Consider the following 57127-nt stretch of genomic DNA (forward strand, 5'->3'; position numbering starts at 1 on the left):
ATTGCTCCTGGCTCACTAGACGCCTCTTCAACGCCCCGAGCCTACGTGCTCAGCCCTGGACCGGCCGCCCCTCCCCGGCCCTTCTCCGGCCCCTCTCCGCCCCTTCCCGGCCGGCCCGGCCCGGCGGGCCGAACGCCCGCACCCGGCGGCACACCGCTCCCCGCATGGTCAAAGGGCCGCGGCACCGATCGACCAGGAGGGGGAGACGGCGACGACAGAGAGGACCGGGAGAACCGGGAGAACCGGGGCAAGGAGGGGCCCGGAGGGCGACAGCCGCACCGCACGCACACCGCACCGCCCGGCCGTCAGTCGTGCCGGAGCTCCTCCAGGACCGTCGCCCCGAGCTCCCGGACGATGAGGTCGTGCCCGGAGAGCGCGGATTCGTCCAGGTCGGGGTCGTCCTCGGCGGGCATGTCCTCCTCCGGCACATAGCCGGACGGCGCGGAGGCCGCACGCGGCGCCTCCGGAGCCGGTGCGGACGCCTGGGAGGGGACTCCACCGGATTCGGCCGCGGAGGCCACCGAGGGCTGCGCCGACCCGCCGGGCGCACTCGGCGCGGACGCGGCAGGCCCCGAAGCGGCGGCGCCGGACGTCTGAGGCGTCGCCGACCACTGCTGGGGTGGCGCCGGAGCGGGAGCGGGCGCCGCCATCGCGCTCCGCGTACCGGCGCCGCCGCCCCCCGTCGTCCCGGACCCCGCGCCGTACCCGGGGCCCGGCCCGCTAGGGCCCCCGGCACCACCGCCGCCGCCCGACGGATCGACGATGGCCTCGACCTGCCACTGCACGCCCAGCGCGTCGCCGAGCGCCTGCCGCAGCACCTCGTCACTGCCGCCGTTGGCGAAGCTGTCGCGGGCGCCCGCGTTCGGAAAGCCCACCTGGAGGGTCTTGCCGTCGAAGCCGACGATCTGCGCGTTCTGACTGAGCAGGATCCAGGTGAAGCGCCGCCGGTTCTTGACGGCCTCCAGGATCTGCGGCCACATCTGCCGGATCTGTGCGGGGTCGCCGGCAGCCTGTGCGGGTCCGCCCGCGGGGCCGGAGCCCGCGGGGCCGGTCGGCTCGCCCGCGGGCGGGCCCGTCCGGTCCGGAGCCCCGGGGCTCGGCGCTGGAGCTGCCGGGGCAGAGCCGGTCGGCGCGGACGCCGCCGGGCCGCCGCTCGGCGGCCCCGCTGCACCGGGCCAGGCACCGGGGCGCCGCGCGGGTTCCCCCGTACCGCCACCGGGCGCACCGCCACCGCCACCGGGTCCGGTTCCGCCGGGTCCGGTTCCGCCGGGCCAGGCACCGGGCCGCCTCGCGGGCTCCGCGGGCGGCTGCTCCGCGGGGGCGGCTCCGTCCGCGGCGCCGGAAGGGCCGGACGGACCGGCGGCACCCGCGGCGGGTGGCCCCGCGGAAACGGCGCCGGGATGGCTCTCGACCGCTCCGCCACCGACCGCAGAGGCGGGGGCGGGGGCAGAAGCAGGGGCAGGGGCAGGGGCAGGGGCGGCCGCAGGGGCGGGGGCGCCGGTGGCTCCGGCCCCGGGCGCGCTCAGTGCTGCCGCCGCGGCGCCGCGCTCCAGCCGGTCCAGCCGGGCCTGCACCGAACGCTCGTCCCCGTACGTGGCGGGCAGCAGCACCCGCGCACAGATCAGTTCGAGCTGCAGCCGCGGGGAGGTCGCCCCCCGCATCTCCGTCAGCCCCGTGTTGACGATGTCCGCTGCGCGGCTCAGCTCGGCCGCGCCGAAGACGGACGCCTGGGCCTGCATCCGCTCGACCACGTCCCCGGGCGCGTCGATCAGCGACTTCTCTACCGCGTCCGGGACCGCGGCCAGGATCACCAGATCCCGCAGCCGCTCCAGCAGATCGGTGACGAACCGCCGCGGGTCGTGCCCGCCCTCGATGACACGGTCGACGATCTCGAACGCCCGAGCCCCGTCACCGGCGGCGAACGCGTCCACGACGTCGTCCAGCAGCGCGCTGTCGGTGTAGCCGAGCAGCGAGGTCGCCATGGCATATGTCACACCGTCCTCGCCCGCACCGGCGAGGAGCTGGTCCATCACCGACATCGAGTCCCGCACCGAGCCGGCGCCCGCCCGCACGGCCAGCGGCAGCACCGCTTCCTCGACGGAGATCTGCTCCCGACCGCACACCTCGTCCAGGTAGTCCCGGAGCGTGCCCGGTGGGACGAGGCGGAACGGATAGTGGTGCGTACGCGAACGGATCGTGCCGATGACCTTCTCGGGCTCCGTCGTCGCGAAGATGAACTTCAGATGCTCGGGCGGCTCCTCGACGACCTTGAGCAGCGCGTTGAACCCCGCAGGGGTCACCATGTGCGCCTCGTCGACGATGTAGATCTTGTACCGGCTGGAGGCGGGCCCGAAGAACGCCTTCTCCCGCAGCTCGCGGGCATCGTCCACGCCACCGTGCGAGGCGGCGTCGATCTCGATGACGTCGATCGACCCGGGCCCGTTCCGCGCCAGGTCACGGCACGACTGGCACTCCCCGCACGGGGAGGGAGTGGGTCCCTGCTCGCAGTTCAGGCACCGGGCCAGGATGCGCGCACTGGTCGTCTTGCCGCAGCCGCGCGGGCCGCTGAAGAGGTACGCGTGGTTGACCCGGTTGTTGCGCAGCGCCTGCTGCAGCGGGTCGGTCACATGCTGTTGCCCGATGACCTCGGCGAAGGTCTCGGGGCGATAGCGGCGGTACAGGGCGAGGGACGACACACCCCCGACGATATAGGCCGACACCGACAACTGGCCCACGCCGCGGCAACCCCGGAACCCGGGCACGCAAACACCCCCCACGCACCCGCCAGAGCCAACCTACCCTTGCTGCCTTCCGGCCCTGGGGGAGTTCAGTCAGATAGCGCCACGTGAGGGGCTGCCGCCACACTACCCGATCCCCCGCCCCCCGTTCGACCTCCCGCCCCACCTCCCCCGCCCCCGGATCCGCGAGCGGAATCCGGGTTCGCGAGCACCCCCCATGGTCTTGTACAGTCTGCGGCGGAGGATTCGCCTAGTGGCCTAGGGCGCACGCTTGGAAAGCGTGTTGGGGGCAACCCCTCACGAGTTCGAATCTCGTATCCTCCGCCCAGCTCTCACCGGGCTGAACGTAGGGCCCCACCGCCTCGGCGGTGGGGCCCTACGTAGTTCTCTCAGCCCTCGTTGTCCTGGTTTTTGTCCACAGAGGGTGTCTCCGAGGGGCCCCAGATGGCATCGGCGATCTTCCGGGCCACATCCTTGAGCATGGCGTCCGGCACGTGCAGGTACCGCGCTCGCATACGCGCGGAGGTTCCCGGCTCCCACCCCATGATCTGATCGATGACGCGATCCGGGACACCGAGCAGCATGAGCACGGTGGCGGCGGTGTGCCGGGCGTCGTGAAGCCGGCCGTCCCGGACATGTGCGTCTTCGAGCAGCCGCTTCCAGTCGTGATAATCCGTGTTCGGGCTCAGCGGGCCACCGAGCGGCTTGGTGAACACGTAGTCCGACTCGCCCCACAGGTTGCCGGCTGCCTTCCGCTCGCGTGCCTGCGTCTCGGCGTGCGAACGGAGCATCGCGACAAGAGGGCCCGGAAGGGGCACTGCGCGGCGCCCCGCCCTGGACTTGGTGTTCTTCGTCTCTCGACGGGTCTGCACGCGGTCCGGGCAGTACCCCGCTTTCCGACCGCATGGTGAAGCTTCTGGGCACCCATGCTTGTACCTGGGCCGCAGACGGTTGCGGCGTAGCTTCAAGTACTCGTTGTCCAGGTCGACGTCAGACCATCGGAGTCCTAGCGTCTCGCCCTGTCGCAGACCGAGCGCCAGCGCCAGCATCCAGCGGGCGCTGTTCCGACGCTTGTTGACTTCCATAAGCAGGCGTTGCACCTCTTCCAGGGAGTACGGCTCCACCTCCGATTCCGGTTCCTCGATACGCGGGGGTTTGGCAAGGGCTGCCGCATTCCTGGCGACGTGGCCGCGCCGTACCGCCTCTGTGAGTGCGGTACGGATCGTGCGGTGCACCTGGTGAGCGGTAGCCGCGGCGCTGCCGGTCTTCTGCATGCGCTGGTACAGGCTCTCCAGGTGCTCAGGCTCCAAGCGGTCGATGCGGTGTTTTCCGACGCCGGGAATCAGGTGCACACGCACGGCCACCTCGTAGCCGTCATAAGTGTTCTCACTCACGACCGGCGGCTGAACGATGTTCCCGATCCAGTGCCGAAGCCACTTCTCGACTGTCCACGGCTTGCCCGGCTGTCGGGCCGCCCCTTCGTCGCGCTGCTTCTCAAGCCGGCGGACTTCGTCAACCAACTCTTTACGCGTCCGGCGCGTCAGATGCCGGCGGTAGGCCTCCCCGTTCTCCTTGTAGCCCATCGGCACTCGTGCGTGCCATCGGCCGTCTTTCCCGAAGTAGATGGCCGATTCGCCGTTGGCGCGGCGGGTGCGCTTCTTCTCTTCTGCCACAGGCAGGCTCCGGTTTCTTGGTGTCGGGATTGAAAGCCGGGGCGGCGGGCTGTCCTGTCCGGGAGTGCCGCCGCCCCAGGCACCGTCAAGCGGCGCGGCAGGTGGTACGGAGTCGGGCAACGTACGCGGCCGGCGCGTCAGCGGGAACGCGGCGGAGACGGCCGACGGGGATGGATTCCAGCTCTCCGGACCGAATGAGCTGATAGCACGTGGTCCGGCCGATGCGGAGTCGGCGGGCGGCCTCTTCGACTGTGAGGAGAACCAGCGTCGGATCGTCATCGGTGGGCGCCGCGAGGGTGCTGTGCTCGCTCAAGGTTCGCTCCTCTTGTGCTGTGTTCGCGGGAGATGCCACCGCACAAACCGCACTATCCGCAGAAAGCCCAGACGTTGTCGCTGAGCTGCGGTAATGCGGTGTGGGGCGGCGTCAGGGCAGGGCCCGCAGAAACTCGCGATATTCCGCAAAAAACCGTGGTGCCTCGTCCACGGCGGGTCCCGCCGCTCCGGGCGCGAGTTTGTGCGGAATATCGCGGGATAGTGCGGCGGGGCCTCGCCGGGCAGTGCCGCGAGGCCCCGCCGCTGGTCAGCAGCGCTGCCAGGGTTTATTGCGATTTCGCGGTTTGTGCGGGAGGGGTCGTGAGCGTGGGTCGGTTCACCGACCGCCCTGATGGAACTGCGGGTGTACCGACAAACGAGGTGCGGGCGGTCGCCCTCGTTTGCCGGTGCGCTCCGGCTGGTAGGTCCGCAAGTACCCGTGGTCCTCCAGCAGAGCGAGGGCGGGTTCCAGGTCCGCGATGGTGGGCGCCTCAGCACGCGAAAGCACCGTGAACAGGTCCCGTCGGCTGACGTCGTCCCACCCGTTGTCCCTGAGCGCTTCCAGCACACTGCGAGCGCGGCTAACGACCGGATCGGCGCCCATGACGTCGAATACGGCGAGGGCGTGAGCGGTGTAGTACTCCCCCAACTCGATGGCCGCGTTCATGGTCTGCTCGGTGACCGGGTGGCGGTGCCCCTCGCCCAGGTGCCCAGCGAGATGCAGCAGTGCCGCGATGCGGGCGGTCGCTCCAGCCAGCTTCCCCGCCCAGTTGGCGATGTGGCCCAGCCTCCCGCCCCGCGCCTTGAGCTGAGGCTCCACCCGTTCCTGATACGCGATAAGGGCCGCGTCCGCCTCAGGCGAGAGCTGAATGACGGCCGGGTCCGTCCATTCCGCAAGGGACAACGTCAGGTCGATGACGTTGGACGCGTAAGCGGCGGCCGTCTGCTCAGGTACCGGATCGGTGATGACCTTCCGCTCGCCGACTGTCGAAGCAGGGAGCGCGTACAGGAAGCGAGCGAGCAACCCACGCCCGTCGAACCCCTTCACCTTGCCGATATCGCGGAGCACGTCCGGCTGTACGGCGAGGCCGATGGTCAGGGCGGGGGCGTCGATGTACTCGCGGCGGGTCTGCCGGTTGACCCTCAGCCGGTCCCCGGCATGCCCCTTGAGGAACACCTCCATGTTCGGAGCGCCGGAGTAGCGGCCGGCGATGATGTCGAAGATGCCTCCCTCAGCACTCAGCACGGACAGTCGTCCACCCTGCTCCGACATGAGCGAGGTGACCGTTTCGGGCGTGGAGTCGTCCGCCAGCAGCACCGGTTCGGCCGGCACCGTGAGCGTGTCGGCCGTCTGTGCGAGACCCACAGCCGTCGCGACCATGTCGTCCCGCTTGTCGTCATCGGCCGATGCGGCCTTGGCGGCGGCCTTGTCGGCCGCTTCCTTGGCCAGTCGCGCGGTCAGCTCTGCCTCGACAATGACCGGCTTCATGGTGGCCTTGAGCTGTTTCTCCGCCTCGTACAGCGGATCTGTCAGCAGAGAGAAGACGGCCGACTTCCGGTTGGCCGGCGGGAGAGCAACCACGGTGTAGAGGTTGGTCGGCTCCCGCCAGTTGCCGCGCACGTGGACCACCGACCGGCCGCCGGCCGCCGTGCCGAGTACGGCGAGAGCCAGCGAGCCGGCGAGATCCACCGGGGTCTGTGTCTCCTCGGCGACAGCCGTCACGAAGTCGCGCACCCACCGGGGCAGCACGTGGACGGGAAACGGCGGGCGCTCCCGGCGGCCGGTGAGCGGGATAGGTTCCTCCCACGCTTCCTGTGCCGTCTCGTCCGCGACGGGTGGTGTTTCGTTCAGGGTGGGCAGTCCGGCCCACACGTCCGGGCTGTCCACAGCCTGTGTGGTCATGCGGCTGCCCTCCCTTCTTGGATATGGACGCCCTTGCGGGCGACGTTCTTTCGGGCGCCTACGGTCGCCCGTGGCGGGGCCTGTGAGGCGCCATGCGGGCCAGTCACGGGCGAGGGGGATGGATTGGTCATGCCGCACGCTCCGGGGCCGCCTTAAGGCCGTTGGCGACGGCACGGCGGGCGTACGCCTCGGGGACACCGACGGAGACGGCCGCGGCAACGACCTGTTCGCCGAGGGCCTCCAACCCACACGGGCCCGGGCACTGCACGTGCTGGCCCGCGATGAACCGCGCCACTCCGAACGCCTGCGAGCCGGCGCCGGACTCGGTGCGAGCCCGCACCCGAGCGAGACCGCGTTCCAGACCTGTGCGCACATACCGTTCGGTATGACGACACCCGGCGGCGACCGTCCGGTCCCAGGTCGTACGGCAGGGGAGAGAAGAGGCCACCCCCGCGCGAGCCCAGGTGGTTTCTTCCTTTGTCGGCAGCGCACGGACGGATCCCGGTAGCGGCACCGCAGCACCGCTACCGCCCCCGAGCCACCGCGCGTAGGACATGCGCGACTTGATGTCGACACCCGGCCGCACGCCGTTGGCAGACTGCATAGCGCCCCGGTAGATCCAGTGCTCCCCGCGCGTCGTCGTCACAGTCCGTGTGGCGGGCAAGGTCGCGCGGGCCCATGCGACGGCTGCCGCGTCGTCCAGATCGACGACGGTCAGCTCTGCCCCTCCGGGGTGAAAGGCGATAGCGACGGCCTGACGCCAAGCAGCCGCCCACGCCGTGGACACGAGCACGGCCGGATCGGTCGTCGCAGCGGCCCACCCGTGGCAGACAGCCGGGCACTCGCAGGGCCCGGGGTTCTTCATGTTCGGCCGCCCGCCACAGACGTTCTTGGCGCAGGCGCGACAGTTACCGAACGGCACCTTGCCCTCTCGCAGGGGCAGCACCGGCACGCCGACCCCGGCTAGGTCCAGCGCGGTGCGCAGGTGATCGTGGCGGACCCTCATGCCGCCACCCCCAACGAGTTCAGGGCGGCGAGGTGGGCCCGCCCGATGAACTCCGTGTAGGCGGGCGGAATGGCCTCGGTCAGTTCCTCGCGCACATCGGTCCAGCCGATGCCCATAGCAGCCTGTAGTTCCGGGACGGACGGCTTGCCACCACCGGAGCCGTACGCCGCGACGTACGGGCCGTCGTAGAAGCGACCGTGCCGGTAGCCACGCACTCGCCCACGGTGCGGGACGTGTGCCGGCTGCTCCATGGTCCAGCCGCCAAGTTCGAAGTTGCGATGCCGAATGACACCGAGACCAAACATCTCGCCGCACAACGTCAGGTCCCTGCGAATCCGGGCGCGGCCGTTGGGCTGCTCGATCACATACGGCAGAGACGTCTTGTCAAGCAGGGCACGGGTGCGTGCAACCAGGTCGACATGAGTACGGCCCCACCCCTGGGACGCGTTGGTCCCCACAGTGAGTGCGCATCCGTGCTGACAGGGCGGGGAGGCGTGGACGAACGCGTACCGCCGGATCTCGCTCGTGTCGATGAGGCGCGCGAGGTAGGTCAGAGCGTCGCCCTGGTGATACGGGAAGGGATAGTTCAGCCGCCGGACGATGTCACAACCGTCTACGGCGAATCCGGCGCGAGCGTAGCCCGCTCCAGCACCGCCAGCGCACGAGAAGAGATCCAGCAGACGCGGCCGGTTCGCGGCTCGCAGGGTTGGCGTTGGTTGGGTCATGCTGGGGGTTCTCCTGTTCTGCTTCGTCGGGATTGGGAGACCGAGGGCGGCGGGCTGTCCTTGTCCGGGAGTGCCGCCGCCCTCGGGCGTCGCTAGCTGTGGAAGTGGTTGCGCTTGAACACGGCCTTGCGGATGTTGACCGAGGTCCCGCCGTGGCCGCTCCCGCTGAAGACCTGCACGGCGACCCAGCCGCCGAAGACGACGGCGGCGAGGATGATGATCTGAGTGACCAGTGCGGTCAGGGCGGTGATGAACGCGGTCAGCAGGAACAGCCCGCCGCACGCCGCGCCAAACCCGATGCCACCGAGGGCGAGGTTCACTGCCGTGCGCGAGACAGCTGGCTTGGCCGCGACCGGTTCGGGCTTGGCCGGCTCGATGGCGTAGCCGGTGACGACGCGGCCGTCCGGCAGGGCCACACTCGCCACCGTCGGAGTGCTACCGGGCTGCACCGGTACGCGAGGCGACGCGTGCGCGGGCATGATCTGAGCGGGACGGTGGACTTCTACGGCCGCCGCGTCCTCTGCGATCGGACGACGACGGGGAATGGATTCGTTCACGTGCTGGGCTCCCTTCCAGTGGTCATGTCGGCGAAGGGTCAGCGGGTGCCGGCGCGGTAGGTCCGGGCGGCGCGGTTGTAGATCCAGCGGCCGACGCGTATGCGCTTGCCAGTGGCGTCACAGCGACGGCAGTACTTGCCGCGCTTGAGCCGTCCCTTGCGGTCGGTCTTGAGTTCGTGGCCCATGCCGTCGCACTTGCGGCAGTCGCCAAACGGGCTCAGCCAGCACCTGAAGCTGTAACCCAGTGTGACGACAAGTAGGCATGCGCTAGCGAGCAGGAGAAGGATCATCAGGGGCCTCTCAGACAGATCTTCGGGGGTCTGCGCAGGTGGGCCGCTAGGCGCTAGTGGCCTGATCAGAAGCGGTTTTCCTCGCTAGCGAGGTCGCTAGGTCTAGCAACGTGGGGTGCTAGACCTAGCGACCGTTCAGCGCTACCCGTCGGACCGCTTTTTGTTGCGTTCCGTAATCGCGTCGATGATGTGCTGACGCTCGATGCCGCGCCGGTTGGCGCCTTTGCCGGTCTCCGTAGCACCCCAGACCTGCCCGGTCTTGATGCCGAACGGCTTGAGTGCGTTGGAGAGCTGATCGGCCTTGGCGCGGCCCTCCAGCTCTGCCCAAGCGCCGTACGCCTCTGCGTTCAGCTCGGCGAGCCGGTCCACGATGGTCTCGGACCACACCTTGTCCTCCGTGCGGCCCAGTACGGCGGCGATGTCGTCCAGAATCGCGTCAGCGCCGCGCACAGTGCTGACCTCGCCGACGGCGTCGCCGGACAGAGTGCCTTCGGCTTCCCGCAGATCACGAGCGCGGCCGACGATGGTCTCGGCGTCGCGGCCGTCGGCGAGGTATGTACGCACGATCCCGGAGTCATCCGACATCCCCTTGAGCAGACCCACGCCCTTGTGGGACTTGAGCAGCCGGGAGGCGTCCAGACCTTCGCTGTAGGCGCCGGCGCCCAAGACGACGTCGGACACCTGCCACGAGCCGACCCGCAGGGAGAACCGGGCCTGATGCTGGTCACGCAGCACCGACGGGCATGCGGTGTCGTCCGGCTTCTGCGTGGACGTCATCACCGACACTCCTACCGCCGGGGCGACGCGAGCGAGGTAAACCAGCAGGTCAAGGATGGTTTTGCCGTGCACGGGGTGCTGCAAGTACTCCTGCACCTCATCCACCACCACCAGAGTGAGCGGCATGTTCAGCTTCTTGTCCCGGCTGATCTCCGGGGTGAGCTTGCCCTCCGGGCAGATGTGCAGCGGCAGTTCCGAGAGCCGGTGGTAGCGGTCCTCGACGTCCGCTTTCAGTTCCATCAGGGCGTTGACCAGGTGTTCCACCGGGTCGAAGCCGTTGCGCGGCACGATGCCGAAGCCGATGCGGTGCGCGACCTTTGAGAATGCTCGCCAGTCCGGTGACGCCTTGCCATCGAACACGATCAGCTTGACGTAGGGATCCAGAGCGGCGGCGAGGGCGATGGTGCGCGCAGAGAACGTCTTGCCCTGTCGGGGCACGGCGCCAACCAGCAGCGACAGCCACAGCATCGTGACCATCACCGGGTTGCCGCGCTCATCCACTCCCCACGGGAAGGGCTTCCAGAAGTCGACCCTCGTTGCTCCCAGCAGCGGCGTACGTCCGGCGGGTACCGCGAGCGGGTCACGGTCGGCGATCCAGTAGGACACTCGCCGGTCACTCGACTCGTCCTTGTCCAGGAACAATTGGGTGGACGAGATGTCCATGCCGGAAGCAAGCCGACCTCGTGCCTTCATGGCGTCCTCGAACGTCTTGCCGTAGGGCAGGTCGACGATGACACGCCATCCGTCGCCGTCACGGCCGATCGGCCGCGGGAACGCGACCGTCTGATTCTTTGTGGTCAGTCCGGCCACCTCGTGCGCCCGAATCACGATGTCGCTGGAGAGCTTCCGCTTGCGGAACGTGACCTTGGCCCGGTCGATCAGCGGCCGGTCTGCCGGCGCTCCGGCCACACCGAGACCTGTGGTCAGCGTCGCCACCGACAGCAGGAGCAGCCACGAAGGGGCCATGACGTACAGGATCAGCGCCACAATCAGCCCGAGGAACGAGCCGACGAAAGCAAGCGCACCGCGCAAGCGAACGCGGTCATTGCGCTGCCTCGACAGCTTCAAGTACTCGCCGGCGTCCTCGGCCTCGACGGCAGCGTTTCGCAGCGGCCTGCCCTCGGCATCGAACACCCATCGGCCGATTGCGGCCGACCACCGCCACGCCCCGCGCGGAGCGTAGGCCACAAGCTTCGGGGTGTAGATGCACGGCAACCGCACGGCGTGATAGCCGACCACGGTCGGGTAGTGCCGCAGGGCCCACCGGCGGACGGCCTTGCGCTGGTCAGGCAGCTTCACCCAGTCGGGCAAGACCGGCTGACGCGCCTTGTCCTTGGCTTCCATCCATTCGGCAATGGATGGCGGGTACACCTCGCGCGGCGGGTCGACCGGGGCACCCTCGGTCAGCCCCTCACCGTCGGGGTCGTCGATCTCGGGGAGGTCGGCCTCCCACTCACCCGGCTTTGCCTCGCCCGGTGCCGACGTCTCAGGGGTTGCCGATCGGGTCTTGGCCAGTGGAATAGGGATGACTTCCGCTGTGTGTTCTTCCGGTTCCGCCGTAGTGGGACCGGACACGTTCATCTCGGTCACGATGGATCTGCTCCTTCATGGGAGTCGGAGGGTCCGGCCGGCAACGAGTGGAAGGGGCTGGCCGGACCGGGGGGGCTCAGGTGGCTCAGGCAGCGCGCTGTTCCTCGGGGAAAGCGCAGGGCACGCACATACCGAGCGAAGTGGGGATGACGTATCCGGCGTCTCTGCCGCACGCTGGACACCGGCGGCGAGCGCGCATCATCGCTGCATGCGCCCGCCACCTGCCCGGCGTCATCGGGCGTACTGGCCGGGCGAGATCGGCCCGGTACAGGAACGCAGTCAGCGGCTCGCGCCGTCGTCGTGGCCTGAGGATTTGTGCCGCGACGTCTTGGCCGCCCGGCCGCAGTCCCCGACTGCGTAATTGGCGACGGGTGGCCAAGCCATCCGGAGCGCACCGCCACGGGTAGGTGGGTATGCCGAACCGCTCGCCGGAGGGGTCGAAGCAGTCGGCGCTTCCAAGCCGCTTCACGCGGCCACCTCTCCGACGTCACCGTCCCCATTGCGCTCAGCAAGGAGGGTGTCCCGGAGCATGCGCGCGTTCGCCGGCGAAGTGCGGACCGTGCGGCGAATTCCCTCGGCGGTGACGTCCGAGTCCGGCCAATCCGCCGTCGCAGCGCGCGCCTCAGCGAGCAACTGCGCCGCCGTGCGCTTCGGTCGGGGCGACCGGGCCGCCTCAGGCACCCGACCAGTCGCCCGACGGCGTCGAGGGGAGTCGGCCGCCACCGCCTGCCACTTGGTCGACTCAGCCGGCACCCGATCGGCCTTCACGGAGTCGACCGGCGCGGCAATCGTTGGAGCGGGCTTGAGCGGGAGAGTCGACTTCGCGAAGTCGACCGGCACCGGATCGGGCATCGGCAGTCGAGTCAGCACCACCGACGGGGCCTGGGTCGATTCCGGCAGGTCAGCCGTAGACCGATTCCTCTCGGTCTTGGTGGATTCCTCCGCATTTGCCATGCCGTCGAACATGGCGGACAAGGCGGCGTCAGCGCCGTCCGTCACCCGCTCGCGCTGGACATCCAGCAGCCTCGACCCCAGCGACACGTCACCGACGCCGACCTTACGGGCGAGGCGCCAAGACTTGCGGTCCGACCGATTCCGCACGTTCTTATCGGGGTGATTGGCAGCGCGGGCGCGGTGATAGGCCAGGGCCTGGACCACAGCGGCGGCCTTGCGCTCTGCCTCGACGTCGCGGCGGTCGGTGTGGACAACGATGCGCCGGGCGAGGAAGGCCATACCCTCAGCCGATACGCACATGCCCATGGGGGTCACGGCGTAGATGACAGTCCGCCCCGGATCGGGGCCCGCCATGGCTGCCATGACCGACGCGGCGGCGGGCAGCGTCCACAGTCCGACCCGGATGGACCACGGCGAGGACTGCCCCAGCATGGTCAGGCCCAGCAGTACCAGGCCCAGAACAGCGGTCGCACCTTCGCCAGCGGCTACCGCACCGAGCGCGGTTCCCCGCCCGTAGGCGTGACCGATGTTGCTGAACGTGCCGATGCCGCCGGCGACGCCGGTCAACAGCATGGGCACGAACGCGGCCGTCAGAACGGCTTTCTGCGTCTTGGTAAGCGGCTTACGGGTGTCGCTCATGCCGCACCCCCCACGGTGAACAAGGCAGCCAGGATGAGAAGGCCGCCACCCGCGCATGTCAGGTCGACGGCACGGCGCAAGCAGGTGAACTTGGCGACGGCCAGGCGGGACAGTCCCGCGATGTCAGCGGCAATGTCCCGGGACGCGGTTACGTCGGCGATCTCCTGCGGGGTGAGCGTTGCCCAGAGCGGGAAGCCGTGCCGACCTCCCAAGTTCGGGCGCACCGACCGCAGCAGCAGCGCCGCCGATGCAACGAGCAGCGCCAACCCGCACCAGCCCGCCACGTAGGCGGGGACGTTCAGCGGCAGGTCACGGGCGACTGTCCATGCACCGGCAAGCACCGCGCCGACAAACGCCAGGAGCAGAGCGGTCTTGGCATCGGTCCGTGAAATCTCGGCCTTCACCTCAGCGTGAGCCGCCGTGAGGTTCTGCGTGTGAGTGGCGCTCATGCCGCTTCCCCCGTTCCCGGCCGGTGGCCGCGAACGGCGCGCAGGAACGGCACCGTGTGGGTCAGCGCGTCGGCGTACAGGGCGTCCCAACCGGCGATCTCGTCACCGGCCTCGCCCATCGCACGAAGGTCGGCGAGGACGTCATGGGCCGCGTCCTCGCGAGCCGCGCGCTCGGTCTCCGTCTCCGGCTCCAGCGGTCCGCGGAACAGGTCGACATCGATACCGAGCGCCAGTTCCGCGAACTCAGCATCGCCCACGGCCTCATGGCCGGCGACGTAAGTGCGCATGCGCATGGTGTGTCTCTCCTCTGACTGAGTCGGGATAGGAACCCGGTGCGGCGGGCTGTCCTTGTCCGGGAGTGCCGCCACACCGGGAGAAAGGCCGACGCCGCATACGACGGCGGGCCAAGCGCCCCGGGCGGGATTCGATCCCGTGCCCTCGCGGCTGGTTACCGGGGCTGTCGAAGCGGATTCGAGGACTTCACCGGGTGACGTCACCACGGCCACCCGGTCCCGACCCTCGAACTGTCGGGGCGCCCTATTCGCACTGCTCGGCGCCAGCAGAACGACCGCAACCGGGCGGTCCCCTCAGCAGGGCTCCAGCACCGGCAACGGTCGTCGACGGTCGTCACCCGGCCGTCACGGGGACGGGGCCAGGCCCCGTCAAGCTCAAACACTCTGTTGAGTTCTCAATCAACGGACGCTTCCTTTGAACCCCTGTCACCGGGTCCTCAGGGCGTTAGTCGGCAACCCACTTGAACAGGTTGGGCCACCTGGTGAGCTTGTTGGTACAAGCTCGATGACATGATGCTGCCCCTCGGCGACGCGATGTGTCAACCGCCATGTACCAACAAGTTGACCGAGTGCGTCATGATGGGGAGATGAGCGAACAGCCGAAGTACCGGCAACTGGCCGACGCACTACGCAGAGACATCGACAACGGCGCCTACCCGCCGGGGGCACGCCTACCGTCCGAGAGTGAGCTGTCCGCCCGCTTCGACGCGTCACGGAACACCGTGAGGAACGGCCTAAAGCTGCTGGTCAGCGAAGGTCTCGTCACGTCCAGCCAGGGGCTTGGGTATGAGGTTCGCTCGCATGAGGTCTTCGAGCTGAACGCTTCCCGCTTCGAGAACCTGACCTTTCCGCAGAACGGCGACTCGTACACCACGGACGTGACGAACGCCGGTCGCCGACCGCATCAGAGCTTCCGAGTCGAGATGAAGCCGGCACCGGAAGGCGTCGCGGAACGGCTCAAGATCGAGGCAGGATCCAAGACTGTCCTGCGCTTCTGCCACCGGTACGTGGACGACGTGCCGTGGTCGACCCAAGCGACGTACTACCCCGGTTGGCTCACCGAGCAGGCGCCACGCCTCACGGAACCCGGAGACATCGCGGAAGGGACGACGCGCTATCTCACGGACCACGGAATCGAGCAGGTCGGCTACTTCGACGAAATCGCTACGCGGATGCCCACCCCGGACGAAGCGCGCCTGCTGGAGATCGGTGCAGGTGTTCCCGTCCTGCTTTGGACACGTACCGGCTACTCCAAAGACAAGCGCATCCGGTGCACGATCACGACGTTCCGGGGAGACCTGAACCGAATGAACTACGAGATCGGCGACCTGTCCGCCCGAAACGAGGATCTGTGATCATCACTCCCGCTCAGCCTGACGACCTGCCCATACTGCTTGCCTTCCGGAAGGAAGCCGCTGCATGGGTGGGCGCTCTCGGTATCGACCAGTGGAGCCGCCCATACCCGGCGGATCGGCTACTGGCCACCATCAATGCGGGGACCGTCTTCATGGTGCGCGACGGAGACGCGACAGCAGCAACCATCACGCTCACCTCCGACGCGGAGGAAGGGCTATGGACCGATGCCGAACTGAGCGAGCCGTCCATGTTCGTCAACAAGCTCACGGTTGCCCGCACGCACGCGGGGCGGAATGTTGGCGGCCGGCTGCTCGATTGGGCAGGAGATCGGGCGTACCGCGCCTCTGCGAAGTGGCTCCGGCTGGATGCATGGACGACGAACGAGCCGCTTCACCTGTACTACCTGAATCAGGGGTTCGAGCACGTACGGACCGTGCGGGAAGGGGCTGCCGTCAATGGGGGTCCGCGAGTGTCAGGTTGGTTGGCCCAACGCCCCACTCGGCCGCAGCAGCATGGATTCGTAGACACCACTCCGACACCTGAACCGGTGATCTCTTCTGAATAGGAACGGAAAGCACCCAGGCGAACGGACACCTGTCTCCACGCAGACTCACCGAAGACAACCATCCGAGCCGGACCATTCCTCCACTGGCGATAGCCGGTTCCGCCGAGGCGCGCAGGTGCTCGCAATACACATGCACGCGACGGCACTTGCCGACGCACGAGCTGCGGCAATCTTGGCCACCATCATGACACCGGCAGAAATTGAAACCTTGCGAGCGGATTTTTCCAGCTCTGCGCCAGGCCCAGTCCGTTCTTCGCATATGCGCCTTGGGCGCCATCTTCGGAAGCTAAGCAGATCAGATCCATCAGCCCGACTCATCTCGAATGCGTTGTATTTTAGGACACAGCGAGACGATCCATTCACTCATGAACTCAACATCCTGTCGCGTGTTCCTATAGTCGAACCTCAGGTACTGCAATCCCGCCACGCGGGAAACCTCTTTAGGGAGGCGCCCAACCGTTGGAAATTTGACCCCTGTCAATAGCACAGGGATCAGTATCCGATCACTTTTGATCGCCACTTTGATCTCTTCGGCCACCCAACCTTTCCCTACTGAAGGATTGCAGACTTCGCGTTCGAAATACTCTACCCACCCTTCATCAATAACTACAAGCATAACTGCGCACTTCATTACGGCGACGCGAATTGCATCGGAGTATTCCGATCCCGGAGGTATAGATTTAGCTGCACGAAAGACTTGATCCTGTCCGAAGCGCCTTGAAAGTAATTCATCAAGGAGGGCTGCAGCGTAAGCACCACCTTCCTTGCGGTAGTTGATAAATATTCCATGCACTAAGCGCCGCCTAATTCGTCGATAGTCGCCAAAACTAATTCACTTACGCCCCGGCGGATGAACTTGCTCCTCGGACGGGCAGGGCAATCCGTCGTGTTACTGGGCACCAGCAGTCTCGTCGATGCTGTCCGTCATGTTGCCGCTGGGCCGGCCACTGTCCATCCCGCGCGCGCCCGGCGGCCCGCTCGGCACCACGCCGGACATAGCTTGTGACCTCCCCTCGCCCTGGGCCACCCGACGCTCGGAACCACACAGCTCTAGTTTCTGCCGGTTTCCCTGCAGCATGCATGGCTAGACGGCTACAGTCTCTGCCAACTACCTCGGCACCGCAGGGGGCGACGGCATGGCCAAGTCAGTCTTCTACAGCTTCCACTATGGACAGGACGTCCATCGCGTACAGCTCGTTCGCAACATCAACGCGCTTGAGGGGCAACCAGTCCTAAATCCCCAGAAATGGGAAGACGTGCGCAGAGGTGGCGAATTGGCGATCAAGAATTGGATTCATGAGCAGATGGCCTACAAAAAGGCCGTAATTGTGTTGATCGGAAAGAATACGGCGAGCCGCCCGTGGGTTATCTATGAAATCGAGAAGGCTTGGGCCGACAAGAAGCCTCTGCTAGGAGTACGCATCCACGGACTCTCTTCCTTTGGAGATGTCGACACTGCAGGTGCGGACCCCTTCGCCAAAGCCGCCGGTGTAGGTTCGATTCCGATCTTCGACCCAACCTCACGGGACTTGTACGGGCGCATTGACAGCCAAGCAACCTACCGCAGGCTAAGCGAGAATCTGGAAACCTGGTCAACCCAGGGAGTAATCAAGCCCTCATGGTAGATGCTGCCCCTTGCCCTTTCTGCACGATCATCACGGGGGGCGATGCCAGCGCCAGGCTTGTGTACCGTAGCGAGAAGGTCACCGTGTTCTTCCCCTTGGACCCCGCTACGCGTGGGCACACATTGGTGGTGCCAAACCGTCATGTAGCAGACTTTACGGATCTGACAGCGGCCGAAAGTCGAGACTTGGGTGAAGCGGTCCATCAAACGGCGCGCGCGATTCGCTCAGCCTTGTCACCTGACGGACTGAACGTGATTCAGTCGACTGGAGCTTCCGCCACCCAGACCGTGCCCCATGTGCATTTCCATGTGGTGCCTCGCTGGCACAACGACCGTATGATCCTTAGCTGGCCAACAGGCCCGGCTGAAAACGACTCGGCACAAGATGAGACTCTAATCGCTATTCAGAGGGTCTTCCCAGGCGAAGACGATGTTGCATCAGCCGAGGATCGTCGACAACATCTGTCATTCATTCAAGCGGTGATCACCCGCATGTCACAAGCCTCGTCATCTTCCAAGGCGTGGCTGCTCCCGATCGTTAGTCTCACCTATGGATATGCGATCACCAATAAGTCGGTCTTGGTAGGATTGATCGGCTGTCTAGCAGTACTCGTTTTCGGCGTTCTCGATGCCAACTACCTCAAGCAGGAACGTGCATTCCGCAAGCTATACGACGAGGTAGCATCCGGCCGTCCCATTCCAGCATTCGCCATGAACCCCGCCCTTGCCTCGTCTTCTGGCGCCAGGGTCAACTATTGGCCCGACAAACCTGATTTTCGCTCGTGGGCGGTCGCACCGGTATACCTTCCACTGATCCTTGCTGGCCTGGGAATCGTCGTTTGGCTGCTCTACATCTAATGCCAAAATCATCGGTGATTCTTCGGATGCTCCACAAGAAACTGTCGAAAGAGCGGGTTGACAGGGAGCGGCGCGAGCCCACAGTCAGTGCTGTTGGTTCATGCGGGTGCACGTGGTGGCGCCCTCCCTATGAAGGCGGTCGAGCCCCGGCCTGGCCGTGGCCTGCCCCTCTCGTTGTTCTGGTCTTTGTCCAGTGCACGGACGGACGTCGTCGTTCACTGCCGTGCGCACCCCCCGTCTGACCTGCCGCGCGAACCCTCCCGGACGCCTCCGAACGGCCACGCGGACAGTTGGAAAGCGTGTTGGGGGCAACCCCTCACGAGTTCGAATCTCGTATCCTCCGCCCAGCTCTCACCGGGCTGAACGTAGGGCCCCACCGCCTCGGCGGTGGGGCCCTACGTAGTTCGTGGTTGCAGTTACGCGGAGCGGACAGTTCTGAACCTCCACGGACAGACTTCGGTCACCACCCTCCGCTGAGGATCAGGCATGGTGGCCCGCCGAGTACCGGCGTACGAAGCAATAGGTCGCCGACGCCTTGGTGCTCCTCCTGGACCCGGTCTTGGAACGGCTCAACGAAAAGACCCTCGACAACGCAGCCAAGACCGTGGGGAAGGAGGACCGGGCCGGACTCGACCACCTCCTCGAGGCGAGAAGAGAACCGACTCGTGCCTTGACCCCGTACACCTTCTGACCAAAGGCGCACCCTCCACAGACCGCTGTATGGCAGAGACCGCGGCCGGAAACCACCCGACCGCCGGATTTCTCGGTGAGCCACGACGGGTGTGGGCGTGTGATCTCACGGGCTGCCGGAGGCGGAGATGTTCTTCACGATGTCGCCCAGCACCTTGACGATTCCCTGGCCGAATTCGGTCGGTGCGATCAGTACGCCGAAGACCAGCACAATCGACACGGTCAGCCACTGGTTGGCCTTGCTCTGGAACTGGCCTTTGCGGCCTATGCGGAAGTAGATGATCGCGGCCAGCAGGACCGCCATGTCGAGCGTCAGGATCACTGGACCAACTCCCCCTCCTGATCAAGGCAGTGCCGTTGGGCGACGTGGCGGTGGGATGCGGTCGAGCAGGTCCCACAGCGGGCGTGCCCCAGCAGCCCATTCGCCCAGGACGCGGCGGTCGACGAGGTGGATTCGGTGTTCCCTGCCCCAGGGGATCGCCTTCGAGGAGAAACGGCCGTTGGTGAGCACGACCGCGATGTCCGCGCCGTGGACCTGCCGGGCGGTGCCGTTGACCTGCTGAAGCACGCCCACTCCGACAGCCGAGCCGCGGTCGCCGTCGCGACGGTGCTTGCACTGGATCGCCCAGACGCGGCCTGCCGGGTCGGTGGCCCGTACGTCGCAGGCGTCGTCGCCCGCCCCGCCGATCCGCTCTGCCGTGCAGCCGTCGCGGCGCATCAAGTCCCGTATGCAGAACTCGAATGCGCGGTGTTCCAGTGCGTCGATTTCTGCGATGCGCAGCCGCAGGGCTCGAGTCCGGACGCGTTTCCACTCGGCTCGCTGTCGGGCCTGCTGGAGCCAGAAGCCGCCCGCGACCGAGGCGACCACGGCCGCGAGGACGAGGAGCCACCAGTGAGCGAGCAGCCACTGCACGGCGGCGATCACCAGGCCGGCCGCTACCACGGCACCGACCAGCAGAGCGATCTGCTCGTCCTGCTTCTTGGAACGGCGGACTGAGCGGCGCCGCACCGGCCGACGGCGGCTCGCCGGTCGACGGCGCCGCACCGGCCGACGGCGGCTCACCGGGCCGCCCCTGGTGGGACCGGAGCGACGGCGGCGATCTGCGGCCAGGCACTGGCGTCACCACCGGACCTCGCTCCACCGCGGGTGACCCTCGTTATCCATGTCGTCATGATCGACATCCCCCTCTGGGCAGTTGCTTGACGCATCCCTGCACAGGCCATATGACAGCACGCGCCACTGACAGTGCGTAAGAGGTCGATCACGCGGAGCGATAGCATTTCGGCCAGCAAGACGCACCGATTCGCATCCACCAGATGAAGACGATCTGCGCGTTCGGGCGGCACATCACGTCAGGTTTCAGCCGTCTCCGCGCATCGCGGCGTGACGAAACTTCAAGCAAGCATCCCCGGATCGCGCTCGAACCGCTCCCCCTGCCGCAATCGCAGGAAGATTGGGATCACGTACGCGATGTCAGGCCGATGGTCGCGATCGGGGGGGACGGCCGCGTAGGCGGCGGTGTTCCACAGTCGTCAGGTGATGCCGAAGTGGCGAGATACCTCGTCGATCGTGAAGCGGGCGCGGAGCTTGCAGGCGGAGTTCTGGTTGGCGAAGAATCCGGTCCGCCACAGTGCTCTCTCGCGCGGCACAGCCTTTTCCCAGTCGACCGGCACGATCCACTCACGACGGTCCTCCCCGTCTTCCTCGGCTGCCGTACCGTCGTGGGCTCGGTAGCTGCCCTTGAGGGGGAGGTCGGTCATCCGCCGGCGCTCGCCGTCGACGGTGAGGGCGGCCTTCTCGAAGGGCTGCGGCTCGCCGGACACCGTGCCCACGCCGACGTATCCGGCTTTGGGAATGTGGGTGAAGACCCTCGCCCCCACGGGCAGGGAACGGAGCGTGCGGGAGAACCAGTCACCGCCGCCGGCCGACACAAAGCCGTAGCGCAGCGCGTCCTCCCAGCTTCGGTGGTCGGACTCGTCGCCGAAGGAGACGAACCAGTCCGTGCCGTTCCACGGCTCCTGTTTGCCCCGCCCCTTCTTTCCCGGAGCCGGTGCCGCGTCCTCGGCGTCGTCCAGCAGCCAGGTACGCGCCAGATAGGAGCGTCCCTCGTCCTCGAAGTAGCGGAAGAACAGCACATTGACGGGAACCCCGTAACCGGAAGCCAGGTAGGTGACGATCCGCTCGGTCGCGGCGTCCATCTCGCTTGCAACCACGGTGAGGGCATGGGTGCTGTTCAGCGCTTCCGGAATGCTGCCGCCGAACCGCAGCGCGAACGCCTCGTCCAGTTCCTCCGCCAGGCCCCGGCCGCGGGCGTACGCCGCGTAGATCTCCCGCACCTGCTCATTGGTGAGCTCCTGGACCCACGAGCCGTAGTCGAGCAACTGCGCCACGACCTCCCGGGGCGTGCGGTCCCGTTTGAGCTCCAGCACATGGAGGCCGCCCTCGGCATCCATGCCGAGCAGGTCGACGACCTTGCCGTGGTCCGTCTGCACTTGTCGGCCGATCAACAGGAGCGGACTCCCCAAAATCTTTGGATCGGCCTCTATCAGTTCTTCCAGCCTCGACTCCAGTGGCATCGGCCGCGTCACGACGCGCACCGGCTCTTCATCCACCCGCCACAACCCGAACTCCAGCGGCACCGTGTACTCCCCAACCAATCAGACACACTCAGAAGCACCAGCAGACCTCGCGGACAGCGAGGCCATCAAGTCAGCCCCCATGCCCCGTCCATGAGCGCGTCGTCGGTGTTTCACACCGTGCGGAGGCCAATGGGGTCGCGCCCGCCACGCCACTCTCGGCCGAGGATGCCAGTGGTACAGCGAGCGCATGCAGCCGCCTGCCTGGGCGGGGACCGTGGATACCCCGCTATCCGCGCCCGACGCCTTCGCCGTACCCCGTGTTCCTCCGCCGTAGCTCACCGCTTGCCCCGCGCCGCGGCCCACTCCTGTGATGGTGGCCTTGGCCCAACACCCCTGACCCCAGGACACCGGCATCCCTGCGGACGGCGCGTATCTGGTTGGCACCACGTGGCGTGAGCTCCTGGATGCCACGATCGCGGTGGGCCGAGACATCGGCTCCTGGATCACCGCTACACCCCGTCTCGCACGCCACGAGATCAGGGCACGCCGATACCCCCTCTCCGCCTATCTCGTGACGCGACCGACTCGGGCCGACGGTCCGGACACAGAACGCCGTCCGGGCCGTCGGCCGCCTCCTTCGGAGGAGGCGGCCGACGGCCCGGGTCAGCTGATCTCAGCGGCACTCATCCGGCGAACGCCGAGTACCGGCAGGCGGCGCGAAGGCAACGGGTCACCTCCGCGGAGCGCCCGCTACCTGCCACCGCCCGGGCCGCCGCCCTGGCCACCGCCACGCCTGCGCGTGGTGCCTTCCTGGTTGATGGGCGTCATACCGCTCGTGTTGGAGCGGCGCAGGGCCGGGCGGTTGTCGCTGGTCCGCGGCGGCCCCTCGCCGACGGGTTGCCGCGAGCGGACGGGCATGCTCACGGTCGGGTTCGCGACCGGCTCGGGGCGGGCCAGCCGCGCCTCGGGAGCCCGGCTGGAACGCCGCTCACGACGCTCGCCCTCCGGCGCACGGCTGGACTCACGCCGAGAACGCCGCTCACCCTCCGGCGCACGACTGGACTCACGCCGAGAACGACGCTCGCCCTCCGGCGCACGGCTGGACTCACGTCGGGAACGCCGTTCCTCGGACGAACTGCTGGAACCACTCATCGACCGGGGAGCCGCAGACTGCGGAAGAGTACCGTTCCAACTCGGCGGCGGACGGCGGTCGCGCTCCGCACGGGGAGGCCGCACCGCGCGGGGCCGCTCCTGCGGAGCCGCACTCGAATCCCGCCTGCGCCGCTCGCCCTCGGGAGCCCGGCTCGACTCCCGCCGGGAACGCCGCTCGCCCTCCTCCGGCGCACGGCTGGAAGTCCGCCTGCGCAACTCGCTGTCCTCAGAGCCCCGGCCCCGCTCGGATCCGCTGGCGCGTCCCCGCACAGGCAGCTCGTAAGAAGCGTTGAACGGATCACCGAAGCTCGGGCGTTCGATCTGCGGCGCCGGCTCTGCCGCGCGACGCGCGCGCTCGACCTCCGCCGCACGGGCCTGATTGGCGGTGTAACGATTCCTGGCGTACTCGCCGGCCATTGCCACGCCTTGCACCGCGGCACCGACCGCCCTGGTCCTGGAGTCTTCGCCGAAGGCGTACATTCCAGCACCGGTGGCCCTTGCGGCACCGAGTGCGGCGGCGAAGACGTCCGGCGGATCGTTGGGGTGAGGCCGCAGCGCCCTGCGGCCCTCCAGGAAGACCGTCCGCGCTCCGGAGGCGCCGGTGAAAGCGACGCCCCAGTTATAGGTGGAAGTCCAACCCTGGTCCGCATCGTCTCGGGCGGTGCCGACGGCCTGCAGGGCCAGCCCGGCGGATTCCAGGGAGTCGACGGCCGTGTCCACGACGGCGGGCGTCCTGTCGACCACCCACTGCCCCGTCCGTCCCGCACGGTCGATCGCGGAGGTCAGAAGCTCGGATCCGCGGATCTGGTGCGCCACGTTGTACACGGTGTTGTACCACGGTTCCGACTGGTATTCCTCAGGTGGGGGTGAGGGCGATCGGGATTCACCACGTTCGGGGTCGGGCTCACGGCGGCGCCGGCCGCGTCGGTCCGGAGGGGTTGTCATGGTGTGCTCTCCGTCCTCTGTATGAGGTTCACCTCCCTACTACGGGGGTTGGTCCCCGGTGGTTCACGGTGCTGCCCGGTGCCGGAGCCGGCGCGCTGTCACTTCATCCCTCTGGACCGGGTCTGCTTCTGCGAGGCCGGCGCCTCCCGGTGCTGCTTCGGGGGCCGGCCGCGTGGGGGGTTGCCGTTGGGCGTCGGTCCTGCCGCGCGGGACTTCCGTGCGGCGGCCGAGACGGCGTTCTGGCCGAAACCCGGCGTGCCGGAACGGACGGCCACGAGCGCGTCCGTGCCCGCCAACGAGGTGCGGCGCGCGTTCGGCTCGCTCGCCAAGCCGTGCTTCAACGTCGCCTCGTCGGTGCGGACGGCCAGGGCGGGTCGCCGGAAGCGCTCCGACGACGCTTGGGCGCTCCGGGCCTCCTGGCCCTGGAGGGGCGCGGTGCCAGGGACCTGAGCAGCGGCGTTACGGGCCTGTACGGGTGCGGCATCCCGGAACAGGGTGGGGTCGGTCTCCCGTCCCAGGCCCGACTGCGCGCCCTGCGCCGGGGCGACGCGCCGCGCCGCCTCCTCGACCGCCTTCAGGTGCCGGGCTTGAGCCTCGCCCGCGATGGCCCCCATCACGGGCAGCTCCCCGCGGTCGTAAGCCGCGGCGTACTGCGGGTTCTGGGTGATCATCTGAAACGCGGCCACCTCGACCAGTTGCTTCTCGAACGCGCCGAGTTGCCGGTACCGCTCGAATGCGGACCGCTGGTCGGGCTGGTGCGCAGCCTGTTGCACGTACCGCTGCTGGGCCGCCTGCTGTTCGTAGCGCGGGTCGTACTGCTGCCCGAGGTCCCGGCCCGGCTGCTGCTCACGCCCCTGCTCGGGCGGCCCGGGATGGTGCTCCTCGCCGTCGGCGCCGCGCAGCATGACCCGCAGCTCGCGCACGGCGCGGACCATCCGGCTCGCGGCGCCGCTGCGCCGGCGTTGGGTACTGGCCCGCGGCGGGGCGGGGCGGCCCTGCCGTCTGGCCGCCGCCTGGTCCCGTACGGCCATAGCACGCGCCCCGTCGCGGTCGGCGCTGATCTGCTGGGCCGCGAGCTGGTCGGCCACGGCGAGCTCATGGGCCAGCTCGTAGGGGTCGAGCTGGCCGGTGGGTTCGGACATGGTCGCGTCCTTCGGTCGGGTGCGGCGTGGACAGCGGACGGCGGAAGCCGCGGCGGCTGGGCGGTGACCGGCGGAGGGCCCGAACAGGGCTGCGTGGCGGCCCTGTGTCCCGGTGTCCCTGCCCGGGGTGGGGCGGGGTGGGGCCGGTAGTGAACCGAGCCCACCGCGCGCACGTGGTGGTGGCGTGGATACTTCCATGACGACGGCGGCAGGAGAACAGACGGTGATCGAGCCCGGGCCCGAAGAGAACTCCGGTACGGAAGAGGGCGCACCGCCTGCCCCCCAGCCCGAGTTCATCCTCTATCTGGGCGGGCACGACTACGAGGACGCGCTCTTCCAGCTGGTGGAGTGGACGCACAACGTGCTGCTGCCCGTCTACGGCAGGGAGACCACCTCCACAGCGCTGTGGTGCTCGCGCTGGTGGGAGCACCCGGAGGCGGTCGCACAGCTCCACGGCCTGTGGCTGGCCTGGGCGGAACTTTCCGACCCGGCGCGGGACATGACGGGCCCGGCCGCGTGGCACCGCGACTTCCTGGGCCCCGTGATGGCCACCCTGCGCGACCCCATGGGGCCCTTCGCCGGATGCAAGCCAGGCAACCACCGCAGGAAGGAAGTCCCGCAGGTGGAGTCGCCCTTCGTGGCCGCCGGCGCCTGAGCGGCCGTCCGGTTCGCCGGGGCGGGCGCAGGCTGCTCCGCGCGGCCGGCGCCGGTGGTGACCACCTCGTCGGGGCGAGGACCATCGGGCGATTCACCTGACGACCGTGCTGCTCCGACCTCACTCATGTGCACCACTTCCTGACGTTCCACTGGTCACAAGAGGCCGGGCCGGGCCTCCCGCGATGGGTCCGGCGGCCTGGGGCCGACGTGGGGTACAGCGGTCCACCCCTGCTACGGAGCGGGCCGCGGGGCGGTTCATCTCACCTGGCGCCGCTCACCCGGATCCGTAGGGCGGAGCGGGCGTCGGGTCCTCGTCCGCATGCTTGTTGGTGTTGTTGACGGGCACCTCGTCGGCGGCCGGCTCCGCGTGGACGGGGCTGCCGGGCCTGCTGCCGGCCTTGATGAGGAAGTTGCCCATGCCGGGCGGGTCGGCCTGACGGTGACCGGGAAACGGGTGGTGGCAGCCGGACTGCCCCTGTCACTGCGGCCGTCGAAGGGACGCCGCTACCGAGTCGCCGACCCTTACCTGCGGTTCTGGCTCGCGTTTCTGGATCCGCACATGGCGGAGATCGAACGAATGCGGGGAGGTCTCACACTGAGCCGGATCAGGGAACATGGACGAGCCGGCGGGGCCGCGCGATCGAACCCCTCGTCCGGGAATCCCTCGCCCGTATCCTGCCGGACGGGCTCCTGCCCGCCGCCCCGGCGATCGGGGGGTACTGGACCCGCAGCAACGACGTCGAATTCGACTTGGTGGGCGCCGACCGACAGCCGGTGGCCGAGCAGTTGCCCTTTCTCGGCTCGGTCAATTGGCTGGAGAACTCCGCCTTCGACAGCCACGACCTGGCCGCCGACGAGGCCGAGCCGAGGTGGCGGCCTCCCCGATACCCCTGGGCCGGGCAGTCGGAGACAGGGCGACCGATCCGCTGAAGGCACCCGGGTGCCCTCCCGGGCATGTGCTCACACAGGCTTGCCCGCTATCGTGCTCATAATGTTGCAGGCTGGTTATACGCGCGCACCGCTGCCCTCCGCCCTTCCGGTGTCCCCCGCTTCGCCGGTGGAGAGACCGTCAGCGCCACCTGCACCCGCGAAAGCCAGCCGCCCGTCCGGCCGCCGCGATCCGTTTCTGGACAACGCGAAGTACCTCACCATCGTGCTGGTCGGGGCCGGGCATCTGTGGGCGCCCATGCAGGGCGACAGCCGTGCCGCCGCCGCCCTGTACGCCGTGGTCTACGCCTTCCACATGCCGGCCTTCATCGTCGTCTCCGGCTATCTCTCCCGGAGTTACGAGGGCACCCCGCGCCAGATCGTGCGACTGGTGACGGGCGTCCTGGTGCCGTATCTGGCGTTCCAGACGGTCTACACGCTCTTCATGCGGTGGCTCGACAATCCGCAGCGGGAGTTCCACTACCAGGAGCCGGGGTTCGCGCTCTGGTTCCTGGTCGCCCTGTTCGTGTGGCGGCTGACCACGCCGGTGTGGAAGAACCTGCACCGGCCGATGCCGGTGGCGCTGGCGATCGCCGTCGGTGCGAGTGTCACGCCGAGCGTCGGCGACGACCTGGACCTGATGCGCATCGCCCAGTTCCTGCCCTTCTTCGTGCTGGGGCTGCAACTGCGGCCGGAGCACTTCGCACTCGTGCAGCAGCGTGCGGCCCGGTGGCTCGCGGTGCCGGTGGTGGCCTGTGCGCTGGTGCTGGCCTACTGGGCGGTGCCACGCATGTCCCCGGGCTGGTTCCTGCGGGAGAAGTCGGCCGAGGAGATGGGGGTCCCCGCCTGGGTCGGCGCGACCATGGTCCTGGCCGTCTTCGGCTGCGGCCTGGTGCTGACGGCGTGCTTCCTGGCCTGGGTTCCCCGTCGGCACCTGTGGTTCACCACGCTCGGCGCGGGCACGCTCTACGCGTACCTGCTTCACGTGTATCCGATCAAGCTCCTGCGCGAACTGGACTGGTACAGCCTGGACTGGGTGGCTCACCCGGCGGGCCGGGTGACCCTGACGGTGCTCGTCGCAGCGATGATGACGCTGCTGTGCACGTCTCCGGTGCGCAAAGTGTTCCGCCCCTTGATGGAACCGGACATGTTCTGGTTCTTCCGGGGCGGCCGGCGGACAGGGAGCGGCGCGACGCGCGGAAGGAAGACATCACCACGGTGAGCACGGCCACCGGCCACTGAGCACTGTGCCGGGCGGCGAGCACCCCGATGTCGGCGGCGACTTGAAAACTACAGTCGTGTAGAAGCCTGCCGTAGCGTAGGACCCGCGGCGGACACGCCCCGTGGCCGGGGCGGGACCGCACGCACTCAAGCGCTGGAAGACAAGTGAAGGAGAACGCCCGCGATGGTGTTCAAACGGCTTCTCGGGGCCCTCGGGGTGGGCGGCCCCTCGGTGGACACGGTCCTGGACGACGGACCGGTGCGGCCGGGTGGTCCGCTCGCCGGCCACGTGCATCTCGAAGGTGGCTCCGCCGACTGCGAGATCGAGCAGATCACTCTCGAACTCGTCGCCCGCGTCGAGGCGGAAGAGGACGACGAGGAGCACGAGGGCGTGGTTGCCTTCGACCGCCTCACGGTGGGCGGCGGGTTCCGGCTCGCCGAGGGTGAGCGGCGCAGCGTGCCGTTCACCGTCACCCTTCCGTGGGAGACACCGGTCACGGAACTGTACGGCCAGCCCCTCGGCGTGGTCCTCGGAGTCCGAACGGAGCTCGCCGTCGCGGGAGCCAGGGACAAGGGTGACCTCGACCCGCTGCGGGTGGCGCCGCTTCCCGCGCAGGAAGGCGTACTGGAGGCCCTGGGGCAGCTCGGGTTCGGCTTCACTTCCGCGGACCTGGAACTGGGCCGCATCCACGGCACGGGACAGACGCTGCCCTTCTACCAGGAGATCGAACTCTCCCCTGCCCCGCAGTACGCCCACGCCGTCGACGAGGTGGAGGTGACCTTCCTCGCCGCCCCGAGCGGTGTGGAAGTCGTCCTGGAGGCCGACAAGCGCGGCGGGCTCTTCTCCGAGGGGCACGACGCCGTGAACCGCTTCGCCGTCAGCCACGAGGGCGTCGAGCACGTCGACTGGAACACCGAAGTCGACTCCTGGGTCCGGCAGATGCTCCAGCACCACGGCGGCCACGCAGCGGACCACACCGGGTACCCGCCCCACCAGGGCCACGGGCTCCACCACCACGACGCCCCCCACGACGGTCACCACCGCTCCGGTCCGAGCACCGGTGCCGTCGTCGCCGGCGCGGCGGCAGGCGTCGCGGTCGGCGTGGCCGGGGGGTTCGTGGCCGCCGAGGTCATCGACGAGGTCTTCGACGACGACGAGGACGAGGGGGACGAAGAGGACTGAGCGCGGGCCGGTCGGGCGACGGCCTCCACTTGACCGCGGCGTATCGTTTATCGATAACATCGATAAACGATACGCTACTGTGGGCAGGGGGAGATCATGGGTACCAAGTCCTGGTGGAATCGGACCGACAGTCGGCTCCTGGAGGCAGCTCTGGGCCTGGCCGTTGTGCTGGTCGGCGTCTTCGGGGCGCTGCTTCCGGCGCTCGGGGTGGCCGGGCTGAGGGAGGGTACGAGGGACACCCTCGAGGTCGAGCCCGAGACGGCGGCCCGCATACCGGAAGCCGTGTCCGAAGCAGTGACGGGCCAGGGTATGACTCTCACCGGCACCCGGCGGGCGGAGCTCGTCTTCGCCGACCCCGACCGGAGTCAGCGCCTGCTGCTCGCCCTTCCGGAGGTCGTCGGCAGCCTGCTCCTGCTGCTCGTCCTGGTCCTCCTCCTCAAGGTGGCCCGAACCCTGCGCGGCGGCGACATCTTCGTACCGGCGAACGCGCGGCGTCTGAGCGCCATCGGACTCACGGTGCTGGTGCAGGCCGTTCTCACCCCGGTGTTGCCGGCGCTCACCACACAACTGCTGGTGCGTGGCTCCCCCATGGCCGAGCAGATACCGTTCTCGGTCACCTTCGGCGGAGGGTATGTGCTGCTGGCCTTCCTCATCCTGGCGCTGGGAGAAGTCTTCCGGCGCGGGACGAAGCTGCGCGCCGATACCGAGGGACTGATCTGATGCCGCCGGAAGAGGAGCACCGGGTCCGGATCCATCTGGACAGGCTGCTGGCCGAGCGGGGCATGACCCTGTCCGAACTGGCGGACAGGGTCGGGGTGACCGTGGTCAATCTCTCCGTCCTCAAGAACGACCGGGCGAAGGCGATCCGTTTCTCCACCCTCACCGCGATCTGCCGCGAACTGAACTGCCAGCCCGGCGATCTGCTCAGCTTCCGCCAGGACTGACGCCCGCACGCCAACCGACTTCCGCCCGTCGCCCGGCTCCCCGTCGCCCGCCTCCTGCGGTGGCGGGGGACGGGCGGGCGGCACGTCCTCGGTACCCGACGGACCCTCCGGTCACGAACCGCAGCAGCCGCCCTCGGCGAGCTGTTCGGCTTCGGGGGCGACGGGGAGTCCGGTGCCGCTGCACACGCCGGTCTCGGGCAGGGTGAGTTCGACACGGTCCGCGGATTCGAGGTCTCCGGCGAGGGCTGCGGCCACGGAGCGGACCTGCTCGTAGCCGGTCAGCGCGAGGAACGTGGGCGCGCGGCCGTAGGACTTCATGCCGACGAGGTAGATGCCCCGGTCCGGGTGGGACAGCTCGCGGTGGCCGTGCGGGTAGACGGTGCCGCAGGAGTGGAGGTTCGGGTCGATCAGCGGGGCGAGTTCGGCCGGTGCCTGGAGGCGCTCGTCCAGCCGGAGGCGGATCTCGGAGAGGAAGGACAGGTCCGGACGGAGGCCGGTGAGGACGATCATCTCGTCCACCGGTTCGAGGCGCCGCCCGTCCTCGGAGGCCGGCAACAGGCGGCCGTCGGCCGCCCGCTCGACGGCGGCGGTGCGGAAGCCGGTGACCGCTTCGGCGTGTCCGTCGTCGACGGCGGCCTTGGCCGCGAGGCCGAGGGCGCCGCGGGCGGGGAGTTGGTCGGCCTCGCCACCGCCGAAGGTGGAGTCGGAGAGGTCCCGCCGCAGGAGCCAGACCGCCTTCGTGCCGGCTCCGTCGTCCGTCCTGGCGAGGTCGGCCAGGTGGGCGAGGGCGGTGAAGGCGGAGGCGCCCGAGCCGAGGACGGCGGTGCGCTTGCCCGCGTAGCGGGCCCGTACCGCCGGATCTGCGAGGTCGGGGACGCGGTAGGTGACGCGGTCGGCCGCGGCTCGCTCGCCGAGCGCGGGCAGGCCGCTGCCGCCCGCGGGGCCGGGGATGTTCCAGGTGCCGGAGGCGTCGACGACCGCGCGGGCGGCGATCCGGTCCTCGTGTCCGTCCGCGTACCGGACGTGGACGGCGTAGGGCTGGGCCTCGCGGTCGGCGTCGACGACGCGGTCGAGCCCGGCCCGGGCGACGCCGGTGACGGTGGCGCCGAAGCGGACCCGCTCCCCCAGGGCGTCGGCGAGCGGCTGGAGGTACTGCTCCGCCCAGTCGCCGCCCGAGGGGTAGGCGGCCGCGTCGGGCTGGACCCAGCCGGTCGGGGCGAGCAGCTTCTCCGCCGCCGGGTCGGTCACCTCGCCCCAGGGGGAGAACAGCCGCACGTGGGACCACTCGCGAACGGCTGTCCCGGCGGTCGGACCGGACTCCAGGACGAGGGGCTCGATCTTCCGCTCGACGAGGTGCGCGGCAGCGGCCAGGCCGACCGGACCGGCTCCGATCACCACGACGGGAAGCTGCTGAGAACTCATGGCGGGGTTCCTCCGGAGAGTGGGCGGGCGCCGGCCGGCGCGGGCCCCGTCGCCGGTCACCACGGTGCGGAGGCGGGGGCTGCGCCGACCTGCTGATTCGATGCCTATCTATGTTCTGCTATCGCCAGCGTGGCATCTGATTCGACGAGCGTCAACATAGACGTTCATCGAATCAATGCCCGTCCGCCACGGAACACTGTTTCGATCCGTGTCAAAATAGAGCCATGCCGAAGCCCAGTACCCCGCCCGCCGACGTGGTGCCGTGCTGCCCGCCGCTGACCGAGCGCCCCATGACGGCAGAGGAGGCCGAGACCGCCGCACGGATGTTCAAGGCGCTCGGCGACCCGGTGCGGCTGCGGCTGTTCTCGACGGTCGCCTCCCATCCGGGCGGCGAGGCGTGCGTGTGCGACATCTCCGACGTCGGGGTCTCCCAGCCGACCGTCTCCCACCATCTGAAGAAGTTGAAGGACGCCGGACTGCTGCTCTCCGAGCGGCGCGGCACCTGGGTCTACTACCGGGTGACCCCGTCCGTGCTCGCCGCGATGGGACAGATCCTGACGACCGGGCCGGCGACCGCCTGAGCCCCCACCGGCGCGCGGAACCCCGCGACCCCGGGTCGGCGGCCCGCCGCGTCACCGCGCGGCGAACTTCCCGCGCCAGGCCAGGGAGACATACACCAGCGCCACCAGCACCGGGACCTCGATGAGCGGACCGACGACTCCGGAGAGGGCCTGGCCGGAGGTGACGCCGAAGGTGGCGATGGCGACCGCGATGGCCAGCTCGAAGTTGTTCCCGGCAGCGGTGAAGGCCAGAGTGGCCGTGCGGTCGTAGGCCAGGCCGATCGCCTTGCCGAGCGCGAAGGTGCCGAACCACATCAGCGCGAAGTACACCAGCAGCGGCAGCGCGATGCGGGCCACGTCCAGGGGCTGCGAGGTGATCGTCTTCCCCTGGAGGGCGAAGAGCAGCACGATCGTGAAGAGCAGACCGTAGAGCGCCCACGGCCCGAGCTTCGGCAGGAAGTTCCGCTCATACGGTTCGCGGCCCAGCTTCTTCTCGCCGAGGCGGCGGGTGAGGAAGCCGGCCAGCAGCGGGATGCCGAGGAAGACGACGACGTTCAGCGCGATATGCCAGACGGAGACGTCCAGGCCCTGCCCGTCGCCGAGGTTCAGCCACTGGGGCAGCAGGTCGAGGTAGAACCAGCCGAGCAGGCCGAACGCGAGGACCTGGAAGACGGAGTTGAGGGCGACGAGCACGGCGGCGGCCTCGCGGTCGCCGCATGCCAGGTCGTTCCAGATGATGACCATGGCGATGCAGCGGGCCAGGCCGACGATGATCAGCCCGGTGCGGTACTCGGGCAGATCGGGGAGGAAGAGCCACGCGAGCGCGAACATCACGGCCGGACCGAGGATCCAGTTGACCACCAGCGACGAGACCATCAGTTTCCGGTCGCCGGTGACCGCCTCCAGCCGGTCGTAGCGGACCTTGGCCAGCACCGGGTACATCATGATCAGCAGACCGACGGCGATCGGCAGCGAGATGCCGCCGATCTCGACCTCGGACAGCGCGTCGCCGAGACCGGGGACCGCCCGGCCCAGGCCCAGGCCGGCGGCCATGGCGGCCAGGATCCACACGGCCAGGAAGCGGTCGAGGGTGGAGAGCCCGCGGACGACGCCTCCGTCCGCGGCGCGGGCGTCGTGCGCGGGCGGTTCGGTGGTCTCTTCGGTGGCACTCACGGGCAGGCCCGCTTGGTGTCGGCCGCGGCGGTGGCGCGGGCGGTCTCGGCCAGCTCGGCGAACTGTCCGGCGAGGGCGGCGAGGACATCGGGCCGCAGCCGGTAGTAGGTGAACCGGCCGCACGGCTCGGTGTCCACCACTCCGGCATCACGCAGCACCCGCAGATGGTTGGAGAGATTCGTCTGGCGCGCGCCGGTCTCCTCGACCAGGTGCGTGGTGCACAGGGTCTCCCGGGCGAGCAGGTTCACGATCGACATCCGGAGCGGGTCGGCCAGCACCCGGATCAGATCAGTCTCGACTGACGTCAGCATGTGCTGATACTGTCACATCACTCGAAGCTGATACCAGGCCGGCCCGCAGCCGCCGTCCGGAGATTCGGCCCTCGCCCGGGACCCGCGAAGGATGAACCGATGCCCGCCACTCCCACCGCGTCCGTGCTGTTCGTCTGCGTCCACAACGCCGGGCGCTCGCAGATGGCCGCCGGCTTCCTCAGCCACCTCGCGGGTGACCGCGTCGAGGTCCGCTCCGCGGGCTCGCTCCCCGGCGACCAGGTCAACCCGGCAGCGGTCGAGGCCATGAGGGAGGTGGGCATCGACATCTCCGGCCAGCGGCCGAAGGCGCTCACCCCCGCGGCCGTCCAGGCGTCCGACTACGTCATCACCATGGGCTGCGGCGACGCCTGCCCGGTCTTCCCCGGCCGGACCTATCTCGACTGGGCACTGGCGGACCCGGCGGGAAAGGGCGTGGAGTCCGTGCGCCCCATCCGCGACGAGATCAGGACCCGCATCGAGGCGCTCGTCGCCGAGATCGACGCGGCGGGCCCCCCGCCGGCCGAGGGCTGAGCCGGGCAGCCAGCAGCCCCCGCACCGGGCACAGCAGCCGCAGACACTGTCCGGCATCGGCGGCGAGGGAACGCGAAGACCGTCGCGCCGTCCTGGCGGGGCCTTCCGCCGCGGACGCACCCTGCGGATCACGTACGCCCCTGCAGTCCCCGATCCCCCGTCCCGCGACAAGGCCCGAGGAGCCGCCTCCGTCAACCGCGGGCGATCCGCCGATACCGGCTCACCGCGAGAGGCATGAACACGGCGATGACCGCGAGTGCGCACAGAGGGGCATACAGCACGGCGTGCTCGACCGGCCACGATCCGGGAGGCGCGACCGCGGTGGGAGCCTCGTTGCCGAAGAGCGAACGCGCCGCGGTGGCCGTGGCCGAAACAGGGTTCCACTCGGCGACGACACGCAGCGGACCCGGCATGGAGGTGACGGAGACGAAGGCACCCGAGACGAACGTGACGGGGAAGAGCCAGATCAGTCCGGCGCTCTGCGCGACCTCCACACTCCGGGCCATCAGCCCGATGGTCGCGCCCACCCAGGACATCGCGAAGGCGAAGAGCAGTACCAGGGCATAGCCGGCCGCGGCAGCGGCGACGGTGCCCTCCACCCGCCAGCCCACCAGCAGGCCGCACAGCGAGGTGACCGTGAGGGTGACTGCGCTCATCGCCAGGTCGGAGAGGGTGCGGCCGAGGATGACGGAGCCACGCGGCATGGGGAGTGCCCGAAACCGGTCCACCATACCCCTGTCCATGTCACCCGCGAGTCCGATGGCGGTGAACGAGGCGTTGAAGGTGACGGCCTGGGCGAAGATGCCGCCCATCAGAAAGGTCCGGTATTCGGCGCCCCCCAGACTGCCACCGAACACGTAGGCCAGCAGCAGAACGAACATCAGCGGCTGGACCAGGGCCGCGATGACGGCTCCCGGTGTGCGGCGGAGGTTGACGAGGTTCCGCCAGGCGATGATCAGCCCGTCGCGCAGGGTGCGCAGCGGGCCCGAGGCCGGGCGCGACGCGAGGGTCAGGGTCGCCATGCGTGCGCCCCCTTCCTGCGTGCCCGGAACGGCTGCCTGAACCCGCGGTCGGTGCCGGTCTTCCGAGCGCCGTCCCCACCCCGCGCGGGAGCGGCGCTCGAAGCCGCCGGTTCGACGGTGGCGGGCGGCTCCGGCCGCTGCCGGGAGCTGCCCGTCAAGGACAGAAACACGTCGTCCAGACTGGGTGGGGCCAACGCCGCATCCCGGACCCCGACATCGACGGCGTCCAGGGCGTCGAGCGCCTCGCGCAGCGCGTGCGCCCCTCGGTCAGTGGCGACGGTCACCGTGCCGGCGCGTACGTCGACGTCGGGCCGGTGCGGGCCGACAGCGGCCATGGCACCGGCCGCGGTCCCGTGCGTCTCGGGGTCGGTGAGGGTGACGGTGATGCGTTCGCCGCCGACGGCGGTCTTCAGCTCGCCGGACGTACCCCGCGCGATCACCCGTCCGTGGTCGATGACGGCGATGGAGTCGGCCAAGCGATCCGCCTCCTCCAGATATTGCGTGGTCAGCAGAACGGTGGTGCCGTCCGCCACCAGTTCTTCCACGGCACGCCAGGTGTCGGCCCTGCCCCGGGGGTCGAGCCCGGTGGTGGGCTCGTCGAGGAAGACGACGGCCGGCCGCGAGACCAGGGCGCCGGCGAGGTCGAGGCGTCGGCGCATTCCGCCGGAGAAGCCTCCGCTGGGGCGGTCGGCGGCCTCACCGAGGGCGAACCGCTCCAGAAGCTCCGCGGCGTGCCGACGGGCCGGCCCGCGGCTCAGTCCATGCAGCCGGCAGACCAGATACAGGTTCTCGCGGGCGGTCAGCCGCTCGTCGACGGCCGCGTACTGACCGGACAGGCCGATGCGGGCGCGCACCGCCTCGGCCTCGTCCCGCACGTCCCGCCCGGCGACCGTGGCCCGGCCCCCGTCCGGCCGCAGCAACGTGGTGAGAATGCGCACCGTGGTGGTCTTGCCCGCACCGTTGGGACCGAGAAGGCCCAGCACGCTGCCGGCGGGGACGCAAAGGTCGACACCGCGCAGCGCCTGATGGTCGCCAAAAGTGCGGGTGAGTCCCTCGGCACGGATCGCATCGCCCGGTACGGCAGCGGGAGTCGGGGCCGGCACCGGGCGAACGGTCGCCCGGCCCCCGTCGGGGCCCGCGGGCCGGGGCGGGGGCAGCGGCTCCCGCCCCGGCCCCGGGAGGCGCACGGTCGGCTCGCTCACCGGGAGGCCAGGGCGCTCAACGGCGTCAGATCGGTCCAGTGCGCGTCCACGTAGGCGAGGCACTCCTCACGCGAGACCGGGCCGTGCACGGCGCGCCACCCCGCGGGTATGTCCGCGAACTCGGGCCACAGGGAGTGCTGGCCCTCGTCGTTGACGAGGACGCGATGCTGAACGGCGGGATTGTCGAAGGGGTTGGTCATCTCTCTTGTTCACTCATCTCTCGGTGTGGTGGCGGACGGGCGACCGTTCGGCGTGCCGTGGGCGACGAACCGCCGGAACGGGTCAGGTGCGCCGAAGTTCCTCGGCGAGGAGGGGGCCGATCAGGGCCCGGGACTCGGGGCGCATCATCTGGGCGTGGGCACAGGGCACGTCGTGCACGCGCACGTCGCCGGCGAGGTACGGCGTCCACATGGCGGGGACGAGCCCGGCGGCGGGATCCTCCTCCGTCGCACGGAAGAAGAGGACATCGCCGTGGAAGGTACGCGGGGTGTAGTGACGCATGAGCCTGGCCTGGGCGGCGAAGTTGCCGACCATCGTCTCGATCGTCTCCGGCTTCAGGCCTCCCAGAGGGCTGCCTGCGTCGCGGAGCGCGTCCCGGACGTCGGCCGCGTCGAGAGGGGCGTCGGCATCCCAGGCCGACAGGTCGAGGCCCAGGTTGGTCAGCAGCGCACGGAAGACGGTGTCGTGGTGGGCATCCTCCAAGCCGTCGGTGGGCGGCACCGGGAACGCGTCCAGGATGGCGAGCAGGGCCACCTCCTCTCCCGCTTCCTGGAGCTGAACGGCCACTTCCTGGACGACGTTGCCGCCGAAGGACCAGCCCAGCAGGTGGTAGGGCCCGTGGGGCCGCACGGCTCGGATCCGTTCGACGTATGCGGCGGCCATGGCCTCGATGCTGTCGGGGAAGGGGCTGCTGCCGTCGAGGTTGGGGGTCTGGAGGCCGTAGACCGGGTGATCCGCCAGGTGCTGCAGCAGTCCGGCGTACGTCCAGGCCAGGCCGCCGGCCGGGTGCACGCAGAAGAGCGGCGCCCGGCTGCCGCGGGTCCGCAGCGGCAGCAGGGTCGCGAGGTCGGAGCCCGGTCCGCTGCTGCCCTCCGCGGCTTCCCGGCTGTCGAGGCCGGCGGCGAGAGCCGCGGGGGTCGGAGCCTCGAACAGGACGCGGATGCCGAGGTCGATGCCGGTCGCGTCCCGGACACGGGACAGCAGTCGGGCGGCGAGGAGGGAATGGCCGCCCAGCGCGAAGAAGTCGTCGTCGGCCCAGGGGCGTTCGATGCCGAGCACCTCGGCGAACAGCGCGCACAGCAGATCCTCGCGCGGGCTCGCGGGCGGCTGCCCGGTCTGTCGGGTGAGTTGCTCGGTGCTCGGGTCCGGGAGCGCGGCGGTGTCGAGCTTGCCGCTGGAGGTGAGCGGCAGCGCATCCAGCACGACGAAGGCCGCGGGGACCATGTAGGACGGCAGCGCGTCGGCCAGCGCCCCGCGGAGCAGGTCGCGGGACGGCACCCCGGGCTGCCGTCCCGCTTCCGGGTCCGCGGGAACCACGTAGGCGACGAGTTGCTCGCTGCCCCGGGTCCCTTCGGCACCCACGGTGCGGAGTGCGACCGCAGCCCGCGATATCTCCGTCCGCTGTTCCAGCACGGAGGTGATCTCGCCGGGTTCCACCCGGAAGCCGCGCACCTTGAGCTGTCCGTCGCCCCGTCCCCGGAACTCCAGGTGGCCGTCCGTCGACCAGCGGGCGAGGTCCCCGGTCCGGTACATGCGCTCACCGGCGGGGCCGAACGGATCGGCCACGAAACGGGCGGCGGTCTCCGCGGACCGTCCCGGATAGCCGCGCGCCACGCTCGCGCCTGCGAGATACAGCTCCCCGGTCGTGCCCGCGGGCGCGAGACGCAGGAAGCGGTCGAGCACATAGGCGCGGGTCCCCGCCACCGGACGGCCCAGGACCGGCTCCGGACTGCAGTCGAGTGGCGCGTACAGGGTGTCGACGGTGGCCTCGGTCGGCCCGTACAGGTTGTAGACGGTCAGCCCCGGTATGTCGCGGAGCCGCCGCCACAGCCCCGGCGGGACGGCTTCGCCGCCGAGAGCCAGTACCAGCGGCCGGTGTCCCGACCCGCCCGGATCGCACAGCCCGGCGTCCAGCAGCGCCGCCACGTGCGTGGGAGTCGTCTCCAGGACGTCGACGCGCTCTTCCCGCACCAGCGCCACCAGCGCTGCGGGATCGCGCCGCGTGTCGGAGTCGACGACCAGGAGTTCGTTCCCCTCGAGCATCCACAGGACCGGATCCCAGGAGGCGTCGAAGGAGACGGAAGCGGTCAGCGCCACCCGCAGCCGCCGGCCCCCGGCACCCGTCCGGACGGGAACGAACAGCTCCCGCCGGTGGTGCTCCCACAGGCGCATGAGCGAACCGTGCTCCACCACCACGCCCTTGGGGCGGCCGGAGGTCCCGGAGGTGTGGAGGACATAGGCCGCATCGCCGGGCCGAGGGCCGCCGTCGGCCAGCGGCTCCGCCGACACGGCGGCGAGGTCGGCGGCCGTCTGCGCGTCATCGAGCCGGAGCACCTCCCAGGGACCGTCGGTCACCCGGCCCGCTGTCGTCTCCGTCGCCAGCACCACCGCCGGACGCGCGTCGTCGAGGACGGCCGCGACCCGCGCCGCGGGCAGCGCGTCATCGACCGGTGCGTAGACTGCGCCGGCCGCCAGCACGCCCAGCAGCGCGGTGAGTGTGGTGGTGGAGCGGGGGAGCAGCACGGCGACGGTGTCTCCGGAACGCACGCCCCGCGCCGTCAGGAGCCGGGCCAGCCGGGCGCTCTCCTGCGCGAGTTCCGTGAAGGACAGGGTCTCTTCACCGCTCCGGACCGCGACGTCGCCGCCGCGGGCCGCCAGCACGCTGGCGTGGAATCCCGCCACCGCCGTCGAGTGGGTGGGAACGGCGGGCGCACCCCGCCCCTGGGCCAGCAGCCCGGCCCGCTCCTCCTGGTCGAGCGGGTCGTGCGCGGACAGGGGTGTGTCGGGTTCGGCCACCACGAGCCGCAGCAGCGCGGCGAAGGCGTCCGCCAGCCGCTCCGCCGTCCCCTGATCGAAGAGGTCGCGGCTGAAGTCCAGCACACCGCTGAGTGCGCCGTCGGCGGACTGCTCGGAGAAGCTGAACGACAGATCGAACTTCGCCTCTCCGATGTCCACCGCTTCCACCTCCGCGCGCAGCCCCGGAAGCTCCAGCTCCGGGCGTCCGGCGTTGTTGAGGGAGAGCATCACCTGGAAGAGCGGATGCCGGGAGAGCGACCTCGGCGGCGCCACATGCTCGACGAGCGATTCGAAGGGCAGGTCCTGGTGCGCGTAGGCCGTCAGGTCGGTCTGCCGTGCCCGATCCAGCAGTTCCCGGAAGTCCGGGTCGCCGCCGGTGCTCACCCGAAGGACGAGCGTGTTGACGAAGAACCCGACCAGGCCGCCCAGCGCCTCGTCGGTACGGCCCGCGACCGGGCTGCCGACCACGAGGTCCTCCCCGGCGCCGAACCGGTCGAGGAGCGCGGCCAGCAACGCGTGGAGCGCCATGAACGTGCTGGCGCCCTCCTCCTTGGCGAGCGCGGCCAGCCGCCAGCCGTCCTCGGCAAGCAGCGGCACCGGAACGCTGCCGCCGCTCTGCGATCCGTCCTCGGGTCGCGGTCGGTCGGCCGGGAGCGCGAGCTCTGTCGGTGCGCCGGAGAGCGCGTCCTTCCAGTAGGCGAGTTGGCGTGCCTGGATTCCGTCCGGATCCTCAGGGGCACCGAGCAGTTCCCGCTGCCAGAGTGTGTAGTCGGCGTACTGCACGGGCAACGGCTCCCAGTCGGGTGCCCGGCCGGCGCCGCGCGCCGCATAGGCGGCCGCGAGATCCTGCGCCAGCGGTCCCATCGACCAGCCGTCGGCGGCGATGTGGTGCACGGTCAGCAGCAGGAGATGCTCCTCCGCGCTTGCCACCAACAACTCGGCCCGCACCGGGAGTTCGTGCTCCAGGTCGAAGCCACGGCGGGCCGCGGCCTGCAGGAGGGTTTCGGCTTCGTCGGACGCGCAGGTCGTCACCGTCAGGGACGGTTGCGCGTCACCCGGCGCGAGCACCAACTGCACCGGGCTGCCCGGTTCCGTGGACGAATCGCGGAAGACGGTACGCAGGCTCTCGTGCCGTTCCACGACATCGCACAGCGCCGCACGGAGCGCCGGGACGTCCAGGCGTCCGCGCAGTCGCACGGCCATGGGCAGGTTGTAGGAGGCGTCGTACGGCCGCATCCGGTTGAGGAACCACAGTCGGCGCTGCGCGAAGGACAAGGGTGTCTCCACAGGCCGGTCCGTGCGGGCTCGCAGTGCGGGACGGGCCGCCCCTGCGCTGTCGAGGAGCCCCGCAAGCCCGGCCGGTGTGGGGTTCTCGAACAGTGCGCGGACGGGAAGCTCCACGCCGAAGGCCGTTCGGACGCTGTTGACGATCCGGGTGGCCAGCAGCGAGTGGCCGCCCAGCGCGAAGAAGTCCCCGTACCGGCCGACCGATTCGATTCCGAGGCAGTCGGCGAACAGCTCGCACAGGATCTCCTCCCGCGGTGTACGCGGCGGTTCGTCGGCCGCCGCCGCGGCCGACTCGGGCTCCGGAAGGCGCGCGAAGTCCGTCTTGCCGTGGGCTGTCAACGGAATCTCCGGCACGAGGCTCATCCGACCGGGGACCATGTAGCCGGGCAGCCGGGTGGCGACGAACTCGCGCAGTCCAGCGGCGGACAGGCCGGCGTCGTTGCCCGGGACGGCCCAGGCCGCCAGCCGGGCTCCGTCGGGCCCTTCCTGGACGGCAACCACCGCCCGCCGGACGGCGGGATGGGCGGTCAGGGCCGCCTCCACCTCGCCGGTCTCGACGCGGAAGCCGCGGACCTTGACCTGGCTGTCGGTGCGTCCGACGAAGGCCAGCGCCCCGTCCGGCAGTCGGCGCACCAGGTCTCCCGTGCGGTACATCCGGCTCCCGGGGGCGCCGTACGGGTCGGCCAGGAAGCGTTCGGAGGTCATTCCGGTCGCCCCGTCATAGCCGCGGGCCAGCCCGTCACCGGCCAGGTACAGCTCGCCGGTGACGCCCGGCGGCGTGGGCCCCAGCCGCGGGTCCAGCACCCTGGCCCGCATGCCGCCGACCGCGCGACCGATGTTGGGCTTCTCGCTCGGGGTCACCGGTGCCACGACGCTGTCGACCGTGGCCTCGGTCGGGCCGTAGAGGTTCCATACGTCCACCCCGGGCAGCGCGGACGACTTCCGCCACAGCGCCTCGTTCACCGGTTCGCCGCCCAGCGCCACCACCCGCGGCCAGGGGCGGCCGGGGGCGAAGAGGCCGCAGGTCCAGAGCTGTTCGAGGAAGGACGGGGTGGTCTCGATCACGTCGACCCGGCGCTCGTGCAGGAAGGCCACCAGTGCCTCGGGATCCCGCCGGGTCGCGTCGTCCACCAGATGCAGCTCGTGTCCGGCGACCATCCACAACAGCGGGTCCCAGGAGGCGTCGAACGTCGCCGCCGCGGTCAGGGCCACCCGGAGCGGACGGCCGTCGGCGGCGCGTTCCGCCGATTCGATCATCTGGCCACCGTGGTGCCGGAGCAGGTTGGCCAGGGCCCGGTGCTCGACGACGACGCCCTTGGGGCGGCCGGTCGAGCCCGAGGTGTACAGCACGTAGGCGGGGTCCGTCCCGCGCGGTCCGTCACCGGGCAACCGCGGGGCAGAGCTGTCCGGCGCGCCGGGGGCCTCGTCGAGGAACAGCGTCGGCGTGCGGGAGGCGGGCAGGGCCGATGCGCATGTGTGTTCGGTCAGCAGCGCGGCGGGGCGCGCGGACTCGAGTATGCGCCCGTTGCGCTCCGTCGGATGGGACGGGTCGAGCGGAACATAGACGCCGCCCGCGCGCAGCACCCCGAAGACGGCGCTGATCTGCCCCGCGGACCGGGGTAGCGCCACGGCCACCCGGTCCCCGGGCCGCACCCCGGCAGCGGCGAGCCGCAGGGCCACGGAGTCGACCCGCGCCACGAGATCCCCGAAGGTCACGTCCTCGTCCGCACCCACCAGCGCGGTGCGCGCCGGAGTGACCGCAGCCTGGGTGGCCAGGACGTCGCAGACGCTCTGCAGCGGAACCTGCCCGGGCAGGTCCGGGGCTTCGGTGCGCGCGTGGGTGTCCACCGCTGCCCGGTGTTCGTCCTCGGTGAGGATCTCCAGGGCGCCGATCGGCCGGTCGGGGCCGGCGAGGGCGGCCCGCACCAGGCGGCCGAAGTGTCCGCAGAAACGTCGCACGGTCGCAGCCTCGAACAGGTCGCTGCTGTACTCGACCGCGCCCGTCAGCCCGGCCGGTCGACCCGCCTCGTCGTGTTCCTCGGTCAGGTCCCAGGTGAGGTCGAACTTGGCCGTCGGCCGCTCCGCCTCCACCACGGTGGCCCGCAGACCGGGCAGTTCCAGCGACGGCGCGGTGGTGTTGTTCAAGGCGAGCATGACCTGGAAGAGCGGGTGCCGCGCGAGGGACCGGGGCGGCGCCATGGTCTCCACGAGCTGTTCGAAGGGCAGGTCCTGCCGGGCGTAGGCCGCCAGGTCCGCCTCCTTCACCCGGCGCAGCAGTTCGCGGAAATCCGGGTCCCCACCGGCGTCGACGCGCAGCACCAGGGTGTTGACGAAGAAGCCGACCACCGCATGGAACTCCTCCTCGTCCCGGCCGGCCACGGGCGTGCCCAGAACGATGTCGTCCCCGGCGCCGAGCCGGTGCAGCAGCGCGGCGAGCGCGGCGTGCAGCACCATGAACGGGCTGGTGCCCGCCTCCCGCGCGAGCGCGGCGAGGGAATGGTGCGTCGCCGCGTCGAGCCGCAGCGGCACCCGGTTCCCCCGGGAGCCGGCACGGGCCGGACGGGGGCGGTCGAGCGGAAGCGGCATCTCCGGCGGCAGGCCGGCCAGCGCCTCGCGCCACTCGGCGAGTTGCTGTGCGGCAGGTGAGGCGGGGTCCTCCTGCGCCCCGAGCCAGGCCCGCCGGCGCAGCGCATGGTCGGCGTACTGGACGGGCAGGGGCCGCCATGCGGGTGCGCGCCCCGAGATACGTGCCGCGTACGCCTCGGACAGGTCCCGCACGAGCGGAGCCATGGACCAGCCGTCGGCGACGATGTGGTGCAAGGTGATCATCAGCAGGTGCGAGGTTCCGCCGGACACCTGGTCCTCCGGCACGAGGAGCGCGTGCACCGGCGGACGCCGGGTCAGGTCGAAGGCGGGGGTGGGGAACCGGTCCGGTGCGGCCTCACGCACGGCCGGGGCGGTCTCCAGGGCGATACCGCACTCGTCCACCGGCAGCACCACCTGGTAGGCGCCCTCGGCGTCCTCCCGGTACACCGTGCGCAGACTCTCGTGGCGACCGAGCAGATCCGTGAAGGCCGCCCGCAGCGCGGGGACGTCCAGTTCTCCGTCTAGCCGGACGGCAAGGGGCAGGTGGTACCGCTCGCCGCCCTCGCCCATGCGCTCCAGCAGCCACAGCCGCTGCTGCGGCGCCGACAGCGGCAACCGCCGGGGACGGCGCACCGGCACCGCGCCGACCCGGGTGCCGAGGTCGACTCCGTGTTCCTCCACGAGGGCGGCCAGGCCGGAGACCGTGGGCGCGCGGAAGAGCGAGCGCACCGGAAGCCGCACTCCGGTCTCCTCGGCCAACCGCCCCAGCAGGGCGGTCGCCAGGAGTGAGTGGCCCCCGAGGGCGAAGAAGTCGTCGTCCCGTCCGACCTCTTCGGTTCCCAGAACCGCCGCCATCGCCGCGCACACCGCCTCCTCGGCGGCTGTCCGGGGCCTCGACCGGGGTCCCGCCGCCGGAATCCCGGCCTCGGGCAACGCGGTGGTGTCGAGCTTCCCGTTGGGCGTCAGGGGCAGCCGGTCGACCACGGCGTAGGCCGTCGGCACCATGTGCGCGGGCAGGGTGCCGGCCAGGGCGTCCAGGACCGGCCGCTGGTCCCGCCGCACGGCGGCACCGTCCTCGTCGGAAGCCGGGACGAGGTAGGCGGCGAGCCGCTCGCCGCTCTGCACGAGGACCGCCGCCCGGGCGATGCCCGGGAGCGCCATGAGTACCGACTCGACCTCCCCGGTCTCCACCCGGTGCCCTCGGACCTTGATCTGGTCGTCGCTGCGCCCCACGAATTCCAGCGAACCGCTCTGCCGCCAGCGCACCAGATCCCCGGTCCGATACATGCGCTCGCCGGGCCCTCCGAAGGGGTCCGCGAGGAACCGGTCGGCGGTCAGTCCCGACTGGCCGGTGTATCCGCGCGCCACGCCCTCTCCGGCCAGATACAGTTCGCCCACCACCCCGGAGGGCAACAGGTGCAGCGCGGCGTCCAGAACGTAGGCGCGGGTGCCGTGCACCGGTCGGCCGATGACCGGCGCCTCGCCGGCGACCCTGGCGGTGACGGCGTCCACAGCGGTCTCGGTCGGGCCGTAGTAGTTGTAGACCAGAACGCCCCGCTCGCCCGAGAGCCGCTGCCACAGGTCGTCGTTGAGGGCCTCCCCGCCCAGCGCGATCACGGTCGGCCGGTGGGCCGGGGCTCCCCCGCCCGCCTCCGGTTCTGCCGTCAGCCCGGCCGCCAGGAGCTCCCGCAGGAAGCTGGGGGTGATCTCGATGACGTCGATCCGCCGAGCGTGCAGGAACGCGACCAGCGCCTCCGGGTCACGCCGCGTCCCGTCGTCGACGATGTGCAGTTCGTGCCCGCCCAGCATCCACAGCAGCGGATCCCACGAGGCGTCGAACGAGATGGCCGCGGTGAGCGCGACGCGCATCCGGCGCCGCTCGGCCAGCATGGCACTTTCGTGCGACTCCTTCCGGTGATGAGCCAGCAGGTTGCTGATCGAACGGTGCTCGACGAGAACGCCCTTGGGGCGGCCGGTCGAGCCCGAGGTGTAGATGAGGTAGGCGGCATCTTCGGGGTTCGGACCCCGGACGGGGCCGTACCCGTGCGGTTCCCCGTCGCGCGGAACGCCGCGTACCACTGTCCCCGCCGGCGCCATGTCGGCCGTCGGCCCGTCGGGGTCGCAGAGCAGGATCACGGGCTCGGCGTCCGCGAGCAGGTATCCGATCCGCTCGGCGGGGTACGCCACGTCCACCGGCAGGTAGACCGCACCGGACCGCAGCACGGACATCAGCGCGACGACGGTGTCCACGGACCGGGGCAGTGCCACGGCGACCGTCGTACCGGGCCCCGCGCCGTCGGCCTGCAGAGCGGACGCGCCGCTGTCGACCGCGCGGTCCAGCTCGGCGAACGTCAGACGCCGGGTGCCGTCGTCGACCGCGGTCTCCTCGGGTATTTCCCGTGCCAGCCGTGCCAGTTCTTCCGGCAGGGTGGGGAGCGTCCCCGGGGAGGAATCGGGAGGGCCGTCGGCATGGTGCGGGCCCGTCCCCAGGGCCAGCACACCACGGCGTTCTCCCGCGTCGGTGAGCCGCAGACCGCCGACGGGCCGTGCCGGGTCCGCACCGAGCGTCTCGGTCAGCCGCAGGATCCGCTCCAGATGGCTCTCCGCGGCCCCGGGGTCGTAAAGCGCCGCGTTGGCCAGCACGTCCACCCTCGCCCCGGCATCCCCGGTGCGGGGGTGGACAGCCAGGGTGAGGTCGTCCACCGGTCCGACGGACAGGTTGTGCAGTGCCCCGGTGGCCGGACCGAACCGCAGATTCCCGTCGAAGGCCAGCACGTTGACCGACGGGCCGGTCAGCGGCTGCCCGGGCAGCAGTCCGTGGTCGCGCCGCAGTTCCTCGGCCGGGAACCGCTGGTGCCGCAGCGCTCCGCGCATCGCACGGGTCACCCGGCGCAGCAGGTCATCCCCGGAGTCGTTCGGGGACAGGCGCAGGCGCAGCGGCAGGACCTGCGACATCATGCCGGGTGTCGCGCGGGCCGTCGGTCCGCGCCGTCCTGTCACCGGCATCCCCAGCAGCAGGTCGTCGGCGGCGCACACCCGGTGCGAGTAGAGCGCCGTACCGGCCACGAAGAGCGCGGGCCAGGCGACGCGGGCCGCTCGTGCCTGCTCACGCATCCGGCGCCAACGCTCCGGCGGCAGTTCGGTGCCGGAGCGCAGTACCTCACGGCCGGGCGCGAGAGCACGGTCGGTGAGCCGCACCGCGGACGGCGCGTCAGCGAGCTGTTCGCGCCAGTACTCCTGGTCCGCGACACGCTCGGACGACCCCGCATAGCGCAGTTCGTCCTCGACGAGAGGAGCGAGCGGGAGAGGGTCCGACGGAACGGAGGAACCCGCAGAGAGCAGGCTGTAGGTCTCCGCGATCCGGCTGAGGAGAAGAGCCGCACTGTATCCGTCGAGGACCAGGTGGTGGGTCTTCAGGAAGAGGAGGTGGCGGTTCGGCGCGAGCCGGAAGAGCGCCATCCCGGTGACCGGTCCGGAAGAGGGGTCCACCGGCGAGGCCACCTCCGCGCGCATGAGGTGCAGGGCCCTCTCGTGGGCGTCCCGCCGCCCCGACAGGTCGGTCAGGTCCACGTCGATGCGGAGCCCGACGTGGACCGACTGGCTCCGCCCCGCCGCTCCGTCGTCGACGACGGTGGCCCGCACGGCCTCCGCGTCGTCCGTCACGTGGGCCACCGCTCTCCGCAGGAGCGCGGGGTCGAAGTCGCCCTGCACGTCGACGTACTCGGCGATGGTGTGGGCGGTGCTGTCCGGGTCGCGCTGGTGCGCGAACCACAGGGCCTCTTGTGCCGCCGTCAACGGCATGCGGACCGCGTCCGTCTCAGTCACGTATCCACCCTCGCGAGAAGGCCAGGACTGCCAGCAAGCCCGACTCCTTCAGTTCCTGCGTCCCATGGGTGCGCGGGGTGATCACACCGCGCACGCCATTCCGTCACTGTTGCTTCGGGGCCGGAGGGACTGCGGCTTGCTATGGGATGCATGACATACATCCCTAATCACATGTAATACACATTCACTGTCCCCTGCCCCTCGTTCGGCCCCGTCACCACTCGGCGGTGGACGGCCCGCCGACCGCCCCTCTGCACACCAATCCGCCCCGGCGCGCGTGCCGAATGCCCAGCGCGTGCGGAATACCGATAGCGACCCCAGCCGAAGGAGCCCACACATGTACCGCTCGGCGTTCAGGAAGGCCCTCGGGGGCATAGCCGTGGTCGGCAGCGTGGCCGTCATGAGCCTGGCCGGCAGCACGGCCGCAGCCGCCTCGACCACCACCGCGCGGCCCGCCGGCACCGAATCCCACGCGCGTTCGCCCCTCGGCACGCGCTCCCTCCCGGACCGCGAAGCCGGCTACCGCGGAACCCAGGGATTCAACCTCTGCCTGCTCTCCCGCTGCTCGGTCGGGTCGGACGACGGAGTGGGCAGTGGCATCGGACTGGTGCAGGGCGGAAACCTGTGCCTGCTGTCGACCTGCGAAGTGAGGCCGTAACAAGGACGCGCCCACCAGGGCCCCGGGCCGAAGCGGTGTTCCGGGGCCCGGGGGCGTCAGACGACACCGGTGACGGTGACGGTCACCCGGGCGGTGTCGGCCGGGTGGGTCCGGGTCAGGCGGGCCGTGACGGCGGCTCTCGCCGCGCGGGCGACATCCACCGCGCGCGCCTCGGCGGAGGTGACGATCCGTACGTCGATCCGCCACCGGGCACCCGGTTCCGCGGGGCGGCTGACGCGCAGGCCCGCGGGGGACGCGCTCTCGGAGCCGGTGAGCGCGGACCGCAGCCGCCGGGTGATGCCGGGCGTGAGGAAGGCGACGCCGGGCACGTCCCGGACGGCCGCGGCGAGGTCCTCGCTGAGGACGGCGTGCTGACTCATCGGCCCGTACCCTTCTCGGTGCTGTTCCCGGATTCGGCTCCGTCCGGCGCGTTCCCCGCGGTTCCGTCCGGCGCGTTCGCGTTCGCCGGGTCCGAACCCGGCACCTCGGCGTCGGCGTCCACCAGGTCCGTGACGCGGACGTCGACCGCGACGGTCCGCAACCCCAGGTACCGGTCCGCGGCCCGCTCCACCCGCAGGCGCACCGCGTCGGCGAGACCCGGCAGGTCGGACAATTCGGGCGAGTCGGACACGGACAGCAGCACCTGGATGCCGAGACGCACGGACACCCGGCCCGCGGAGTCCGATTCCGGGGCGATGCGGCAGGAGCCTGCCCGGACGCCCGGCACCTGTTCGGCGGCGGCGCGCAGCGTACGGGCCGCCGCCGTCTCCATGATCCACAGGTCTTCGGGGGGCGGGGCCAGGGGCAGCGGGCGCCCGGGGCGCAGTTCCACGCGGACGATGTCCATGACGCGCTGCGTCAGCGGCGCCGCGTCGTAGGCCACCGGGTCGTCCGCCTCGTCGTGCAGCCCCCGCACGGCCGTCTCCAGGTGGTCCAACTCCTCGACCGCGCGGCGGCAGTGCGGGCAGGTGCGCTCGTGGCCGTCGGAGGTGCCCTCCTCCCAGTCGGCCCACACCTGCGACAGCAGCCGCCCGCAGGGCAGCAGTTCGTCGTCCGGGTCGGACGCGCCGGGCGGCTCGGGCGGGGGCGGGGAAGCGGGCGGGTGGATACGACTGGTCATCGCCAGGCCCCCAGAGCGTTGGTGAGATGGCGTCGGGCGCGGAAGACACGGGCGCGGACGGCCTGTTGGGTGATGCCGACGGTGTCCGCGATGAAGGCGTAGGACTGGCCGTCCCATTCTCGCAGGATCCAGCAGGTCCGCTGCTCGGCCGAGAGCTCCGCGAGCGCGCGGTGCAGGTCGCCCACGGCCGCACGTCCTTCGGCGATCCGGTCGGGCGCGACGGTGTGCGCGGGTGCGGCCGGCTCCTGCGCCGCGTCCAGCGGATCCTGCGGCCTGCGGGCGCGCAGGGTGTTCAGGCACCGGTTGGTGACGATGCGGTAGAGCCACGTGCCGAAGACGGAGTCCCCGCGGAACTCGGGCAGCTTGCGCCAGGCGCTGATGAACGCGTCCTGCACCGCGTCCTCCGCCTCGGCCCGGCCGCCGAGCAGCCGGGTGGCCAGCCGGACCAGCGCCGGAGCGTGCCGACGTACGAGGACGGCGAACGCCTCCTCGTCGCCCTCGACCGCGCGGACGGTCAGCAGGGCGTCGTCGGGCCCGTCCCCGCCGCCCGGTGGTCCGGCGGATGTGCGGTCCCCCGTCACAGGGCGCTCCTCTCGTTCGGTCTGATCGTTGGACAACATCACCGGACCCGTGTGACGCACCGGTGCCTGTGACCTGACCCTCACCTGCCCGCGGGACACCGTCCGAAGATTTTTCGGAACGGTGCGTCACAACTGCCGCCCGCCGGTGTCCAACGCAGTGGGACCGTCCATCGGAACGGGACCGCGGAACCGCGCCCGGCCAGGGCGCAGGTGCCGAACCCGGGTCCGCCGGCCGCACCCGGCCGGATGACCGGACCGGCCCGCAGTCCGGTCCGGGTCCGCAGAGAGACCACCAGAAGGAGAGGGAGCAGCGATGACCACGCAGCAGACCGAGCAGACCGAACAGACCGAGCAGCAGACCCAGCGGCGGAACGCGCCGGTGTCCCAGAAGGCGTCCCGGGCACAGCAGCCGGAGAAGCCCGCGACGGGGACGACCGAGGTCGCCCAGGGCGTATCCGGCGTGGACCAGCCGGCGCCGACACGCGGCAAGACCTCCATCGCCGACGTCGTGGTGGTCAAGATCGCCGGGATCGCGGCGCGGGAGATCCCCGGCGTGTTCGACATGGGCGGCGGGCTGTCCCGCACCCTCGGCGCCGTCCGGGACCGGGTGCCCGGCGGGCGGCCGAACGTGGGCCGCGGCGTGAAGGTCGAGGTCGGCGAGCGGCAGACCGCCATCGACCTGGAACTGGTCGTCGACTACGGCGTGTCCATCACGGACGTGGCCGCAGACGTGCGCGAGAACGTCATCGGCGCCGTCGAGCGGATCACCGGCCTGGAGGTCGTCGAGGTCAATATCGCCGTCATAGACGTTCACCTGCCCGAGGACGACACCGAGGACGGATCGGCCGACTCCCGCGTCGAGTGATCCGATGCCGTCCCCGTCCGCACGTCCACGCCCCGGACGGCCGTGGACCGCTGTGGACGGCAGGGCGGCACGCGGCCGGCGCCGCGGAGGGCGCCGGGCACCACCAGGGGACGGGACAGGTCGGGCTCTGTCGGGGGCTCGTGGGGAAGGCGGGGAAGGAAGATGGACAGAGGGCTCATCGGCATGATCGCGGGGATGGCGCTGGCGTTCGCCGCCTACTTCGGCGGCTTCGGTGCCTTCCTACTGGTCGCGGCGCTGGGCGCGCTCGGCTACGGCGCGGGGGCCTGGCTCGACGGCGGCGGCCGGGCGCAGGAGCTGCGGGCGCTGTTCGAGCGGAACCGCCGATGACCGCTGCCGCCCGGCGGGGCACCACCACCGTCGCGGACAAGGTCGTACGCAAGATCGCCGAGCAGGCCGCCGGGGAGGCGCTGCCCGGTCCGGCTGCGGGCCGCGCCAGCGGCTCGGCGTCCGTCCACGGGCGGCGGGCCTCCGTGGCGCTGCGCCTGCCGCTGCCCTATCCGGCACCGCTGTCGGACACCGCAAGGCGGGTGCAGCGTCATGTGACCGACCGGACCGGCGAGTTGACCGGACTGGGCGTCGCCCCCGCACGGCTGACCGTGACCCGCCTGACGGTGCCGTCGCAACCGGCGGCCCCCGGAGTGTCGGGCCCGGCCCCGACGTCCGGCTCGGGCACGGCGATCGGCTCGGCTGCGACGGCAGGTTCGGGCACGACGCCCGGTCCCCCGGCGGGCGAGGTGCCGGCGGACGAGATGCCGACGTGCGAGGTGCCGGCGAGCGGGCCGTCGGCCGCAGCGCGGCGGGCGCCGCGCCGCTGGTGGTCGGCAAGGCGTGCCCCCGCCGCGGTCCTGACCCTGTCGGCCGCCGCCGGATGTGCGGCGGTGACCGCCGATGTCGTGCGTGTCCACGTCGCCCACCGTCCGGCCGCCGCCTGGCGGACACGGACGGTCGAGTGGCTGTCCGTACACGGTCCGGGTGAGGTGCCGGTCGTCGTCGGGAGTGCGGTCGTGGCGGTGCTGGGCCTCTGGATGCTGGTGCTCGCGCTCACCCCCGGCCGTCGCCACCGGTTCACGCTGGCCGCGGCCACACCCGTGCGGAACGTGGCGGTCGACCGGTCGACCGTCGCGGCGCTGCTCCGGGACACCGTCGGGGACGTCGAGGGTGTCGCGGCGGTACGGGTGCGGGTCGGGCGCCACCGCGCCACCGTCCGAGCCGCGCTGGCCTTCGGCGACCGCGGACAGGCCCACGAGCAGGCCGCTTCCGCCGCCCACGCGGTGCTGGCGGACTGCCTGCTGCGCCGCACCCCGCGCCTGCGGGTGCGGCTCACCCCCGAACCCACCTGGCAGCCCCCGGACTCCGCGCCACCGCCCTCGTCGTACGGGCCCGCAGCAGCACCTCCCGGCCCCGGCGCCGACTCCGGCCCCGCGACACCCTCCGACCCGACAGCGCCTGCCGCTCCGGCGCCCTCGTCCGAACCGGCCGACGGCACCGGCATCATGGATGCCACCGGCAGCAGCACCGGCGCCGAATCCGACACCGACAACAGCACCGCGTCCCCGGGAGGTGAGCGCTGATGGCCGAACCCCGTACCGCCGTCAACCGGACGGTGTTGGCGGTGACCGGCGGACTGCTGCTGCTCGGCGGCGGGTGGTCGGCCGGCATGCGCAGCGAGCCCGTGGAGCGGCTGACCGCCCGGCTGTCGTCCGTGCCCGAGACGGGCTGGGTGCGTCCACCCGCCGACGGCAGCGTGCTGCTGGATCGCCCGGGCCTGGCCGAGTTGCGCGCGCACGACTGGTGGACGCCCGCCGTCATCGCGGTCGGTGCCCTGCTCACGGCGCTGCTGACCTGGTGGTTCCTCGGACAGCTCCGGCTGCGTGCCCGCTCCCGGCTGCCGCTGGCCACGCCGGGCGGGGTGCTGCGCACACGGGCGCTGGAGGAGGCGCTGACCCGGCGCGCGGCATCCGTCGGCGGAGTCGCCCGCGCCCGGGTGCGCGTCCACGCCCGCCGTCGGCGGCTGCGTGCGTATGTGCACGTATGGCTGGAGCCGGACACCACGCCGCTGGCCGTCCTCGACGCGCTGGCCGCGGTCGGCACGGAGGCCGGGGCCGCGGTCGCCCCCCACACCGTCACCACCCGTGTGCGCCTCAGCCACCGCACGCACCGGATGCCGCATGTCCGCTGACTCCGCGGCCGCCTCCTGGATCGCCGCGGCCCCGGGGCCGGTGCCGGTTCCCCCGCCGGCACCGGCCCCTGCCCGGGCGGCGGCGCCGACGGGCGGGGCAGCGCATTCGGTCAGCGATCCCGCGGACCCTGCGGACTCCGCGGAGCCCGCCGACCCCGCAAGCCCGTTCGCTCCGGCAGGCCCCACTGAAACCGCAGGCCCCACAAGCACCGTCACCCCCGCAAGCGCCTTCACCTCCGCAAGCACCGCAGACACCGCCGCAGGACCCACCGACACCATCGGCCCCCCGCCCGCCGGCGGGCGCCCCGCACGCGCGTGGTGGCCCGCCCTGCGCCGGATCCCGGTGCGGATGTGGAACGACGACCTCAACGACTACGCGGCGGCCCTGACGTACTACGCCATACTCACCGTGCTGCCGGCGCTGCTCGTCACCGTGCTGTCCTTCACCCTCATCAGCCCGGACGCCGCCGCGCTGTTCGTCACCCACGTCACCCGGTACGCGCCCGGCCAGTCCGGCAGCGAGCTGCACAACCTGCTCGCCCACATCCTCAGCCCGCGCTCCGGAACGTGGACGCTGCTGGCGGCGGGCGGGGGCAGCGCACTGTGGTCGGCATGCAGCTACCTCGCCGTCTTCCGCCGTGCGCTGCACCGCATGCATCGCATCCCGGACAGCCGCTCCCCGCTGCGCAAGCTCCCCCGGATCGTGGCGACCGCGCTGAGCCTGCTCATGCTGCTCCTCGTCAGCGCTCTCGTACTACTGCTGAGCGGGCCGGTCGCGCGACTCCTCGGCAGGCTGCTTCACCTGGGGGGCACCGCGCCGCTGGTCTGGGGCCTGGTGCGCTGGCCGCTGCTGCTGTGCCTGGTGGCCCTCACCGTGCTGGTCGTCTTCCGTACCGGCCCCCCGCCCGCACGCCGACGCCGCGACAGCCTGCCCGGCGGTGTGCTCGCCGCCGGGCTGTGGCTGACGGTCTCGGCGGGCTTCGCCTTCTACACCTCGCTGCTGGGCGCCTACAGCAGGCTCTACGGCTCGCTCGCCGGGATCGTGGTCTTCCTGATCTGGCTGTGGCTGTCCAACCTCGCGCTGCTGGCCGGAGCCCAGTTCACGGCCGAGCTCCGGGGCGGCGTCCCGGCCCCCGCCCCCTCTCCGGGCCGGCCCCCGGGGCCGGGCGCGGACCCCTCCCCTCCTGGGGTCCGCGCCTGACCCGCGCCCCGCTCCGGAACCCCCCGTGCCCCGGAGCCGGAGTCGGAGTCGCTGTCGGCTGTCGGCTGTCGGCTGTCGGTCGGTGTCCGGAGCGCGGTCAGGCGGCGAAGGGGACGGCGTCGGCGGGGTCGGCGTGCCAGTTGGTGGTGACGGGCCGGTCGACCTCGACGGTCTCGGGGAGCTGGAAGCCGACGGGGTGGGCCTCGTCACCGGCGACAGCGAGGATGAGTTGACCGAACTCCCTGCCGCCGTTGCTGTTGGTCGACTTGGGGCTGATACCGGCGTAGGCGGCCGTGGAGCCGGAGAGCTCGACGGTGTCCGTGACCGCCTGCTCGGCGGGCGACGCGTGGGTGTCGGCGGCCGAGCCGAAGGAGGCGGAGGGGATGGTGCCCTCCAGGTAGCACGTGATGCCGGGCTTGGCCTTGGCGGTGACGAGGTAGTAGCCCCCGGCCTGGGTCTCCGTGCTGACCGTGAAGTTCAGGTCGTCGGTACCGCACGCCTGCCCCCACCCGGCCTGCTGACCGGCCTCGGCGCGCGCACCGCCGTCCGGGGCGGCGGCAGCGGAAGCCGTCGCCGCGCCGGTGGCTGCGAGGACTGCCGCACCGGCGGCAGCCAGGACAAGACGGGAAGTATGGAAGGAAAAGCGCGAACCCATCGGAAACTCCCTCTGCTGCTGATCACGTTGGCGGATACGCAGAGTGGGATGCCGCCTCCGCGGGGAAAGTTCGCGCCTCCCGGAAGTTTTCCGACGAGCCGCCCCCGATGCGTCGGCGAGCCGACCCTCGGTGAGCCGACGGGCGGCAGGGGGAGGCACGCAGTCCCCTGGCTTCCTGCCACTCGCCGACGCCCCGCCCCGCCGGCTCGCGCTCTCTTCCAGGAACCGGCAGCGTGGCCCGGCGGGAGGCTGCCGCAGGGGGCAGCAGCGCGCCCGGCCGGGGCCGGGGAAGAATCGCAGCTATGACCGAAACGTGGGAAGTGCCGTGCTCCGCGCCGTGGCGGCGCGCCCTGTGGCTCTCCGCCGGGCTCGGCACCGCCGTGACCGTTCTGGAGGCGGCCCGCGCGATCCACCTGGGAACGCTCCCGAACCCCTGGCCGGGGATCGGTCTGCTGGTCGCGCTGATCAGCTTCGCGATGCTCCACGCGGTCAGCCACCGGGTGACCGCGGACGCGGACGGTGTGCACCTCCGCTCGCTGCTGCGCCGTCGGCACATACCGTGGAGCGACATCTCCGACCTTCGAGTCCGGCGGATGCACACGGACAATTGGCGCGTCCCGGAGACCCACCGCATCCTGGTGGTGCTGCACGGTCGGCGCAAGTGCCTCCTGCCGCTGCCGATATGCCGCTCGGCGGCCGAGCTGCCCGACTTCGAGACCAAGCTGGCGGCGCTGCGCGCACTGCACCGTCGCCACGCGCCCGCCTCGGCCCCGCGCACCGACCGCGTCCCCGTCATCTCGGCCCGGACCGCCGGACGCAACTGGGCCGGGTCACTGGCCCTGTGCGTACTGCTGCTGGCGGGTGCGGGCACCGCGCTCGCCTTCGTACCGGCGGCCGAGACGAACAAGCGCGCATGGGAGGCGGCCGTCCCCTGCACCGCGGCAACGCCGACAGCGGAGCGCGGCGAGTGCCTGACCACGCTGCGGGCCGAGATCGAGCGGACCGACGCCAACCGCCCCAAGCAGCGCAGCTGGCTGTACTTCACCGAGGGCCGCCCGCTGGAGCGGCTCGGCGTCTCACGTGAGGCCGCGCTCGACTTCGAGGCCGGTGACCGGGTCGAACTGACCGTCTGGCGGCACGAGGTGCGGGAGGTCTCGGGGGCGGGCCGGCTGTGGCGCGAGCACTTCCCCGGCGCGGGGGACGTGGTGATGGTGGCGGCCGCATGCCTGCTGGCGGCGGGGCTGCCCGGGGCGCGGATCCTGATGCGGCTGCGCGGGCGGCGGCTGCCGGAGGACGAGGTCATCCCCTCGGCGCTGCCGTTCGCGGGCGCGCTGGCCGGCACCGCCGGGTGGCTGCTGCCGCTCTGCTACCTTCACCCGCTGGACTTCCTGGCCTCGCCCGCGGTGACGGCCTGGACGGCGGGCGGCTCGGTGGCCAGCGCGGGCCTGTTCGCCTGGGCCTGGTACGCCAGCCGCATCCGCAGGCCCGACACGGGAACGGGTGCGGGCACCGGGACGGGCACGGCGCCCGGGACGGCGGCCGTGACCGGAACCTCCGGGACGACCCGCGCACGTGGGACCACGGCGCGCGGTGACGTCTTCCTGGCCGCACGCTTCCTGGAACACACCGACTACAACCCGAACGGCTTCGGCAGCCACGTCGTTCTCGGCGACGGCCCGCCCGCGGTGGCTCCCCACGGGGGCCCGGGCCGGTTCGCGGCGAAGCCGCTGCCGGTGGAGCGGCTGACCGTGCGGGCCGTGCGGCGTCCGCGGGGCGGCGACGGCGAATCCGTCCCCAGAAAGTGGCACATCGCCGACCTCGACGACGCGGGCACGCCGGTGCGCCTCGCGGCCGCCCCCGCCGACCTGGCCCGCATCGTCGCGGAGCTGCGCCGCCGGCCGGGCGCTCCGGCGGAGTCCGGGGTGTGACCACCTGGTGCGGCGCGGGGTCTGCGACCTGCGGAGTCCGCGGGTGGCAGACTGCGACCGCCTCACCCACCCGTGTCCGCTGCCGGCGGCCCGCCCCGGTCAGGGCTCTCCGCCCCGCTCCGGCCGCCGTCCTGGTGGTGCGCGCACCGGCCCGTGTACGGCCACGGGCTGAACGATCCACTCGGTCCCTCCACGAGCAGCCGGGAGTCCTGTGCGAGCACTCCGTACGGCCGCAGTCCGGTCAGACTGGCAGTGGTCCAGGCGGCGCTCAGGCTGGCGAGGTCGCGGACGATACCGATACTGAACAGGGACCGGGTCTCCGCGATGGCCTCGTGGTCACCCGCCCGGACGACGACCCGCAGATCGGGGTCGACCGCCCGCGCGGCCACGGCGACGGCGATGTTGTCCAGGTCGTCGGAGGCGACGGCCGCCATCGCCTGGGCCGTGTGGAGGCGCAGCTTGCGCAGCACGAACCGGTCCCGCGCGTCGGCGACGACGACGGGGATCCCGAGCGCCTTCGCCAGCCGGAGGTTCGGGGCGGCCGGGTCACGCTCCACCGCGATCACACCGAAGCCGAGTGCCTGCACCCGGGTGCACAGCCGGAGACCGACCTGCCCCAGCCCGACGACCACGACGTGCCCGGCTCGCGGCAGCGCCCGGGAGCCGACCATGCCGATCGCACGCGGAGCCAGCAGCCGGTCGACCATCCCGGCGGTGAAGACGGCGGTGAGGACGATGGTGACCAGCATGGCGACGCTGGTGAACACCAGATAGGCGGTCGAACCGTGGGCGGTCGCGGGGCCGACCGTCGCCAGTGTGCGCGCGGCTTCGACGAGGGCTTCCACGGGCGGCCGGTGGTGGAGGGTCACGGCCCAGATCCAGTCCGCCAGCAGCACACCGAAGAGCCCGGCCAGTCCGGCGAGCATGATCCGCGAACTGCCGTCGTGCGGGCGCAACTGGCCGCGGATCTTGCCCAGTCGGGCCCGGTACCGCAGGGAGCGCGGCGGCCGGTACGCCTCCAGCCGGACCGCGCCCTGCTCCCAGCGCGCACCGACGGGCCCGTCCGGGGTCTGCCGGAGGGCCAGCAGGTCGGGCTGGACGCAGGCGGCGAGCAGGACCGGCGCGGCGACGTCGGCGGACGAGGTGACCCGGCAGTTGGGGACCATGCGCGCCAGTTGCTCGGCGACGGTCCGGTCGAAGACCGTCACCACGAGCGGGACGCGGGGGCGGACGTG

The 57127-nt window shown here is 70.8% G+C and carries 49 protein-coding genes, 1 tRNA gene, 1 other RNA gene and 1 pseudogene (1 of these 52 cut by a window edge); 20 read left to right on the plus strand and 32 right to left on the minus strand.

All coding sequences use genetic code 11. The features are described from left to right. Nucleotides 1-305 precede the first annotated feature (305 nt). Nucleotides 306-2696 carry a DNA polymerase III subunit gamma and tau gene (locus P2424_RS28985; protein WP_276478612.1) on the minus strand — a complete coding sequence of 797 codons (2391 nt, stop codon included), beginning with the start codon at nt 2694-2696 and terminating at the stop codon, nt 306-308. A gap of 63 nt (nt 2697-2759) precedes the next feature. Next, nucleotides 2760-2858: signal recognition particle sRNA small type (ffs, locus tag P2424_RS28990), an RNA gene on the minus strand. A 119-nt stretch (nt 2859-2977) separates the two neighbouring features. On the opposite strand from ffs, the gene P2424_RS28995 reads away from it, so the two are divergent. Beyond that, nucleotides 2978-3062: transfer RNA gene (locus tag P2424_RS28995), tRNA-Ser, on the plus strand. Between the two features lie 65 nt (nt 3063-3127). Here P2424_RS28995 and P2424_RS29000 read toward each other — a convergent pair. The 12 genes from P2424_RS29000 to P2424_RS29055 form a co-directional block, all read right to left on the minus strand. Next, the gene (locus P2424_RS29000; RefSeq protein ID WP_276478613.1) at nt 3128-4411 is read right to left on the minus strand and encodes a site-specific integrase; all 1284 of its coding nucleotides are present in this window, start codon (nt 4409-4411) and stop codon (nt 3128-3130) included. A gap of 85 nt (nt 4412-4496) precedes the next feature. Further along, entirely contained in the window at nt 4497-4724 is a 228-nt protein-coding gene (locus P2424_RS29005; protein ID WP_276478614.1) for an excisionase family DNA-binding protein, read from the minus strand. Between the two features lie 336 nt (nt 4725-5060). Then, entirely contained in the window at nt 5061-6611 is a 1551-nt protein-coding gene (locus P2424_RS29010) for a YfjI family protein (protein WP_276479173.1), read from the minus strand. Nucleotides 6612-6753: 142 nt separating this feature from the next. Further along, nucleotides 6754-7632, minus strand: coding sequence for a DNA primase (locus P2424_RS29015; RefSeq protein WP_276478615.1), 879 nt, complete (start codon nt 7630-7632; stop codon nt 6754-6756). Continuing rightward, complete coding sequence (locus tag P2424_RS29020; RefSeq protein ID WP_276478616.1) at nt 7629-8357, minus strand: DNA methylase; 729 nt, start codon at nt 8355-8357, stop codon at nt 7629-7631. Before P2424_RS29020 ends, P2424_RS29015 begins: the two co-directional genes overlap by 4 nt. A 92-nt stretch (nt 8358-8449) precedes the next feature. Beyond that, nucleotides 8450-8836, minus strand: coding sequence for a hypothetical protein (locus P2424_RS29025; RefSeq protein ID WP_276479174.1), 387 nt, complete (start codon nt 8834-8836; stop codon nt 8450-8452). Between the two features lie 116 nt (nt 8837-8952). Further along, nucleotides 8953-9204, minus strand: coding sequence for a hypothetical protein (locus tag P2424_RS29030; protein ID WP_276478617.1), 252 nt, complete (start codon nt 9202-9204; stop codon nt 8953-8955). Between the two features lie 141 nt (nt 9205-9345). Then, the gene (locus P2424_RS29035) at nt 9346-11562 is read right to left on the minus strand and encodes a cell division protein FtsK (RefSeq protein WP_276479175.1); all 2217 of its coding nucleotides are present in this window, start codon (nt 11560-11562) and stop codon (nt 9346-9348) included. A 94-nt stretch (nt 11563-11656) separates the two neighbouring features. Next, the gene (locus P2424_RS29040) at nt 11657-12040 is read right to left on the minus strand and encodes an RRQRL motif-containing zinc-binding protein (protein WP_276478618.1); all 384 of its coding nucleotides are present in this window, start codon (nt 12038-12040) and stop codon (nt 11657-11659) included. After that, on the minus strand, nt 12037-13164 hold the full coding sequence (locus P2424_RS29045) for a conjugal transfer protein (RefSeq protein WP_276478619.1): 1128 nt from the start codon (nt 13162-13164) through the stop codon (nt 12037-12039). The genes P2424_RS29040 and P2424_RS29045 overlap by 4 nt, the downstream gene beginning before the upstream one ends. Then, the gene (locus P2424_RS29050; protein ID WP_276478620.1) at nt 13161-13613 is read right to left on the minus strand and encodes a Pycsar system effector family protein; all 453 of its coding nucleotides are present in this window, start codon (nt 13611-13613) and stop codon (nt 13161-13163) included. The genes P2424_RS29045 and P2424_RS29050 overlap by 4 nt, the downstream gene beginning before the upstream one ends. After that, complete coding sequence (locus P2424_RS29055; protein ID WP_276479176.1) at nt 13610-13900, minus strand: hypothetical protein; 291 nt, start codon at nt 13898-13900, stop codon at nt 13610-13612. The genes P2424_RS29050 and P2424_RS29055 overlap by 4 nt, the downstream gene beginning before the upstream one ends. Nucleotides 13901-14493: 593 nt before the next feature. Between P2424_RS29055 and P2424_RS29060 the strand changes: the two genes are divergently transcribed. Together P2424_RS29060 and P2424_RS29065 are read left to right on the plus strand one after the other, a co-directional pair. Beyond that, on the plus strand, nt 14494-15261 hold the full coding sequence (locus tag P2424_RS29060; RefSeq protein WP_276478621.1) for a GntR family transcriptional regulator: 768 nt from the start codon (nt 14494-14496) through the stop codon (nt 15259-15261). Then, nucleotides 15258-15827: a GNAT family N-acetyltransferase gene (locus P2424_RS29065; RefSeq protein WP_276478622.1), complete on the plus strand. Its 570-nt coding sequence runs from the start codon at nt 15258-15260 to the stop codon at nt 15825-15827. Before P2424_RS29060 ends, P2424_RS29065 begins: the two co-directional genes overlap by 4 nt. Before the next feature lie 304 nt (nt 15828-16131). Here P2424_RS29065 and P2424_RS29070 read toward each other — a convergent pair whose 3' ends face one another. Next, on the minus strand, nt 16132-16620 hold the full coding sequence (locus P2424_RS29070; RefSeq protein ID WP_276478623.1) for a toll/interleukin-1 receptor domain-containing protein: 489 nt from the start codon (nt 16618-16620) through the stop codon (nt 16132-16134). A gap of 343 nt (nt 16621-16963) precedes the next feature. On the opposite strand from P2424_RS29070, the gene P2424_RS29075 reads away from it, so the two are divergent. Together P2424_RS29075 and P2424_RS29080 are read left to right on the plus strand one after the other, a co-directional pair. Then, nucleotides 16964-17452, plus strand: coding sequence for a TIR domain-containing protein (locus P2424_RS29075; protein WP_276478624.1), 489 nt, complete (start codon nt 16964-16966; stop codon nt 17450-17452). Further along, nucleotides 17446-18309: an HIT family protein gene (locus P2424_RS29080; protein ID WP_276478625.1), complete on the plus strand. Its 864-nt coding sequence runs from the start codon at nt 17446-17448 to the stop codon at nt 18307-18309. Before P2424_RS29075 ends, P2424_RS29080 begins: the two co-directional genes overlap by 7 nt. 796 nt (nt 18310-19105) lie before the next feature. On the opposite strand, the gene P2424_RS29085 is transcribed toward P2424_RS29080, so the two are convergent. The 4 genes from P2424_RS29085 to P2424_RS29100 form a co-directional block, all read right to left on the minus strand. Continuing rightward, nucleotides 19106-19321 carry a hypothetical protein gene (locus P2424_RS29085; protein ID WP_276478627.1) on the minus strand — a complete coding sequence of 72 codons (216 nt, stop codon included), beginning with the start codon at nt 19319-19321 and terminating at the stop codon, nt 19106-19108. A gap of 21 nt (nt 19322-19342) precedes the next feature. Then, nucleotides 19343-20008, minus strand: a complete 666-nt coding sequence (locus tag P2424_RS29090; RefSeq protein ID WP_276478628.1) for a restriction endonuclease — start codon at nt 20006-20008, stop codon at nt 19343-19345. Nucleotides 20009-20532: 524 nt separating this feature from the next. Continuing rightward, the gene (locus P2424_RS29095) at nt 20533-21639 is read right to left on the minus strand and encodes an endonuclease NucS domain-containing protein (RefSeq protein WP_276478629.1); all 1107 of its coding nucleotides are present in this window, start codon (nt 21637-21639) and stop codon (nt 20533-20535) included. Nucleotides 21640-23774: 2135 nt separating this feature from the next. Beyond that, entirely contained in the window at nt 23775-24818 is a 1044-nt protein-coding gene (locus P2424_RS29100; RefSeq protein ID WP_276478630.1) for a hypothetical protein, read from the minus strand. 196 nt (nt 24819-25014) lie between these two features. Between P2424_RS29100 and P2424_RS29105 the strand changes: the two genes are divergently transcribed. Beyond that, nucleotides 25015-25473: a DUF4913 domain-containing protein gene (locus tag P2424_RS29105; protein ID WP_276478632.1), complete on the plus strand. Its 459-nt coding sequence runs from the start codon at nt 25015-25017 to the stop codon at nt 25471-25473. 276 nt (nt 25474-25749) lie between these two features. Here the strand turns inward: P2424_RS29105 and P2424_RS29110 are convergent, their stop codons facing one another. Continuing rightward, on the minus strand, nt 25750-25893 hold the full coding sequence (locus P2424_RS29110; protein WP_276478633.1) for a hypothetical protein: 144 nt from the start codon (nt 25891-25893) through the stop codon (nt 25750-25752). Between the two features lie 21 nt (nt 25894-25914). Between P2424_RS29110 and P2424_RS29115 the strand changes: the two are divergent. The 5 genes and pseudogenes from P2424_RS29115 to P2424_RS29135 all read left to right on the plus strand — a co-directional run. Continuing rightward, nucleotides 25915-26368: pseudogene (locus tag P2424_RS29115) on the plus strand (DUF234 domain-containing protein); the annotation flags it as partial. A 164-nt stretch (nt 26369-26532) separates the two neighbouring features. Then, complete coding sequence (locus P2424_RS29120) at nt 26533-27624, plus strand: acyltransferase family protein (RefSeq protein ID WP_276478634.1); 1092 nt, start codon at nt 26533-26535, stop codon at nt 27622-27624. 183 nt (nt 27625-27807) lie between these two features. Then, entirely contained in the window at nt 27808-28806 is a 999-nt protein-coding gene (locus P2424_RS29125) for a sporulation protein (protein ID WP_276478635.1), read from the plus strand. Nucleotides 28807-28902: 96 nt separating this feature from the next. Then, nucleotides 28903-29526, plus strand: coding sequence for a DUF2975 domain-containing protein (locus tag P2424_RS29130; protein ID WP_276478636.1), 624 nt, complete (start codon nt 28903-28905; stop codon nt 29524-29526). Then, nucleotides 29526-29750, plus strand: coding sequence for a helix-turn-helix transcriptional regulator (locus tag P2424_RS29135; RefSeq protein WP_276478637.1), 225 nt, complete (start codon nt 29526-29528; stop codon nt 29748-29750). Before P2424_RS29130 ends, P2424_RS29135 begins: the two co-directional genes overlap by 1 nt. A gap of 111 nt (nt 29751-29861) precedes the next feature. Here P2424_RS29135 and P2424_RS29140 read toward each other — a convergent pair whose 3' ends face one another. After that, nucleotides 29862-31172, minus strand: coding sequence for an NAD(P)-binding domain-containing protein (locus tag P2424_RS29140; RefSeq protein WP_276478638.1), 1311 nt, complete (start codon nt 31170-31172; stop codon nt 29862-29864). Between the two features lie 224 nt (nt 31173-31396). On the opposite strand from P2424_RS29140, the gene P2424_RS29145 reads away from it, so the two are divergent. After that, nucleotides 31397-31753, plus strand: a complete 357-nt coding sequence (locus P2424_RS29145; protein ID WP_276478639.1) for a metalloregulator ArsR/SmtB family transcription factor — start codon at nt 31397-31399, stop codon at nt 31751-31753. A 51-nt stretch (nt 31754-31804) separates the two neighbouring features. Here the strand turns inward: P2424_RS29145 and arsB are convergent, their stop codons facing one another. Then, nucleotides 31805-32905 carry an ACR3 family arsenite efflux transporter gene (gene arsB / locus P2424_RS29150; protein ID WP_276478640.1) on the minus strand — a complete coding sequence of 367 codons (1101 nt, stop codon included), beginning with the start codon at nt 32903-32905 and terminating at the stop codon, nt 31805-31807. Next, nucleotides 32902-33216 (minus strand): metalloregulator ArsR/SmtB family transcription factor, encoded by a 315-nt coding sequence (locus P2424_RS29155; RefSeq protein ID WP_276478641.1) that lies wholly within the window; start codon nt 33214-33216, stop codon nt 32902-32904. The genes arsB and P2424_RS29155 overlap by 4 nt, the downstream gene beginning before the upstream one ends. A 99-nt stretch (nt 33217-33315) precedes the next feature. On the opposite strand from P2424_RS29155, the gene P2424_RS29160 reads away from it, so the two are divergent. Beyond that, nucleotides 33316-33747 carry an arsenate reductase ArsC gene (locus P2424_RS29160; protein WP_276478642.1) on the plus strand — a complete coding sequence of 144 codons (432 nt, stop codon included), beginning with the start codon at nt 33316-33318 and terminating at the stop codon, nt 33745-33747. A gap of 191 nt (nt 33748-33938) precedes the next feature. Here P2424_RS29160 and P2424_RS29165 read toward each other — a convergent pair whose 3' ends face one another. The 4 genes from P2424_RS29165 to P2424_RS29180 all read right to left on the minus strand — a co-directional run bounded on the left by P2424_RS29165 (nt 33939) and on the right by P2424_RS29180 (nt 46660). Further along, on the minus strand, nt 33939-34769 hold the full coding sequence (locus P2424_RS29165) for an ABC transporter permease (protein ID WP_276478643.1): 831 nt from the start codon (nt 34767-34769) through the stop codon (nt 33939-33941). Then, the gene (locus tag P2424_RS29170; RefSeq protein ID WP_276478644.1) at nt 34757-35872 is read right to left on the minus strand and encodes an ATP-binding cassette domain-containing protein; all 1116 of its coding nucleotides are present in this window, start codon (nt 35870-35872) and stop codon (nt 34757-34759) included. The genes P2424_RS29165 and P2424_RS29170 overlap by 13 nt, the downstream gene beginning before the upstream one ends. Nucleotides 35873-35967: 95 nt before the next feature. Continuing rightward, nucleotides 35968-36171: an MbtH family protein gene (locus tag P2424_RS29175; protein WP_276478646.1), complete on the minus strand. Its 204-nt coding sequence runs from the start codon at nt 36169-36171 to the stop codon at nt 35968-35970. Between the two features lie 82 nt (nt 36172-36253). Next, nucleotides 36254-46660, minus strand: a complete 10407-nt coding sequence (locus tag P2424_RS29180; RefSeq protein WP_276479177.1) for a non-ribosomal peptide synthetase — start codon at nt 46658-46660, stop codon at nt 36254-36256. A gap of 361 nt (nt 46661-47021) precedes the next feature. Here P2424_RS29180 and P2424_RS29185 point away from each other — a divergent pair, with 361 nt between their 5' ends. After that, entirely contained in the window at nt 47022-47342 is a 321-nt protein-coding gene (locus P2424_RS29185) for a hypothetical protein (RefSeq protein WP_276478648.1), read from the plus strand. 56 nt (nt 47343-47398) lie between these two features. On the opposite strand, the gene P2424_RS29190 is transcribed toward P2424_RS29185, so the two are convergent. The 3 genes from P2424_RS29190 to P2424_RS29200 are packed head-to-tail and all read right to left on the minus strand — an operon-like array spanning nt 47399 to nt 49043. Next, nucleotides 47399-47722, minus strand: coding sequence for an Asp23/Gls24 family envelope stress response protein (locus P2424_RS29190; RefSeq protein ID WP_276478649.1), 324 nt, complete (start codon nt 47720-47722; stop codon nt 47399-47401). Further along, the gene (locus P2424_RS29195; protein WP_276478650.1) at nt 47719-48462 is read right to left on the minus strand and encodes an Asp23/Gls24 family envelope stress response protein; all 744 of its coding nucleotides are present in this window, start codon (nt 48460-48462) and stop codon (nt 47719-47721) included. The genes P2424_RS29190 and P2424_RS29195 overlap by 4 nt, the downstream gene beginning before the upstream one ends. Continuing rightward, nucleotides 48459-49043: a sigma-70 family RNA polymerase sigma factor gene (locus P2424_RS29200; RefSeq protein WP_276478651.1), complete on the minus strand. Its 585-nt coding sequence runs from the start codon at nt 49041-49043 to the stop codon at nt 48459-48461. Before P2424_RS29200 ends, P2424_RS29195 begins: the two co-directional genes overlap by 4 nt. 313 nt (nt 49044-49356) lie before the next feature. On the opposite strand from P2424_RS29200, the gene P2424_RS29205 reads away from it, so the two are divergent. The 5 genes from P2424_RS29205 (at nt 49357) to P2424_RS29225 (ending at nt 53309) form a co-directional block, all read left to right on the plus strand. Beyond that, entirely contained in the window at nt 49357-49908 is a 552-nt protein-coding gene (locus P2424_RS29205; RefSeq protein WP_276478652.1) for an Asp23/Gls24 family envelope stress response protein, read from the plus strand. 162 nt (nt 49909-50070) lie between these two features. After that, nucleotides 50071-50256 carry a hypothetical protein gene (locus P2424_RS29210; protein ID WP_019354795.1) on the plus strand — a complete coding sequence of 62 codons (186 nt, stop codon included), beginning with the start codon at nt 50071-50073 and terminating at the stop codon, nt 50254-50256. After that, nucleotides 50253-51500 carry a DUF6286 domain-containing Asp23/Gls24 family envelope stress response protein gene (locus P2424_RS29215; protein ID WP_276478653.1) on the plus strand — a complete coding sequence of 416 codons (1248 nt, stop codon included), beginning with the start codon at nt 50253-50255 and terminating at the stop codon, nt 51498-51500. The genes P2424_RS29210 and P2424_RS29215 overlap by 4 nt, the downstream gene beginning before the upstream one ends. After that, on the plus strand, nt 51500-52108 hold the full coding sequence (locus P2424_RS29220) for a hypothetical protein (protein WP_276478654.1): 609 nt from the start codon (nt 51500-51502) through the stop codon (nt 52106-52108). Before P2424_RS29215 ends, P2424_RS29220 begins: the two co-directional genes overlap by 1 nt. A gap of 349 nt (nt 52109-52457) precedes the next feature. Next, the gene (locus tag P2424_RS29225; RefSeq protein WP_276478655.1) at nt 52458-53309 is read left to right on the plus strand and encodes a YihY/virulence factor BrkB family protein; all 852 of its coding nucleotides are present in this window, start codon (nt 52458-52460) and stop codon (nt 53307-53309) included. A 97-nt stretch (nt 53310-53406) separates the two neighbouring features. On the opposite strand, the gene P2424_RS29230 is transcribed toward P2424_RS29225, so the two are convergent. Further along, nucleotides 53407-53964: a DUF4232 domain-containing protein gene (locus P2424_RS29230; protein ID WP_276478656.1), complete on the minus strand. Its 558-nt coding sequence runs from the start codon at nt 53962-53964 to the stop codon at nt 53407-53409. Nucleotides 53965-54266: 302 nt separating this feature from the next. On the opposite strand from P2424_RS29230, the gene P2424_RS29235 reads away from it, so the two are divergent. Further along, nucleotides 54267-55892 carry a PH domain-containing protein gene (locus P2424_RS29235; RefSeq protein ID WP_276478657.1) on the plus strand — a complete coding sequence of 542 codons (1626 nt, stop codon included), beginning with the start codon at nt 54267-54269 and terminating at the stop codon, nt 55890-55892. Between the two features lie 62 nt (nt 55893-55954). On the opposite strand, the gene P2424_RS29240 is transcribed toward P2424_RS29235, so the two are convergent. Continuing rightward, nucleotides 55955-57127: the 3' portion of an NAD-binding protein gene (locus tag P2424_RS29240; protein ID WP_276478658.1), read on the minus strand. Its footprint extends 291 nt past the window's final position; only the last 1173 of its 1464 coding nucleotides appear in the window; the start codon falls outside the window, past its right edge; its stop codon occupies nt 55955-55957.

This window comes from Streptomyces sp. WMMB303 (assembly GCF_029351045.1).
In the GTDB taxonomy this organism is placed as follows: Bacteria; Actinomycetota; Actinomycetes; order Streptomycetales; family Streptomycetaceae; genus Streptomyces.

What these genes read in the sequence shown, in the direction of transcription:
- P2424_RS29060 (WP_276478621.1), top strand. Translation starts at nt 14,494, where the DNA reads ATGAGCGAACAGCCGAAGTACCGGCAACTGGCCGACGCACTACGCAGA.
- P2424_RS29155 (WP_276478641.1), bottom strand. Translation starts at nt 33,216, where the DNA reads ATGCTGACGTCAGTCGAGACTGATCTGATCCGGGTGCTGGCCGACCCG.
- P2424_RS29220 (WP_276478654.1), top strand. Translation starts at nt 51,500, where the DNA reads ATGGCCGAACCCCGTACCGCCGTCAACCGGACGGTGTTGGCGGTGACC.
- P2424_RS29160 (WP_276478642.1), top strand. Translation starts at nt 33,316, where the DNA reads ATGCCCGCCACTCCCACCGCGTCCGTGCTGTTCGTCTGCGTCCACAAC.
- P2424_RS29055 (WP_276479176.1), bottom strand. Translation starts at nt 13,900, where the DNA reads ATGCGCACTTACGTCGCCGGCCATGAGGCCGTGGGCGATGCTGAGTTC.
- P2424_RS29190 (WP_276478649.1), bottom strand. Translation starts at nt 47,722, where the DNA reads ATGAGTCAGCACGCCGTCCTCAGCGAGGACCTCGCCGCGGCCGTCCGG.
- P2424_RS29045 (WP_276478619.1), bottom strand. Translation starts at nt 13,164, where the DNA reads ATGAGCGACACCCGTAAGCCGCTTACCAAGACGCAGAAAGCCGTTCTG.
- P2424_RS29140 (WP_276478638.1), bottom strand. Translation starts at nt 31,172, where the DNA reads ATGAGTTCTCAGCAGCTTCCCGTCGTGGTGATCGGAGCCGGTCCGGTC.
- P2424_RS29145 (WP_276478639.1), top strand. Translation starts at nt 31,397, where the DNA reads ATGCCGAAGCCCAGTACCCCGCCCGCCGACGTGGTGCCGTGCTGCCCG.
- P2424_RS29030 (WP_276478617.1), bottom strand. Translation starts at nt 9,204, where the DNA reads ATGATCCTTCTCCTGCTCGCTAGCGCATGCCTACTTGTCGTCACACTG.
- P2424_RS29025 (WP_276479174.1), bottom strand. Translation starts at nt 8,836, where the DNA reads ATGCCCGCGCACGCGTCGCCTCGCGTACCGGTGCAGCCCGGTAGCACT.
- P2424_RS29205 (WP_276478652.1), top strand. Translation starts at nt 49,357, where the DNA reads ATGACCACGCAGCAGACCGAGCAGACCGAACAGACCGAGCAGCAGACC.
- P2424_RS29105 (WP_276478632.1), top strand. Translation starts at nt 25,015, where the DNA reads ATGACGACGGCGGCAGGAGAACAGACGGTGATCGAGCCCGGGCCCGAA.
- P2424_RS29015 (WP_276478615.1), bottom strand. Translation starts at nt 7,632, where the DNA reads ATGAGGGTCCGCCACGATCACCTGCGCACCGCGCTGGACCTAGCCGGG.
- P2424_RS29235 (WP_276478657.1), top strand. Translation starts at nt 54,267, where the DNA reads ATGACCGAAACGTGGGAAGTGCCGTGCTCCGCGCCGTGGCGGCGCGCC.
- P2424_RS29230 (WP_276478656.1), bottom strand. Translation starts at nt 53,964, where the DNA reads ATGGGTTCGCGCTTTTCCTTCCATACTTCCCGTCTTGTCCTGGCTGCC.
- P2424_RS29215 (WP_276478653.1), top strand. Translation starts at nt 50,253, where the DNA reads ATGACCGCTGCCGCCCGGCGGGGCACCACCACCGTCGCGGACAAGGTC.
- P2424_RS29050 (WP_276478620.1), bottom strand. Translation starts at nt 13,613, where the DNA reads ATGAGCGCCACTCACACGCAGAACCTCACGGCGGCTCACGCTGAGGTG.
- P2424_RS29020 (WP_276478616.1), bottom strand. Translation starts at nt 8,357, where the DNA reads ATGACCCAACCAACGCCAACCCTGCGAGCCGCGAACCGGCCGCGTCTG.
- P2424_RS29075 (WP_276478624.1), top strand. Translation starts at nt 16,964, where the DNA reads ATGGCCAAGTCAGTCTTCTACAGCTTCCACTATGGACAGGACGTCCAT.
- P2424_RS29125 (WP_276478635.1), top strand. Translation starts at nt 27,808, where the DNA reads ATGGTGTTCAAACGGCTTCTCGGGGCCCTCGGGGTGGGCGGCCCCTCG.
- P2424_RS29195 (WP_276478650.1), bottom strand. Translation starts at nt 48,462, where the DNA reads ATGACCAGTCGTATCCACCCGCCCGCTTCCCCGCCCCCGCCCGAGCCG.
- P2424_RS29110 (WP_276478633.1), bottom strand. Translation starts at nt 25,893, where the DNA reads ATGGGCAACTTCCTCATCAAGGCCGGCAGCAGGCCCGGCAGCCCCGTC.
- P2424_RS29185 (WP_276478648.1), top strand. Translation starts at nt 47,022, where the DNA reads ATGTACCGCTCGGCGTTCAGGAAGGCCCTCGGGGGCATAGCCGTGGTC.
- P2424_RS29130 (WP_276478636.1), top strand. Translation starts at nt 28,903, where the DNA reads ATGGGTACCAAGTCCTGGTGGAATCGGACCGACAGTCGGCTCCTGGAG.
- P2424_RS29165 (WP_276478643.1), bottom strand. Translation starts at nt 34,769, where the DNA reads ATGGCGACCCTGACCCTCGCGTCGCGCCCGGCCTCGGGCCCGCTGCGC.
- P2424_RS29080 (WP_276478625.1), top strand. Translation starts at nt 17,446, where the DNA reads ATGGTAGATGCTGCCCCTTGCCCTTTCTGCACGATCATCACGGGGGGC.
- P2424_RS29035 (WP_276479175.1), bottom strand. Translation starts at nt 11,562, where the DNA reads ATGAACGTGTCCGGTCCCACTACGGCGGAACCGGAAGAACACACAGCG.
- P2424_RS29225 (WP_276478655.1), top strand. Translation starts at nt 52,458, where the DNA reads ATGTGGAACGACGACCTCAACGACTACGCGGCGGCCCTGACGTACTAC.
- P2424_RS29100 (WP_276478630.1), bottom strand. Translation starts at nt 24,818, where the DNA reads ATGTCCGAACCCACCGGCCAGCTCGACCCCTACGAGCTGGCCCATGAG.
- P2424_RS29180 (WP_276479177.1), bottom strand. Translation starts at nt 46,660, where the DNA reads ATGCCGTTGACGGCGGCACAAGAGGCCCTGTGGTTCGCGCACCAGCGC.
- P2424_RS29210 (WP_019354795.1), top strand. Translation starts at nt 50,071, where the DNA reads ATGGACAGAGGGCTCATCGGCATGATCGCGGGGATGGCGCTGGCGTTC.
- P2424_RS29135 (WP_276478637.1), top strand. Translation starts at nt 29,526, where the DNA reads ATGCCGCCGGAAGAGGAGCACCGGGTCCGGATCCATCTGGACAGGCTG.
- P2424_RS29175 (WP_276478646.1), bottom strand. Translation starts at nt 36,171, where the DNA reads ATGACCAACCCCTTCGACAATCCCGCCGTTCAGCATCGCGTCCTCGTC.